52 protein-coding genes, 4 pseudogenes and 1 riboswitch (2 of these 57 running past the window's edge) are annotated in these 57671 nt (G+C 42.2%); of the genes and pseudogenes, 31 read left to right on the top strand and 25 right to left on the bottom strand.

Features of this window, described 5'->3' with window-relative positions:
* From F988_RS11295 to F988_RS11285, 3 genes are all read right to left on the bottom strand, one after another.
* A protein-coding gene (locus tag F988_RS11295; protein ID WP_004683107.1) for a glycerophosphodiester phosphodiesterase crosses the window boundary here: on the bottom strand, positions 1–457 show its 5' portion. The gene continues 263 nt to the left of window position 1, outside the view; 457 of the gene's 720 nt are visible here — the first part of the coding sequence; the start codon lies at positions 455–457; its stop codon lies off the left edge, out of view.
* A 22-nt stretch (positions 458–479) separates the two neighbouring features.
* The gene (locus F988_RS11290) at positions 480–1067 is read right to left on the bottom strand and encodes a cob(I)yrinic acid a,c-diamide adenosyltransferase (RefSeq protein ID WP_004683106.1); all 588 of its coding nucleotides are present in this window, start codon (positions 1065–1067) and stop codon (positions 480–482) included.
* Between the two features lie 102 nt (positions 1068–1169).
* A complete protein-coding gene (locus tag F988_RS11285) occupies positions 1170–3026 on the bottom strand; it encodes a TonB-dependent receptor plug domain-containing protein (protein WP_004683105.1) in 1857 nt (618 codons plus the stop codon).
* A 37-nt stretch (positions 3027–3063) separates the two neighbouring features.
* A riboswitch (cobalamin riboswitch) is annotated at positions 3064–3276 on the bottom strand.
* Between the two features lie 118 nt (positions 3277–3394).
* Between F988_RS11285 and F988_RS11280 the strand changes: the two genes are divergently transcribed.
* Genes F988_RS11280 through F988_RS11270 form a run of 3 tightly spaced genes read left to right on the top strand, consistent with a single transcriptional unit; the run spans position 3395 to position 5801 of the window.
* Entirely contained in the window at positions 3395–4054 is a 660-nt protein-coding gene (locus tag F988_RS11280; protein ID WP_004683104.1) for a phosphoribosylanthranilate isomerase, read from the top strand.
* Positions 4035–5279 (top strand): tryptophan synthase subunit beta, encoded by a 1245-nt coding sequence (trpB, locus tag F988_RS11275; RefSeq protein ID WP_004683103.1) that lies wholly within the window; start codon positions 4035–4037, stop codon positions 5277–5279. The genes F988_RS11280 and trpB overlap by 20 nt, the downstream gene beginning before the upstream one ends.
* Positions 5280–5288: 9 nt before the next feature.
* Positions 5289–5801 (top strand): DUF1543 domain-containing protein, encoded by a 513-nt coding sequence (locus F988_RS11270; RefSeq protein WP_004683100.1) that lies wholly within the window; start codon positions 5289–5291, stop codon positions 5799–5801.
* Between the two features lie 49 nt (positions 5802–5850).
* Here F988_RS11270 and F988_RS11265 read toward each other — a convergent pair whose 3' ends face one another.
* Positions 5851–7632 (bottom strand): bifunctional metallophosphatase/5'-nucleotidase, encoded by a 1782-nt coding sequence (locus tag F988_RS11265; RefSeq protein WP_004683098.1) that lies wholly within the window; start codon positions 7630–7632, stop codon positions 5851–5853.
* 206 nt (positions 7633–7838) lie between these two features.
* On the opposite strand from F988_RS11265, the gene F988_RS11260 reads away from it, so the two are divergent.
* Positions 7839–8834, top strand: a complete 996-nt coding sequence (locus F988_RS11260; protein WP_004683097.1) for a DUF2804 domain-containing protein — start codon at positions 7839–7841, stop codon at positions 8832–8834.
* A 56-nt stretch (positions 8835–8890) separates the two neighbouring features.
* On the opposite strand, the gene F988_RS11255 is transcribed toward F988_RS11260, so the two are convergent.
* A complete protein-coding gene (locus F988_RS11255) occupies positions 8891–9766 on the bottom strand; it encodes a metal-dependent hydrolase (protein WP_004683095.1) in 876 nt (291 codons plus the stop codon).
* Positions 9767–9881: 115 nt separating this feature from the next.
* Between F988_RS11255 and F988_RS11250 the strand changes: the two are divergent.
* Positions 9882–10256, top strand: a pseudogene (locus F988_RS11250) (AraC family transcriptional regulator ligand-binding domain-containing protein); the annotation flags it as partial.
* A gap of 16 nt (positions 10257–10272) precedes the next feature.
* On the opposite strand, the gene F988_RS11245 reads toward F988_RS11250, so the two are convergent.
* Positions 10273–11301, bottom strand: a complete 1029-nt coding sequence (locus F988_RS11245; RefSeq protein WP_082187174.1) for an IS701 family transposase — start codon at positions 11299–11301, stop codon at positions 10273–10275.
* Between the two features lie 52 nt (positions 11302–11353).
* Here F988_RS11245 and F988_RS11240 point away from each other — a divergent pair.
* The 6 genes and pseudogenes from F988_RS11240 to F988_RS11215 all read left to right on the top strand — a co-directional run.
* Positions 11354–12007 (top strand): annotated as a pseudogene (locus tag F988_RS11240) (helix-turn-helix domain-containing protein); the annotation flags it as partial.
* 202 nt (positions 12008–12209) lie between these two features.
* Positions 12210–13013, top strand: coding sequence for a tryptophan synthase subunit alpha (gene trpA / locus F988_RS11235; RefSeq protein WP_004683088.1), 804 nt, complete (start codon positions 12210–12212; stop codon positions 13011–13013).
* Positions 13010–13921, top strand: coding sequence for an acetyl-CoA carboxylase, carboxyltransferase subunit beta (gene accD, locus F988_RS11230; RefSeq protein WP_004683086.1), 912 nt, complete (start codon positions 13010–13012; stop codon positions 13919–13921). The genes trpA and accD overlap by 4 nt, the downstream gene beginning before the upstream one ends.
* The gene (gene folC / locus F988_RS11225) at positions 13918–15204 is read left to right on the top strand and encodes a bifunctional tetrahydrofolate synthase/dihydrofolate synthase (RefSeq protein ID WP_004683085.1); all 1287 of its coding nucleotides are present in this window, start codon (positions 13918–13920) and stop codon (positions 15202–15204) included. Before accD ends, folC begins: the two co-directional genes overlap by 4 nt.
* Entirely contained in the window at positions 15195–16319 is a 1125-nt protein-coding gene (locus F988_RS11220) for an SPOR domain-containing protein (protein ID WP_004683084.1), read from the top strand. The genes folC and F988_RS11220 overlap by 10 nt, the downstream gene beginning before the upstream one ends.
* 88 nt (positions 16320–16407) lie before the next feature.
* The gene (locus tag F988_RS11215) at positions 16408–17343 is read left to right on the top strand and encodes a DUF6929 family protein (RefSeq protein ID WP_004675615.1); all 936 of its coding nucleotides are present in this window, start codon (positions 16408–16410) and stop codon (positions 17341–17343) included.
* Positions 17344–17496: 153 nt separating this feature from the next.
* Here F988_RS11215 and F988_RS11210 read toward each other — a convergent pair whose 3' ends face one another.
* From F988_RS11210 to F988_RS11200, 3 genes are all read right to left on the bottom strand, one after another.
* A complete protein-coding gene (locus F988_RS11210; RefSeq protein WP_171055706.1) occupies positions 17497–18084 on the bottom strand; it encodes a dual specificity protein phosphatase family protein in 588 nt (195 codons plus the stop codon).
* A gap of 1 nt (position 18085) precedes the next feature.
* Positions 18086–18895 carry an MBL fold metallo-hydrolase gene (locus F988_RS11205; RefSeq protein WP_004675620.1) on the bottom strand — a complete coding sequence of 270 codons (810 nt, stop codon included), beginning with the start codon at positions 18893–18895 and terminating at the stop codon, positions 18086–18088.
* Positions 18896–19043: 148 nt separating this feature from the next.
* Positions 19044–19679 carry a peroxiredoxin gene (locus F988_RS11200; protein WP_004675621.1) on the bottom strand — a complete coding sequence of 212 codons (636 nt, stop codon included), beginning with the start codon at positions 19677–19679 and terminating at the stop codon, positions 19044–19046.
* 367 nt (positions 19680–20046) lie between these two features.
* On the opposite strand from F988_RS11200, the gene secA reads away from it, so the two are divergent.
* Positions 20047–22782 carry a preprotein translocase subunit SecA gene (secA, locus tag F988_RS11195; protein ID WP_004683081.1) on the top strand — a complete coding sequence of 912 codons (2736 nt, stop codon included), beginning with the start codon at positions 20047–20049 and terminating at the stop codon, positions 22780–22782.
* Between the two features lie 147 nt (positions 22783–22929).
* Positions 22930–23334: a hypothetical protein gene (locus tag F988_RS11190; protein ID WP_004683078.1), complete on the top strand. Its 405-nt coding sequence runs from the start codon at positions 22930–22932 to the stop codon at positions 23332–23334.
* A gap of 62 nt (positions 23335–23396) precedes the next feature.
* On the opposite strand, the gene lpxO is transcribed toward F988_RS11190, so the two are convergent.
* From lpxO to trhA, 3 genes are all read right to left on the bottom strand, one after another.
* On the bottom strand, positions 23397–24302 hold the full coding sequence (gene lpxO, locus F988_RS11185) for a lipid A hydroxylase LpxO (RefSeq protein WP_004683077.1): 906 nt from the start codon (positions 24300–24302) through the stop codon (positions 23397–23399).
* Positions 24303–24462: 160 nt separating this feature from the next.
* The gene (locus F988_RS11180) at positions 24463–25773 is read right to left on the bottom strand and encodes an MFS transporter (protein ID WP_004683074.1); all 1311 of its coding nucleotides are present in this window, start codon (positions 25771–25773) and stop codon (positions 24463–24465) included.
* Positions 25774–25873: 100 nt separating this feature from the next.
* Positions 25874–26515, bottom strand: coding sequence for a PAQR family membrane homeostasis protein TrhA (trhA, locus tag F988_RS11175; protein ID WP_004683073.1), 642 nt, complete (start codon positions 26513–26515; stop codon positions 25874–25876).
* Between the two features lie 100 nt (positions 26516–26615).
* On the opposite strand from trhA, the gene F988_RS11170 reads away from it, so the two are divergent.
* Together F988_RS11170 and F988_RS11165 are read left to right on the top strand one after the other, a co-directional pair.
* A complete protein-coding gene (locus F988_RS11170) occupies positions 26616–27833 on the top strand; it encodes a class I SAM-dependent methyltransferase (RefSeq protein ID WP_004683071.1) in 1218 nt (405 codons plus the stop codon).
* Between the two features lie 16 nt (positions 27834–27849).
* Positions 27850–28272 (top strand): GNAT family N-acetyltransferase, encoded by a 423-nt coding sequence (locus F988_RS11165; RefSeq protein WP_004683069.1) that lies wholly within the window; start codon positions 27850–27852, stop codon positions 28270–28272.
* Positions 28273–28348: 76 nt separating this feature from the next.
* Here the strand turns inward: F988_RS11165 and F988_RS11160 are convergent, their stop codons facing one another.
* From F988_RS11160 to F988_RS11150, 3 genes are all read right to left on the bottom strand, one after another.
* The gene (locus tag F988_RS11160; protein ID WP_004683067.1) at positions 28349–28573 is read right to left on the bottom strand and encodes a hypothetical protein; all 225 of its coding nucleotides are present in this window, start codon (positions 28571–28573) and stop codon (positions 28349–28351) included.
* 160 nt (positions 28574–28733) lie between these two features.
* Entirely contained in the window at positions 28734–30881 is a 2148-nt protein-coding gene (locus tag F988_RS11155; protein WP_004683066.1) for a 3-hydroxyacyl-CoA dehydrogenase NAD-binding domain-containing protein, read from the bottom strand.
* Positions 30882–31027: 146 nt separating this feature from the next.
* Positions 31028–32233, bottom strand: coding sequence for an acetyl-CoA C-acetyltransferase (locus F988_RS11150; RefSeq protein ID WP_004683064.1), 1206 nt, complete (start codon positions 32231–32233; stop codon positions 31028–31030).
* A gap of 177 nt (positions 32234–32410) precedes the next feature.
* Here F988_RS11150 and F988_RS15485 point away from each other — a divergent pair.
* Positions 32411–32954, top strand: a pseudogene (locus tag F988_RS15485) (AAA family ATPase).
* A gap of 60 nt (positions 32955–33014) precedes the next feature.
* Here F988_RS15485 and F988_RS11140 read toward each other — a convergent pair.
* Entirely contained in the window at positions 33015–34028 is a 1014-nt protein-coding gene (locus tag F988_RS11140; RefSeq protein ID WP_004675650.1) for an AraC family transcriptional regulator, read from the bottom strand.
* A 477-nt stretch (positions 34029–34505) separates the two neighbouring features.
* Between F988_RS11140 and F988_RS11135 the strand changes: the two genes are divergently transcribed.
* The 3 genes from F988_RS11135 to F988_RS11125 all read left to right on the top strand — a co-directional run bounded on the left by F988_RS11135 (position 34506) and on the right by F988_RS11125 (position 38168).
* The gene (locus F988_RS11135; protein ID WP_004683062.1) at positions 34506–35624 is read left to right on the top strand and encodes a CaiB/BaiF CoA transferase family protein; all 1119 of its coding nucleotides are present in this window, start codon (positions 34506–34508) and stop codon (positions 35622–35624) included.
* A gap of 422 nt (positions 35625–36046) precedes the next feature.
* Positions 36047–37690 carry a nitrite/sulfite reductase gene (locus F988_RS11130; protein ID WP_004683060.1) on the top strand — a complete coding sequence of 548 codons (1644 nt, stop codon included), beginning with the start codon at positions 36047–36049 and terminating at the stop codon, positions 37688–37690.
* Positions 37683–38168 carry a DUF934 domain-containing protein gene (locus tag F988_RS11125; RefSeq protein WP_004675657.1) on the top strand — a complete coding sequence of 162 codons (486 nt, stop codon included), beginning with the start codon at positions 37683–37685 and terminating at the stop codon, positions 38166–38168. Before F988_RS11130 ends, F988_RS11125 begins: the two co-directional genes overlap by 8 nt.
* 110 nt (positions 38169–38278) lie before the next feature.
* Here F988_RS11125 and F988_RS11120 read toward each other — a convergent pair whose 3' ends face one another.
* The 3 genes from F988_RS11120 to F988_RS11110 all read right to left on the bottom strand — a co-directional run bounded on the left by F988_RS11120 (position 38279) and on the right by F988_RS11110 (position 40662).
* Positions 38279–38722, bottom strand: coding sequence for a VOC family protein (locus tag F988_RS11120; RefSeq protein ID WP_004683058.1), 444 nt, complete (start codon positions 38720–38722; stop codon positions 38279–38281).
* Between the two features lie 137 nt (positions 38723–38859).
* A complete protein-coding gene (locus F988_RS11115) occupies positions 38860–40035 on the bottom strand; it encodes a thiolase family protein (RefSeq protein ID WP_004683057.1) in 1176 nt (391 codons plus the stop codon).
* 111 nt (positions 40036–40146) lie between these two features.
* Positions 40147–40662, bottom strand: a complete 516-nt coding sequence (locus F988_RS11110) for a GspH/FimT family pseudopilin (RefSeq protein ID WP_004683055.1) — start codon at positions 40660–40662, stop codon at positions 40147–40149.
* 390 nt (positions 40663–41052) lie between these two features.
* Here F988_RS11110 and omp38 point away from each other — a divergent pair, with 390 nt between their 5' ends.
* Together omp38 and F988_RS15480 are read left to right on the top strand one after the other, a co-directional pair.
* Positions 41053–42120: an outer membrane protein Omp38 gene (gene omp38 / locus F988_RS11105; protein WP_004683053.1), complete on the top strand. Its 1068-nt coding sequence runs from the start codon at positions 41053–41055 to the stop codon at positions 42118–42120.
* A 108-nt stretch (positions 42121–42228) separates the two neighbouring features.
* A pseudogene (locus tag F988_RS15480) lies at positions 42229–42680 on the top strand (IS3 family transposase); the annotation flags it as partial.
* Between the two features lie 130 nt (positions 42681–42810).
* Here F988_RS15480 and F988_RS11090 read toward each other — a convergent pair.
* Positions 42811–44457 carry an acyl-CoA synthetase gene (locus F988_RS11090; protein WP_004683049.1) on the bottom strand — a complete coding sequence of 549 codons (1647 nt, stop codon included), beginning with the start codon at positions 44455–44457 and terminating at the stop codon, positions 42811–42813.
* A 264-nt stretch (positions 44458–44721) separates the two neighbouring features.
* Here F988_RS11090 and thrS point away from each other — a divergent pair, with 264 nt between their 5' ends.
* Positions 44722–46644 (top strand): threonine--tRNA ligase, encoded by a 1923-nt coding sequence (thrS, locus tag F988_RS11085; protein WP_004683048.1) that lies wholly within the window; start codon positions 44722–44724, stop codon positions 46642–46644.
* A gap of 5 nt (positions 46645–46649) precedes the next feature.
* Positions 46650–47201, top strand: a complete 552-nt coding sequence (gene infC / locus F988_RS14770; RefSeq protein ID WP_081407148.1) for a translation initiation factor IF-3 — start codon at positions 46650–46652, stop codon at positions 47199–47201.
* Between the two features lie 60 nt (positions 47202–47261).
* On the opposite strand, the gene F988_RS11075 is transcribed toward infC, so the two are convergent.
* Positions 47262–47735: an Hsp20 family protein gene (locus F988_RS11075; RefSeq protein ID WP_004683043.1), complete on the bottom strand. Its 474-nt coding sequence runs from the start codon at positions 47733–47735 to the stop codon at positions 47262–47264.
* Between the two features lie 290 nt (positions 47736–48025).
* Between F988_RS11075 and F988_RS11070 the strand changes: the two genes are divergently transcribed.
* The 3 genes from F988_RS11070 to F988_RS11060 are packed head-to-tail and all read left to right on the top strand — an operon-like array spanning position 48026 to position 49488.
* Positions 48026–48643, top strand: coding sequence for a glutathione S-transferase N-terminal domain-containing protein (locus F988_RS11070; RefSeq protein ID WP_004675680.1), 618 nt, complete (start codon positions 48026–48028; stop codon positions 48641–48643).
* Positions 48644–48646: 3 nt separating this feature from the next.
* Positions 48647–49057: a hypothetical protein gene (locus tag F988_RS11065; protein ID WP_004675682.1), complete on the top strand. Its 411-nt coding sequence runs from the start codon at positions 48647–48649 to the stop codon at positions 49055–49057.
* A gap of 5 nt (positions 49058–49062) precedes the next feature.
* Positions 49063–49488, top strand: coding sequence for a YqaA family protein (locus tag F988_RS11060; RefSeq protein ID WP_004683042.1), 426 nt, complete (start codon positions 49063–49065; stop codon positions 49486–49488).
* 34 nt (positions 49489–49522) lie between these two features.
* Here the strand turns inward: F988_RS11060 and F988_RS11055 are convergent, their stop codons facing one another.
* Positions 49523–50776 carry an MFS transporter gene (locus F988_RS11055; RefSeq protein ID WP_004683041.1) on the bottom strand — a complete coding sequence of 418 codons (1254 nt, stop codon included), beginning with the start codon at positions 50774–50776 and terminating at the stop codon, positions 49523–49525.
* A gap of 236 nt (positions 50777–51012) precedes the next feature.
* Here F988_RS11055 and rpmI point away from each other — a divergent pair, with 236 nt between their 5' ends.
* Positions 51013–51207, top strand: coding sequence for a 50S ribosomal protein L35 (gene rpmI, locus F988_RS11050; RefSeq protein ID WP_004637967.1), 195 nt, complete (start codon positions 51013–51015; stop codon positions 51205–51207).
* 11 nt (positions 51208–51218) lie between these two features.
* Positions 51219–51578, top strand: coding sequence for a 50S ribosomal protein L20 (rplT, locus tag F988_RS11045; RefSeq protein WP_004675688.1), 360 nt, complete (start codon positions 51219–51221; stop codon positions 51576–51578).
* Between the two features lie 51 nt (positions 51579–51629).
* Here rplT and F988_RS11040 read toward each other — a convergent pair whose 3' ends face one another.
* A complete protein-coding gene (locus F988_RS11040) occupies positions 51630–52628 on the bottom strand; it encodes a hypothetical protein (RefSeq protein WP_004683038.1) in 999 nt (332 codons plus the stop codon).
* A 231-nt stretch (positions 52629–52859) separates the two neighbouring features.
* Between F988_RS11040 and pheS the strand changes: the two genes are divergently transcribed.
* The 3 genes from pheS to F988_RS11025 are packed head-to-tail and all read left to right on the top strand — an operon-like array spanning position 52860 to position 56548.
* On the top strand, positions 52860–53840 hold the full coding sequence (gene pheS / locus F988_RS11035; protein ID WP_004675691.1) for a phenylalanine--tRNA ligase subunit alpha: 981 nt from the start codon (positions 52860–52862) through the stop codon (positions 53838–53840).
* A 33-nt stretch (positions 53841–53873) separates the two neighbouring features.
* Entirely contained in the window at positions 53874–56255 is a 2382-nt protein-coding gene (gene pheT / locus F988_RS11030) for a phenylalanine--tRNA ligase subunit beta (RefSeq protein WP_004683037.1), read from the top strand.
* On the top strand, positions 56252–56548 hold the full coding sequence (locus F988_RS11025; RefSeq protein ID WP_004664224.1) for an integration host factor subunit alpha: 297 nt from the start codon (positions 56252–56254) through the stop codon (positions 56546–56548). The genes pheT and F988_RS11025 overlap by 4 nt, the downstream gene beginning before the upstream one ends.
* 103 nt (positions 56549–56651) lie before the next feature.
* Here F988_RS11025 and F988_RS11020 read toward each other — a convergent pair whose 3' ends face one another.
* A complete protein-coding gene (locus tag F988_RS11020) occupies positions 56652–56924 on the bottom strand; it encodes a hypothetical protein (RefSeq protein ID WP_004683035.1) in 273 nt (90 codons plus the stop codon).
* Positions 56925–57319: 395 nt separating this feature from the next.
* Positions 57320–57671, bottom strand: the final stretch of a protein-coding gene (gene rho / locus F988_RS11015) for a transcription termination factor Rho (protein WP_004675700.1). It continues 917 nt past the right edge of the window; only the last 352 of its 1269 coding nucleotides appear in the window; its start codon lies off the right edge, out of view — the gene reads right to left on this strand; the stop codon is at positions 57320–57322.

Here is a 57671-nt window from a genome sequence, read left to right as displayed (position 1 = left end):
TGTGATGTTGCTGTAAGGCGGTTAAAATCTTCACATCAAAGCTGGTAATGGTTGCGTTCTTTTCAAAGCCCTTGAGTTCATTATGCAGGCTTAAGATCAGGCGTTCAGCCGCTGCTTCATCTGCAACGGCCTTGATTTCAACTTCAATGTGTTCAAACTCGGTTAAACATGCCATCACATCGGTTAAATGTGGGGTGTATTCTTCATTTTCCCAAGCCTGCCATTGATGGCGATGATCAAACTGCTGTGCTGTGGCCAAATCACAACTTTCAACATGCTGTGAACGGCCTGTGGTACGCTGAAAATTATCATCATGGATGACAATTAACTGACCATCCTGTAGTTGCCGCACGTCAAACTCGACAGCTCGTACCCCTAGATCATGCAAATAACGAAAACCACCCAGCGTATTTTCAGGCGCTTCTCCACGTGCCCCACGATGACCAATAATTCGCATTTATTTTCTACCTAAACCATCTTTATGCTGGATCAATACTGTCATTGATATTCTTCTGCCACAGCACTTCGCTACCACCCTCGGCACGCTGTAAACTGCGTGAAGCCACAAACAGCCAGTCTGATAAACGATTGAGTAATTGTAAAGCGGTTGCCTGAATATTTTGATCGCGTGTATGCACCGACATCAGGGCACGCTCAGCACGACGGCAGACAGCACGCGCCTGATGCGCATAACTACAGGCCAAAGTGCCTGATGGGAGGATAAAATCTTTCAGCATTGGCAGACTTTCATTCATACGGTCAATTTCTTTTTCAAGAAATTCAATACAAACGGGTTGGAGTAAATGGTAGTTGGGAATGCATACCTCACCGCCTAAATCGAACAGCCAGTGCTGAATCAGGCTCAGACTTTTGTCCCAGTGGTCTTTATCTGCAATTTGGCTGGCAGTGATTTGTGCGCGGAGTACACCAACGGTCGCGTTCAGTTCATCCACATCACCCAGTGCAGTGATGCGTAAATCATCCTTGGCAACCCGTGAACCATCTCCTAAACCCGTTGTGCCTGAATCGCCAGTGCGTGTATAAATCTTGCTTAAACGATGTCCCATAGTTCTGTTGCTCTTGTCCTAAAATAAAAAGGGGATAATGCCGGTCAGAACATTATCCCGAAACTGGAGTTAAGGAAATATTTTTATTGTTTTAGCACACGATTAATAACGAAATGTGACACCCGCAGAAGCGATGCGACCACCATTGATATAGTAAACACCATTGCCGTTATAAGCTGTTTTATAATTGACATCACCAATATTTTCAACATTGGTAAACAGCTTGATCATTGGGGTCGCTTGCCAATATGCATTCACATTGGTGCTGACATAACCAGGATTAATTGTTGGCGTGGTGGATGGGTAGTCCGCAAAGTCTTTTGAGTTGGATTTTGCAACAACAGATGCAGAAATGCCATAAACACCGTCATCCCAACCTGTGGTTAAAGTCAAGCTTTGTTTAGGACGACGATTCAAGTCTTTCTTGGTTTCATCATTTTTGGCCTGAACATAGGCATAAGTGGTGTTGAAAAACAGAGCATCTTGTTGCCATTGCAGTGATGCTTCACCACCCGTAAAGGTTGCCTTGTTGACATTAATCAATTTACCAGCCTGATAGCTGATCAGGTTGTCGACTTTATTGCGATAAACAGACAAGCCTAACTCAATATTGTCGTTGAGCTTTTGATCTACACCCATTTCATAAGAGAAACTTTCTTCTGGCTTTAGATCAGGGTTTGCACCCCACGAAACGGCATATAAGTCATTGGTTGTTGGGGCACGGAAAGCGGAACCAATATTTGCATAGACACTTGTCAATGGGAGAACCTGATAACGGATAGCACCCTGACCTACAGTGTGGGTACCAAATCTATCGTTGTCTTCAACACGGACACCAACCTGAGTTTCTAGCCCATCCTGCTGGTATTGATGTTGGACAAAATAGCCAATGGTATTGACTGACTCATTGTATTTAACATCCGCTCCGCCCCAGAGGTTTTTAGAGTAAACATCGCCTTTGATATCTTTAAAGGTTGAACCCAACAAAACATTGTGTGCAGGCGAGAATTGCCATTTTGTATAAAGCTCAGCTTCCTGCGTGGTGCTGTATACATAATCTGGTGAGTCATTTTGATCCAGATTGTCTTTGAATTGAGAAAGGCGTGCATGAATAGCTAAATTATCCAGCACATTTAGGCGGCCTTTTAAGTTGATCACCTCATTTTTAAAGTCTTGTGAAACTAAGTTTCCATAGTTGTCGTAATCGCTATAGCCTTGGTTTTCACTGTAATCAACAGAGGCAGCATAGTCTTGCTTGTCTACACCGACTTTTGCACTGTAACCTTTTTGATCAAAACTGGCTTTTTTATTGTCTTTGGCATCCGTAACAGGGGTACCATCCGTTTCTAGGCGTTGACCACGAATTTGTGCATAAAAACCATTTTCTGCCAAATCGGCACCAATCACTGATTTATAGGTTTTATTCTCACCAACTTCACCTGTTATAAAGGCGGATGTCTTGTCAGGTGTTTTTGAAATGAGCTGGACCACACCACCAATCGCATCTGCGCCATATAGTACCGAGGCTGGGCCTTTTAATACTTCGATTTGTTTGATGTCAGTCGTATCAATAAAGGGTAGGGATGCTGCGCCAGATGTATTTGAATTCAGGCGGGCACCATCTCTTAAAAGCAAAGTGTGGTTAGAGTTGGTGCCACGTAGGAAGATTGCCGCTGTTTGCCCATAGCCACCACTTTGCACCATATTGATAGATGCATCAGTTTGTAGCAATTGAGGTAAGGATGCGATTGGGGATTGTTCAACAATCTGTGGCTCTACAATAGAGATACGTGCAGGCACATCCTTGATTTTTTGTTCACTACGAGATGCTGTCACAACAATTGTATCGAGCGTTGCTGTTTTTTCTGTTGATTGATCTTGAGCAAAAGTAGTTGAACAAAACCCCATCGCAATAGCGATAGCACCAACTAAACGTGTCGGTTGAAAAATAGTAGACATGATGTCGCTCCAGACATTCACCCATCGTGAATGTTAATGTGGAAATGAACAACAAGCAGGTCTCCGGACTTCACTATATCATCACAATCGTGATGCTACTAATCATCTTCCCACATCATTCTGATGCAGTGATTTGGCTTAGAGCTGAGATTAATAATTCGGTGTTACCGTTGCGAGGGCAGTGTTGGATTTTCACCAACTTCCCTATAAGCAAAAGAATTTGCTTTAGACTTGTTGCGATATTGGGCGAAGTATAAAGTGTTAACGTTTTTTAAACAATCGCATTTCGAAATGAACTTTGCCCCAAGTGAGTCAAATTGCATTACAATGCGATGGTTTCAAAATATTCATTTTAAATTGGACACATCATGCGCCAATCTCAAATGCGAACTCGCGCCAAGATTTGTGGAATAACTCGAGCACAAGATATTCAATCTGTGGTGCAGGCAGGCGCAGATGCAATCGGTTTTGTATTTTTCCCGCCTAGTCCTCGCCATGTGACTATTGAGCAAGCGCAATCGTTGGCAAAACTTATTCCACCTTATGTGCAACTGGTTGGCCTGTTTGTAAATGCGAGTGCAGAAGAAATACAAAGCGTACTTGATTCAGTTCCTTTAGATGTATTACAACTACATGGTGATGAAAGTCCTGAACAATGCCAGCAGATTGCGGCACAATGCAAACGCCGTTGGTATAAGGCCATACAGGTTCAACCAGATTTAGATATTTTGACCGAAATTCAGCGCTATCAAGCTGTGGGAGCCAGTGCGGTTCTACTTGATGCGTGGCATCCTGATTTAAAAGGTGGAACAGGCCACTGTTTCGACTGGAACCAGTTTCCCCAACTCGATATTCCACTGATTTTGGCAGGCGGATTAACCCCTGAAAATGTGAGTGACGCTATTGATACTACAGCAGCTTTTGCTGTGGATGTCAGCGGAGGCGTAGAGTCCGCAAAAGGTATAAAAGACCAACAACTCATTGAAAAATTTATGCAAGGAGTCCAACGTGGATCAGCAAAACCTTAGTCAACAAAATCAGGCGATTGACTACACCCAGTTTCCAGATGCTCAGGGGCATTTCGGGATTCATGGTGGGCGTTTTGTATCAGAAACGCTGATGGCTGCACTTGAAGACTTGGAAAGTCTTTATGGTCGTATGAAAAATGATGCACAGTTTTTGGCAGAATTTGACCGTGATCTTGCGTTCTATGTTGGTCGTCCTAGCCCACTTTATCATGCAGAGCGATGGTCACAGCAGCTCGGCGGTGCGCAGATTTACTTGAAACGTGAAGACTTAAATCACACAGGTTCACATAAGGTCAATAACACCATTGGTCAGGCTTTATTGGCAAAACTATCAGGTAAAAAACGTATCATTGCAGAAACAGGTGCTGGTCAGCATGGCGTTGCGACAGCAACGATCGCGGCGCGTTTAGGCCTTGAGTGTGTGGTATTCATGGGGGCGGAAGACGTTAAACGTCAAGCGATGAATGTATACCGCATGCGTTTACTTGGTGCGAAGGTTGTGCCTGTGCAAAGCGGTTCAAAAACATTGAAAGATGCTATGAACGAAGCGATGCGTGATTGGGTCACCAATGTGGATAGCACTTATTACGTGATTGGTACTGTGGCTGGTCCACATCCATATCCGCAGCTAGTTCGTGATTTCCAGTCGATTATTGGTCGTGAAGCGCGCCGTCAAATCCAAGAGCAAGCAGGGCGTTTACCTGATGCTTTGGTGGCTTGTGTTGGTGGCGGTTCAAATGCTATGGGCTTGTTCTATCCATTCCTGAATGATCAAGATGTCAAAATGTATGGCGTTGAAGCTGCTGGTTACGGTATTGAAACAGGTAAACATTCTGCTCCGTTGAATGCAGGTCATGTTGGTGTATTGCATGGTAACCGTACTTACCTCATGTCTGATGCACAAGGTCAGATCATTGAAACACACAGTATTTCCGCCGGTTTGGATTATCCTGGTGTTGGACCAGAACACAGTTTCTTGAAAGATATGAAACGCGTTGAATATGTTCCGATTAAGGATGATGAAGCTCTACAAGGTTTCCGTGATCTCACCAAAATTGAAGGGATTATTCCTGCTTTAGAAAGTTCACATGCGATGGCGTATGTCACTAAACTGGCACCAACAATGTCAAAAGATCAAATCATCATTGCGACTGTTTCAGGTCGTGGTGATAAAGATTTAATGACGGTAGCCCGTATTGATGGCGTCGAAATGGTTGAAATGTAAGTCAACCTCATGCCAAGTTTGTTTATGGTCATGTTGGGTGGTCGACATGCTAAAGCCATTACCGAAGTCCATGATGTGGTTATGGCAATCGGTGATGATGTGCAGGAGATCATTCCTCAACTGAAACAAGCTTGGTTTGGTGAGTTGAAGGGTTTACATATTGACGCTTGGGCTCAGTTTTCTGGAGTTCAGACGCAAGGTGTAGATTATCAAATTCACTTCGCGCTTGCTGCCCCAGCAGTAGACGAGCAAAAGTTATATTTGATCAATCTCGGCGGATATTCAGCAAATCAATTTGGCGAGTTACATCGTTATCACTTGGTGGTTGCTACAAATACTACTCATGCTAAACAGATTGCGAAGCAGTTGATTCCACCAGAGTGGGGTAAACCACATACTGACCGTGTTATTGAGGTGGATGATTGTATCCCAATCGATCATGTTGCAGGGCGTTATGTGCATTTAGTGAAAGGTCTGTTTAAGCCGATAACTTGGCAAAATACTTATCTTCCAATTGATTAAATATCATAAAAAAATGGGGAGGCGAAAGCTTCCCCATTTTTTATGTGAACTACTGAATAACTTTAATACGGTTGGTTTCAGGTGCTTGAACAGGTGAATTTTGGTTGATGTATTTTTCTAATGCATCAATGTCTTGTCCACCACCTACACGATTGGTTCCTTTTGACAGTACAGTAAAGTTATCGCCACCATCTGCAATAAAACTATTTACGGTGACTCGATAAGATTTGCTATCCATTAAAGCCTGCCCAGAAATCATAATTTGAGTAGCACGTGGGACAGCAGTTGCATCTTTTTTATAAGCATAACTCAGCTCTTTAGATGGTTGTAATATACGCGGTCGATTAGCATTTGCCCCAGACCATTGTTGTTCTAATAGTTCACGGATTTGTTGGCCTGTCAGACTTAAAGTGACAATCGAATTACCAAAAGGTTGTACTGCAAATACATCTCCAAAAGTAATTTGATTATTACTGTTGGTTTGAAGGTCAGCACGTACCCCACCTGGATTCATTAATGTGAAATCAGAGCCTTGATTGCTTGCAGTTAAAGCTGCTGCCTGTTGGGCATCTGCAATTAAATTACCTAAAGCGGTTTCACCACTTTCAGCTGCATTTCGATTAATGACTGTGGTCGCAGTGCCTACGATACGTGCAGAAATTGTAGTTACAGCTTGACGATATTTATCCAGAATCGCTTCGATACTTGGTGTCTTGTTAAATTTTTCATATAAGTTAGTCAAGTTAACCGTAGTCGTTCCAGACGTATATGCTTCGCTTTGAATTGGTACTTGTTGAGCATCTTTCTTGATGACATCCCCAGTTTTACCATCGAGCTCAAGTTTAATGTTGGTAATTGCTGTGCCGTATTGTCCTGCTGAGGTCAATAGAAATGGTTTTTGTGGGTTTAAGGTTGAATAGTCACAGATATAAGACTGGTGGGTGTGTCCTGAAACCACGACATCAACCGCAGTATCTAAACGATCTAATATTCCAGTCAAAGGTCCACTTAAACCTGCGCAGGTTTTCGCATTAAATTTAGTACTTGGCGCTACACCCTCATGTACCACTACGACAATTGCTTCAACCCCTTGCTTTTTTAACTCAGGTATAAGTGAATTGACAGTCTCGGCTTCATCATGAAAATCAACATCTTTGATACCTGCCGCTGAGACAATTGTTGGTGTTGCTTCTAGGGTCAAACCAATAAACGCAACAGGGATATTGCCATAGCGCTTAATTTTATATGCAGGAAATAGTGTTCTTTTGGGATCAGCTTTCAAAGAGACATTTGCTGCTAAAAAGTTAAATTTTGCACCAGCGAAATCTTTGTTAATTTGACAAGGTTTAGTGGTGGTATATTGCTGACAACCACCATTTTGCAAACGACGTAATTCATCAGTTCCACGATCAAATTCATGATTACCAACCGCGTTAAAATCAATTTTGATTTCATTCATGGTTTCAATGGTCGGTTCATCCAAGAATAGGGATGAGGTAAGTGGTGAGGCACTAATTAAATCACCCGCAGATACCACGGCATTGTTAGGATATTGAGCACGGAGTTTATTGATTGCATCTGCAAAATAACTGACACCACCTACAGGAATTCGTACCGATTTATTCGTGTCAGTGGGGTCTTCAGCCTCAATAAAACGTTTTGGTGGTTCTAAATTACCGTGAAAATCATTGAAAGCTAAAATATTAATACTTTGATTTTGTCGTTCTGGTTGGGTTGCAGAACTATTTTGATCATCGTTGTCGTTACATGCTGTCAGTGCTAATACTATGAATCCCAACGCGTTGACTTTTAATAATGGATGTAGAGTCATGTTTTTTGATCGAGTGGTTTAAGATTGTTTTTTAAAATAAAACTTGAGTATGAATATTTGATGAAAAATTGAACTTTAATGTGAATGAAATAAAGATCGAGAGAAGTTGAAATGTGCTCAAAAATTGTGAACGGTTTTGAGTAAATATTATGAATTAGCGGCTATGATAGACAGGATGCTCTCATGCGGTCACGGAATCAAAAATCATGGATTTGATACAAGCCAATGGTCAGCCACGTTATGGGCGTTTTGATCAGGTACCATCTGGAATTAACCTCGATGACTATATCTATAAAACGCCGTATGGTCAGATACTTAAAGGCTGGCGTAAACAGTTAAAATATAAGAAATTCAAGTTTTGCGGTATACAGCATGAGCACTACAGTATCGGCGTCGCAATCGTTGATTTATCGTGGGCTGGACATGCTTTCTTTTATATCTATGATCATCAAGCTGAACAAGTGATTGAATGCAATGCAATTCAACCTTTTGGCTATCAAACCAAACTGGATGAACAACCGCTATTTAGTCAAAGCTATTTTAAAAAATCAGGCTATTGTTTTAACATGAAACACGCCAATGGTGTGCGCTATATCCAAATCACCAGACATGGTGAAGTTCAGCTTAAAGCGCGTATCTTTTGTGCGGGGACTGATGCACTGAGCTTATGTAGCCCAACTGGGATCACTGGTTGGACGTATACGCAAAAGCAAACCACCTTAGCGGTTGAAGGTTATTTTATAAGTCCAAAACAGCAACAGATAAAATTTAATGCACAAAGCCTTGCATCATTAGATGATACCTGTGGTTTTTTACGCCCTGAAACGGCTTGGTTCTGGTTGTCTTGTCAGTTCCGTGATGAACAAGATCGTCGTATTGGACTTAACCTTGCATCGGGTGTGAATGAAAGCTTTGGCAATGAAAATGCCTTGTGGGTCGATGGTCGTTTATATCCACTCACGGATGTTTTATTTGAACAGCAGAATGAAAAGTGTTGGTCAATTCGCTCTTTGGATGCCCGATTAAACTTGTTGGTGCAAACAGGGTGGTGTCGTTTTGAAAATATCAATTTACGTTTAATCGGAAGTCAGTTTAATCAATGGCAAGCCAAAGTGAGTGGCACGATTGAGCAAGAAAATGGTGAGTTACTGGTGTTGAATGATCAGTATGGTTTATTTGAACAGCAGAATGAAAAGTGGTGATTATTGAGAAATCTTTCCAAACCTCCCTTTAAAAAAAGGGAGGCTCTAATGAGATTTTATATTGCTGCTTGCCAAAAAGCTTCACCCGCTGCAATTGGGTCATTGGTTTTGGCTAAAGTATCAATCCAAACATCGTATTGACGAATAATTGGGTGTTGATTTGGATGGAAGTCTTTTTTAAACCAGTCGCTATATTGCGCTCTTTTTGCTGTCAAAATACCGTTGCGGCCAAAGAACCAAGGTAAGCCTTTACGCGCCATATCAAAACGTTGTCTTAAACTGAAACCATCACATTTTAGCATCACGTCGGTACGATAAAGGGTAAATCCAAACATTAACACCGTCGTAATCACCAATGCAGATTTACGGGTAAACTCAGGCACTTCACCGACCTGTTGCATGACATCAAAAGCCACATCACGATGTTCCATTTCCTCAATTGCATGCCATGCGAACAGCGCGCGAACAAAAGGATCAGCCTCTGCCAATGTTTCTTTCTTACTATAGAATGTATCTGCCATCAGGGCGGTTAAATGTTCAGCCGCGGCCGTCATGGCAATATTGTATTGTGGTGAGCGATGCTTCAATTCAAATCTAAATATTTTTTTCAAACGGTTGGTGAACTGATCCACAGGCATGCCTTGATCTTTCATGATCTGGTTCATTTTGTCATGGGCAATGCCGTGCTGGGCTTCTTGACGAATAAAGTCTGCCACACGTTCCTGTAGCTCAGGATCATTGATCTTGTCGCGGAATAAACGTACACATTCAATGAAGTAGCGTTCGCCATCAGGAAATGTCAGGCTTAATGCATCAAACATGCGGGTACGGAATGGATCGCCACCAAACCAGAAACGTGGAGCCTCATTGAGGTGAAAGTCTAGGTTTGTTCTTACAATTGGATCAGCCTGATAGGAAACATGTGCATTCATTTTTGCTATTCCTTGTCTTTTGCATAAACTCAGTATGGAAAAAGTCCGATGAAATGTTTTGACAGTTACAGCCAAGTTTTATACAAATAACGACAGATCAGGATGAGATCGGCATATGTCAGTTAAAATTATTATTGGATACCTACGGTTGTTGAATCGTGTCCTACAGCAGGAAAACATTGATTTGTCTAAAGTTGTTGCACCTGAACTTTGGCAAGCTTTTCATGCCTGTTTAGAAAATCCAGATGAGCATGATTTTGATGTCGAACGTTATGCATTGCTTTTGCAATCTGCACAAGCTTATTTCCCTCGACCGATTACATTAGTATTGGCTGAACATGCCAATTTGCAAGATTTGGGTTTAATGGGATATTTGGCTTCAACCAGTTTAGATCTGCAACAGGCGTTACAGCTTTTACAACGTTATTATTCTTTAGTCTTTAAACAGACCAATTTAGAACAACTGAATGTTCAGCAGTTTTCTGATTATTAGGACTTACGCACTGTTATTTATAGACTCTCTGTGGTAGCAGATGATTTTTATCGAGAATAAAGTCATCAATGAAGTTTTTGATCATTGGTCTAAATAATTTCTTCTGCCAATGATATACATTTTCAAAGATCCCCTCAAACTGGTTCTTTTGTATCTCGACGTAGGCCATCAAGGCTGAAAAAATATGATTCAAAATCAGTTTAGATCGTCTTACTTGAAACTTTTCAATATGACAAACCTGTTTAATCACTCGGTGATATTGTTCTATTTTCCAATGACTTGAATGTAATTCATGAAAACCCTCAAAGGACAATAAATCATCTTCATCTTGATACACAATATAAAACCTCTGCTGTTCTTTTAACTGAGTCTTAAATAATTGTACAAAGCCAAAATCTTTGAGCCAGACCACTTGACCCTGATGGAAATCTGGCAATAAACGCAGTTGAAACCATTGTCCTTTTTCTGGGGAAACCTTACGGTTACAGTCGATACCAAACATAAATCGAATACCATGTTTTCTTATGGTTTTTAGATTTGCAGTCGATGAATACCAACTATCACCTGTAATAAATTGAATCTTTGCACCCCAACTAAGTACTTCACTTAACATATCCATAAAGTAATCATTCTTGGTTTTACCCTCAGATTTGTCATAAATTCGGAAATTAATTGGAATATTTTGACCATTCTGATCTGTCGCATACAAGGTAATGAGATTAATACCCTTGACGGATCGGTGGTGTTTGCCTGACCAAAAATAGCTAACTAAGTCCATATGTTGACTATATGGTTTATCTAAAACAGTATCATCAATACTGACTATAAGTTTATTATTATCAATATGTTGAATTGCTTCTTGATATAGGTCGTGAGGTGTGTAGTCTTCACGCTCTAGAAAGCGATTTACACTATCATGCGAGATATTATAAGTCTCGGCAAGTTGTGTGCAGCTAATAGAGTTCGGTTCTGTCATGAGAAAGCCCATATAAATGGGTAATGTACAAGTTGCTGTAGAAGCATGTTTAGTTCGTCTGATCACAGATACTTTATAAACTATTTTAATACTTTTTTGAATCCGTCAATGCGTAAGTCCTAATTATATTCAAATTGTTTGGAGTGCGTCTTATAGTGATTATCGGGAAATGTATGAGCTAAATTTGGCGTTGATTTTTAAAATTGCCCAGTCAATTGTGCAAGATGCTTTAATGCCACCGCAAATGATTCAATTTGGTTATGCGCCGAATACTGCGTTATATCATTTTGAAAAATTTTATGGCTGTGCCATTCAGGTACAGGCTGGACAATATGCAATTCGTTTTTCCAATCAGATTTTGCAGGCGAAAAGTATTGCCGCGGATCAACAGTTGAATCATGTGCTCTCTCATCAGGCTCAGCAATCGTTAAATAGCATGAGTTCTTTTGAGATACAGCAACAGCAGTTCAGACAGAAAATTCAAGGTTATATTGAGCAGGGCTTGTTGCAGCAAGAGGAAGTTCTACAGAGTTATATTGCAAAACGTTTGCACTGCTCAGAACGTACCTTGCAGCGTCAGCTCAAAAGCTATCAATTGAACTTTCAGGATATTCTGGATCAATACCGTTTAGAGCAGAGTAAATTGTATTTACAACAGGGCAAATCATTGTCAGAAATTGCGGAACGTTTAAATTATGCTGATCAAAGTGCCTTTGGGCGTGCATTTAAACGCTGGACAGGTGTCACACCGAAGCAGTTTTTAAAATTGTAAGCGAAACAAATTAGGAAGCTTTGATCATTGAGAAAAAAACAAAAATAGAGATAAATGTATGTGGGTTGTTGTAAGTAGCAACATTCGCTGTTGAATCGCGCCAAACCCTGTTCAATGAACAAAAAATAGCGGTACAATGCAGTGTTTCTGTATGACTACAAACAACTCCTCAATTTATATAAATCAAGGAAAGCATAATCCCATGTCACGTCTTGCCACTCGTTTTGAACAGCTTAAATCTCAGCAACGTAAAGCGCTTGTTTCTTATGTTATGGCAGGTGACCCGCATCCACAAGTAACCGTTCCATTGCTGCATCAGATGGTTGAGGCGGGCGTTGATGTCATTGAGCTGGGGCTGCCGTTCTCAGACCCAATGGCGGATGGCCCTGTAATTGCCTTAGCTGCTGAGCGTGCTCTGGCAGGTGGAACCAATACCCTTAATGCACTGGATATGGTCAAGGCCTTTCGTGAGCAGGATCAAAGCACGCCAGTGGTGTTGATGGGATATTTAAACCCCGTTGAGGTGATTGGCTATGAAAAGTTCGTTGCCTATGCGAAGGACTGTGGTGTGGATGGCGTACTGCTGGTGGATTTGCCACCTGAAGCATCTCAGCAATTAGGTGAAGTTCTTAAAAAAAATGGAATGGATCAGATTTTCCTGCTTGCGCCAACCTCAACTGATCAGCGTATTCAGCATGTGGTCAATCAGGCAAGTGGCTTTGTTTACTACGTGTCACTAAAAGGTGTGACTGGTGCGGCAACACTGGATACTGCTGAAGCAGCAGCACGTATTGCAAAAATCAAGTCTAAGACCAGTGTACCAGTCGGTGTCGGTTTCGGAATCAGTGATGCAGCGTCTGCAAAAGCGATGGGACAGGTTGCCGATGCCGTGATTGTGGGAAGTGCTTTCGTTAAATCTTTTGCGACATTGCCAGCGGATGAGGCTGTGCAACAGACGGTGAATAAAGTGAAGGAGCTTCGAGCCGCGCTCGATGAGTTAGTATGAGTCAAGAACGATTGAGTCCAGAATCAGCAACAGGGAAAGTGCTTAGTCCCACAACACCCTGGACGGAACGTCAAGTGCCAGGGATTCAGGTTGCGGATGAACAGCAGACCTTTAAGTCAACTTTTACCGAGCCAACCATTGAATGTCCTGAATGTCATGCCTTGGTGACGCGTACAGCCATGTCATTCAACGCCTATGTGTGTCCGCAATGCGATGAACATTTGCGTATGAAAGCACGTGATCGCCTGACCTGGTTCTTCGATCAGGTCAACTCAGAGCTTGGTCAGGAATTTAGTGCCAAAGACCCGCTAAAGTTTGTGGATAGCAAGCCTTATCCAGAACGTATGCGTGAGGCGCAGGATAAAACAGGTGAATCAGAAGCACTGGTGGTGATGCAGGGCTCGCTCAAAGGCCTGAATTTGGTGGCATGCGCCTTTGAGTTTGACTTCATGGGCGGTTCAATGGGTACTGTGGTCGGCGACCGCTTTGTACAGGCAGCTGAACGAGCAATTCAGCTACACCAGCCTTTGGTGTGTTTTGCGGCTTCAGGCGGCGCACGTATGCAGGAAGGCATGCTGTCTCTGATGCAAATGGCACGTACTTCTGCGGCAATTCAGAAAATGAAAGAAGCACGCGTGCCTTATCTGGTGGTATTGACCCATCCAGTTTATGGGGGTGTAACCGCTTCCTTGGCAATGCTGGGGGATGTTCATCTGGCTGAACCGAAAGCCATGATTGGTTTCGCGGGTAAACGGGTGATTGAGCAAACGGTACGTGAAAAACTGGAAGAGCCATTCCAGCGTGCGGAATATCTGCTTGATCATGGTGTGGTCGATCAGATTGTTCATCGTCATGCGTTACGTGATACTGTATATAGACTAGTGGCTAAACTGATGAACTTACCTTGAAACTAGACGCTCCCCATTCAACAGATACACTCACAACATGGCTCGATTATTGGGGCCATGTTCATGTTACAGGCATTGATTTAGGGCTGGAGCGGGTGATTCCCATTGCTGAAAGGCTGGGCGTGATGCAGCCAAAAGCCAAGGTGTTTACAGTTGCGGGCACCAATGGCAAAGGCTCAACCACAACCACGCTGGCAGCGATTCTAAATGCACAGGGCTACAAAGTCGGGTTATATCAGTCACCCCATATTTATCGTTTTAATGAACGGGTAAAGCTGGCGGGTCATGAGGTGGATGACCAGCGTTTGGTTGATGCCTTTGTGTGTGTTGATCAGGCGCGTCGTGAGTGTGGTCTAAGTCTTTCTTTCTTTGAAGCCACCACATTGGCGGCCTTTGTTATTTTTAAGCAGCAGCAATGTGATGTCTGGGTGCTTGAGGTTGGGCTGGGTGGTCGCCTTGATGTGGTCAACGTGATTGACCCTGATATAGCGGTGATCACCAATATTGGCCTGGATCATGTGGACTGGCTGGGTGATACCATTGAAAAAATTGCCTTTGAAAAGGCGGGTATTATCCGTCCAGACATTCCCGTTGTTTTTGCAGGGCAACAGCAACTTCCACAGGCCATTCAACATAAGGTGGATGAGACAAACGCCAGCCTGTATACACTGAATCGGGATTATTTCTATCAACTGAATAATGATGGACAGAGCTGGTCATTTGCATCGTCTGGCACAACCTTAAAGCTTCCCGTGGGACAGTTGGCCTTGGACAACATCTCCACTGCCGTGGCCGCGGTACTGGTGAGTGGGATTGAAATTTCACAGCAGGCCATTGCAACAGGTATTCAGCAGGCACGTTTGCAGGGGCGTTTTGAAATTCGCCAGATACAGGATAAAACCGTTATTTTTGATGCAGGACATAACCCACACGGTGTCGAATTTTTATTGAATCAGTTGCGAAAATTCTTAAAATACAATAAACAGTACACAGAAGTTGTCGCAGTATTTTCGATGCTGGCAGATAAGGACATCGCGTCTGTCACCGATTTACTAAAAACAACAGTAAAAGACTGGTTTATTGCTACTTTAGATGTGCCGAGGGCCGCAGCAATGCGACAGTTGCATGAGGCATTGCAGGGCCAGCAGGTCCATGAGTTTGGCAGTATCCAGCAAGCATTTGAAACTGTGCTGAAACAATGTCATAACAATCAGCTAATTTTAGTCTGTGGTTCGTTTCATACCTTGGAAGCGATCTGGGAGTATTTAGAACAATGTCAATGAATAACAAGCAACGCTGGATGGGTGGCGTTGTTCTACTTGGAGGGGGTGTTTTGTTGGCAGCATTACTTTTCAAGGGTAATGAAGAAATAGAGCAGGATAAGACCCAGACTACAGTTACTCACCCTATTCCCAAAACCGAAACCCAGCCTAAAATAGCCCAGCCAGCGCAGGAGGGGGAGATGGTCTCCTTGCAGCCTCTGGCCGTGGATGTTGAAACTGAAAAACGTTTGCTGGATGAACAGAAACGTGCACGTGAAAAGGCGGTTGCTGAACAGGAGGCCCGTGCTGCCGAGTTCCTGAAAATGCAGCAGGGGGCTGAGGCTGCGGCTGCACGTAAAGCTGCTGAAGAGTACGCTGCAATCAATGCCCGTAGAACTGCGGCGCAGGAAAGTTCAGATAATATTCCACCAGAACTGGTTGAGGACGACCAGGCTAAGGCTCAACGATTTGCTGAAGAAAAACGTAAGCTGGAAGAAAAGAAGAAAGCCGAACAGCAGAAAGTAGAGCAGCAGAAAACTGACGCTGAAAAGAAGCTAGCTGAAGACAAGCGTAAGGCGGAAGCAGATAAGAAAGCTGAGGAAGACAAGCGTAAGGCTGAGGCCGACAAGAAAGCGATCGAAGAAAAGAAACGTAAAGCTGAGGACGATGCCAGGAAAGTAGCTGAAGATAAGCGTAAAGCTGAAGTAGAGAAGAAAGCAGCGGCTGAAGAAAAACGCAAGGCTGAAGCGGATAAAAAAGCTGAGGAAGACAAGCGCAAGGCTGAAGCAGAGAAGAAAGCAGCGGCTGAAGAAAAGAAACGTAAAACTGAGGAAGATGCCAAGAAAAAGGCTGAGGCTGAAAAAGCCCGTCAGCTTCTGGAAAATGGTGACAAAAACTGGATGGTACAGGTGGCGTTGGCGGCAAACCAGGCCAACGCCGATACAGTGGTGTCCAAGTTGCGCGCCAAAGGTTATAAAGTCACCACCAGCCCGACTTCCAAGGGAATTCGGATTATGGTGGGGCCATCCAAAGATCGTGAGACTGCTGATGCCGCACGTAAAAAAATTACCTCTGATGAAAGTTTAAATATGAAATCAGCGTGGGTGATTGATTGGGTTCCACTTGATCAGCGATAACAAAAGATAAACGACTAGATCAAAGCTGGAAAGCGTCTGGTTTTGACCTTGTTACAAGTGTTCTATTTCTGCGGGCAGTGAGTACAATATGAGTAGCGGGTTTAAGATATTAGAACACTTTATATTTTCAGAGGATTCGAGTGTTAGTGCGCTTTCTGGCGCGGCTTGTGTGGGAGATGATCTCTACTTGGTTGGAGATGATGTGGGGTACTTACTCAAAACCGATCGAAAAAATAACATCAATCGTGCGACTAATTTTGAAAAAATTCCATTATTTGAACATTCTGAATATACGACTCTGAGGATGTTTAGTAAAAAAACTAAACCAGACTTTGAAGCGCTTAGCTGTATTCGCTTCGATGGACAACCTCAGTTACTAGTGATGGGTTCAGGTTCTACAGAAAATCGAAAAAAAGCATTATTGTATAATCCAGTTAATAATCAGGTTCATGTTTTACTTGATACCTCGGATTATGATTTTTTAGAACATTGTTTGGCGTTGACTGGTGGCGCTGATCTCAATATAGAAGCAGTTTGTTCAGATCAAAACAATTTATACATCTTTCAACGTGGCAATATTAATCGTTTTCATGGTGTTTTAGTCTTTGATTTAATAAAACTTCAAAATGGAAAATCATTAGAAAGTTCGCTGAAAAATTCATTTAATCTGACATTACCAGAGCTTGAAGGGGCAGCAAGTGGTATTTCTGATGCTTATTTTCTGGTGGAGAAAAATCTAATTATCGCCACCGCTGCGGTTGAGCAAACATTAAATACTTATGATGATGGCGCAGTGCTAGGCAGTTTTATTTTAATTTTCTCACCAGAGGGTAAAATTTTATATACACATTTGATTCAGGATTCGAAAGAACAAACTCTTGCTATTAAAGTAGAAGGAATTACATGGCTAGAGTCGACATCTGATGGTGAGGTATTTTTATTGGTCACGGATAGCGATGGTGGTGATTCTGAAGTTTTTAAACTATTACTTAGTAACTCTGTTTTTGCCAATTCTTCAAGTTAGTTCGTATTTCTTAGCTTACCATTCAACTTATAAAATTAGGTTTTTTAAAGCCCAATAAAAAATGCATAAAATCCAAAATTAAAGAAACAAATCTTACACCCCCAACATCTATCTCTCTAAAAATTGGATTTAATCTAAAGTGCATCTCGTAATCTAAATAGGTGCTGGATTTGAAAGTTGTTGTTGAATCCATTTTACATTTTCAGGGGTGAAAAGATGGTCAATATTTTTCCAAATGATATGATAGCCGTATCCTCCTTGTTTCATTTCTTTAACCGCATCTTCAATTGCCCAATGCTCAAAAATAATTCGATACATGGCAATGGTCGCGCCTGTGCGGTCAGAACCATGATAGCAATGCACTAAGATTTTCTGGTTTTGTTGTTTAGCAGTTTGAATAACACGCATTGCTTCTAACAAGTCTTTACGATTGATTGCCCAAGTATTGATTGGAATGTGTACCAGATTAAAAGGCTGATCTCTTAAAACCTTGGCATCTTCATTTCTTGCGCGCAGGTTGAGGACAGTGCCAATTTGATGTTTTTTCAGGAAAGGGATTAACTGGTTGCTGGGTTGTTCACTGCGAAAAACATCAGGACTGATCTGGTAAAAATTATGTGTATCTGAAATCAGTGCTCCCCAATGCTGGGGCCTTTGATGCTCCTCCAGACTTGAATGTTTCATACAACCACCTAAGCTTAGGGATGATATGAAAGTAATAGTAATCAGTATCTTATGCATATTATTGGTAACGATTGAATTCAACTGGGTCATGTGAACAAATTAACTCAATACTCGGTTCATGTTGAGCCAGATATTGTAAGTGCTTCAGATTGTGTAAACGTTGTTGGTTATCCTCAGCCAGTAATCGTTCTGTAAAGTCCAATGCTCTTAACCTGTTTTTAGGGTTGAGTTCCAAATGGGAAAAATAGGCATCTCCACAGAATAAAATCCAGCCATCCTGTTTTTTGACTGCAATCGCACTATGTCCAAGCGTATGACCGATCAGGGGAACCATCAGGATTTCATCCTGAAATAAAGGTAATCCCTTGACTTTTTGCAGATTAAACCATGCTTCACCATCAGCCTGTTCAGCAAAGTTCCAGTAACGGTGATATTTAAACTGTTCTGTTTTGTAACGATTTTTCCCTTTGAGTGATAAAGATTGAGTGGCATTAAATTCAGATGCCAATACATGCACGGTTGCATTTGGAAAATCCGAAATTCCGCCTGCATGGTCAAAGTCAAGATGTGAAACAAAAATGTGTTTTACATCATCCAGACTATAACCAAGCCGTTGAATCTGGTGGAAAGCACTCAAATGAATATCGGGCACAATCGCGCCGAATTTGGTCAGCAATGAGCCTAGACGTTGTTGAGTATGTAAATAATCTTGTGTACCCAAACCTGTATCAATCAGGACCAGCCCCCGATCAGTCTCAACCAGTAGACAGTGGCAGACTAAATGGGCTTTCCAGCCTTTTTGTCCAAACATAGGGGCGCAAACAGGGCAGAAGCTGCCACAAGTGAGATGATGGATATTGTAGATCATGGTGATTTTTGTTGTGTTTGGAGTTGAATTATTCTTATAGCCTATTGATTGGAAAATACCAAGTAGGGGACGATGGTAATCGTCCCGATAAAGAAATCATGAGATTTAAAAATAGTACCTCATCAAACGGTGGGATTGCCATCCCACCCTACTCAGGCTGTGGTGTCAGTCTTAAATAAGGTTTCACTGCTGTATAACCTTTAGGAAAGCGTTGCTTGATTTCCTCTTCATCTTTCAGGGATGGCACAATCACCACATCCTCACCCTGTTGCCAATTGGCAGGTGTTGCCACTTTATGCTTGTCAGTCAGTTGCAGTGAATCCACCACACGCAACACTTCATTAAAGTTGCGACCTGTTGAGGCAGGGTAGGTGATGATCAGGCGAACTTTCTTGTTCGGGTCAATAATCACCAGGGAACGTACCGTTAAGGTTTCGCTGGCATTTGGATGGATAAAACCATAAAGCTCAGACACCTTGCGGTCTTTATCTGCAATAATCGGGAAATTCACTGTAGTGTTCTGGGTCTCGTTAATGTCCTGAATCCAGCCCTTATGTGATTCAACATCATCCACAGACAGTGCAATTGCCCTGACGCCACGTTTTGCAAACTCATCTTTCAGCTTGGCGGTATAACCCAACTCAGTAGTACAGACAGGTGTGTAGTCTGCTGGGTGTGAAAACAGGATTCCCCAGTCATCCCCTAGAAACTCATAAAAATCAATAATGCCCTCGCTTGATTCTTGTTGGAAATTTGGGGCTATATCACCTAAACGTAAGCTCATTCTTGGTCTCCTCATTCTGCTTATCTGATGCTGTGTCTTCTTACTATGCGCCAATTTATATATGAATCAAATCATTGTTTTTTTATTTGATTATAAGTTTTTCATATATAGGCGAGGTGTTGAGGATAAAAAAATGATCAGAATTTCATAGGCAAATCGATGTAACTTAAATGCAAATTTGCTACATTAACGCTCTTTGGTTATGCCTGTCAGAATCGCCTCGCAGATTTTTTTACCTGTTTGGATGCAAAGCACTTGTAGTTCTTATTTCTGGCTCCATAATAACAACCAAGAAAAAATTAACCGACCTAGAGTTTGTTGATCTTTACGACAAACCCTATAACAAACAGGATTAGAGAGTTTATTCATGTTGGCAAGTCTGATCGGAGGTATCTTCGGTACAAAAAATGAGCGTGAGCTCAAACGCATGCGTAAAATTGTTGAACAAATCAATGCGCTGGAACCGACGATATCTGCTCTTGGCGATGCAGACCTCTCTGCAAAAACTCCAGAATTCAAACAACGTTTTCAGAACGGTGAAAGTTTAGATAAATTATTGCCTGAAGCCTTTGCGGTGTGCCGTGAGGCGGCAAAGCGTGTCATGGGCATGCGCCATTATGATGTGCAGTTGATTGGTGGTATCACCCTGCACGAAGGCAAGATTGCCGAAATGCGTACAGGTGAAGGTAAAACCCTGATGGGTACACTGGCCTGTTACCTCAATGCCTTGAGTGGTCAGGGTGTTCACGTCATTACCGTGAACGACTACTTGGCACAACGTGATGCTGAGTTAAACCGTCCTTTATTCGAATTTTTAGGTTTAAGCATTGGGGTAATTTACTCCATGCAAATGCCTGCCGAAAAGGCACAGGCCTATAATTCAGACATTACCTACGGGACCAACAACGAATTTGGTTTCGACTATCTTCGTGACAACATGGTGTTTTCTCTGCAAGAGAAAAAACAACGGGGTCTCAGCTATGCCATCATTGACGAAGTGGATTCAATCCTGATTGATGAGGCACGTACGCCGTTGATCATTTCAGGGCAGAGTGAAGACTCTTCCCATCTGTACCAGTTGATCAACAGTATTCCTCCGCAACTACGTCCACAGAAAGAAGAAAAAGTGGCTGATGGTGGACATTTCTGGGTTGATGAAAAACAGCGTTCAGTTGAAATGACTGAAATCGGTTATGAAACCGTTGAACAGGAATTGATTCGTATGGGGCTGCTGGCTGAAGGTGAAAGCCTGTATTCAGCAGCCAACCTGAATCTGGTTCACCATGTGACTGCGGCGATTCGTGCCCATTACCTTTATCAAAAGAATGTGCATTACATCATTGGCATTAATCCACAGTCACAAAAAGAAGAAGTCATCATTGTGGATGAGAGCACGGGCCGTACCATGCCTGGCCGTCGTTGGTCTGAGGGTTTGCACCAAGCAGTTGAAGCCAAAGAGAACATGGAAATCCAGCCTGAGAACCAGACGCTGGCAACCACAACATTCCAGAACTATTTCCGTCTGTATAAAAAGCTTTCAGGGATGACGGGTACTGCCGATACTGAAGCAGCGGAAATGAAAGAAATCTATGGTCTGGATGTGGTGATTATTCCAACACACCGTCCAATGGTGCGCCAGGACCACAATGACCTGATTTATTTAAACCGTAATGGTAAATACAGTGCCATTATTGAGGAAATCACCAATATCCGTCAGCAGGGTGTTGCGCCAATCCTGATTGGTACAGCCACCATTGAGGCCAGTGAAATCCTGTCTGCCAAACTGTTGCAGGCTGGGATTCACCATGAAGTATTGAACGCCAAACAGCACGAACGTGAAGCAGATATTATTGCACAGGCGGGTAGTCCAAATGCGGTGACCATTGCCACCAACATGGCGGGTCGTGGTACGGATATCTTGCTCGGCGGTAACTGGAAAGCCAAGCTGGCGAAAATTGAAAACCCAACCCCTGAAGATGAAGCACGTTTGCAGGCACAGTGGGAAAAAGACCATGAAGATGTTCTGGCATCGGGTGGTCTGCACATCATTGGTTCTGAACGTCATGAATCACGCCGTATTGATAACCAGCTACGTGGTCGTGCGGGCCGTCAGGGTGACCCTGGTGTGTCGCGTTTCTATCTGTCGCTTGAAGATGACCTGATGCGTATCTTCGCTGGTGATCGTGTGGTGGCGATGATGCGTGCAATGGGCTTACAGGAAAATGAAGCCATTGAGCACAAGATGGTGAGCCGTTCCATTGAAAATGCACAGCGCAAGGTTGAGGCACGTAACTTCGATATTCGTAAGAACCTGTTGAAGTATGATGATGTCAATAATGAACAGCGTAAGATTATCTATTCGCAGCGTGATGAGATTCTGGCGGAAAGCACACTACAGGCCTACATTGAGGAAATGCACCATGAAGTGGTGAAAGGCCTGATTGCGAACTTTATTCCACCAGAGTCGATTCATGACCAGTGGGACATAGCTGGCCTGGAAAATGCCCTGCGTACCGATTTAAGCATTGAGCTTCCTGTACAGCAATGGCTGGACCAAGACCGTCGTCTGGATGAAGAGGGGTTGATTGAGCGTATCTCTGATGAGGTGATCAGCCGTTACCGTCAGCGCCGTGAACAGATGGGTGATGAGTCGGCGGCGATGCTTGAGCGTCACTTTATGCTGAACTCACTGGATCGTCACTGGAAAGATCACCTGGCGGCGATGGACTACTTGCGTCAGGGTATCCATTTACGTGGCTATGCACAGAAAAACCCTGAGCAGGAATACAAGAAAGAGGCATTCAACCTGTTTGTGAATATGCTGGCTATTATCAAGTCTGACGTAGTCACTGATTTATCCCGTGTCCATGTACCGACCGCTGAAGAACTGGCTGAGTTAGAGGCTCAACAGCAGCGTCAGGCCGAATCAATGCGTCTTTCTTTTGAACATGATGATGTTGATGGCTTAACAGGCGAAGTGACCATTTCTGAAGAACCAGACCGTTCATTGGCAAATGCCCAGTTCGAAGTTCCAGAAAGCCGTAACGCACCATGTCCATGTGGTTCTGGTTTAAAATATAAGCAATGTCACGGTAAAATCTAGTTTTAGGCTGATTTTTAGCTGTTATGAAGAGCAGGACTTAAGTCCTGCTTTTTTTTTACGAGAAGTAACTTGAGTCACAACTGGCTTTATAGTTAGATTATTGGGATTAATATTCTTGATTGAATGTGTATGAAAAGCGGGAAAGCAATGAAAAAAACATTAAAATTTTTGATTTTGGCAAGTGTGGCAGTATCTGGTTTTGCAGTTGCGGAAGATGCACCACAAACAACCACTGTGGACAAGGTACTTGCCGCACAGGGCAACACCACAGCAGAGGCACAGGTAAAGCGTGAGGTCACCACCATTATCAGCCCACGCACAGGAATTCGTTATACCTTGGGTGATACAGGCAATCGTCCAATCGTTTTACAAACTGCGGCGATTGCGCCTGCAAACTCTGCCAATATCAACCGCATCGTGGCATCAAATCCTGCTTTGTCTGCCAAGAGTCAGGAAAAAGCCAAGATTGCCCTAATTGGTGAGGCAGCTGTTCAGGCGGCAGATATGGCAGCGCAAACCACCAGTGCCCAAACAGCTCAAACAAATCAATAACGATTGATTTTGCAATAAAAAAGAGATGCGATGACATCTCTTTTTTATTAGTTGAAACTTTATTATAAAAAGCTTGGCAGCAAGATGAGCCCGATAATCATGCCAAACAGCAGCCATTTAGATACATAGTATAGACGACGGTTACGTTGCTTTAAGCCACGACCATAATGGTGTACCGCATAGCCGTATTTAAAGATGCGGTTGATAAAGCCAGTCTTGTCCTGATCATCATTGGGCGAGCTTGCCGCAGACATGACATTGCGTCCAAACCAGTGGTTGAAACGTTGTGCCCAGCCCCATTTCATCGGACGTTCGATGTCACAGAACAGGATAATACGGGTTTGATCAGTCTGGTTATGCGCCCAATGCACATAGGTTTCATCAAAAACGGTGGCTTCACCATCTCTCCAGCTATAACGTTGCTGATCGACCTCAATGAAGCAATCATCGCTATTTGGTGTGACTAAACCTAAATGATAACGAACTGAACCTGCATAAGGGTCGCGGTGTTTGCCTAAATAACTTCCTGATGGTAGCTCAGTAAACATGGCAGCTTTGACAGAGGGAATACTTTCCAGTAATGCCACTGTTTTAGGACAAAGTTGCTGCGCCGATGGGTGGCTGTCCTGATACCATTTTAAGTAGAAACGTTTCCAGCCACGTTTAAAGAATGTGTTAAAACCCGCATCATTATTTTTTTCCGCCGCCTTAATCTGGCTTTGGAGTTGAATGGCTTCCTCACGAATCACCTGCCAGTTATCCTGCAATGGCTTGAGCTCTGGGAACTGTGCCACATCAAAGAATGGTTGATTTGGGAGCTTTGAGAAGCCAGTCATAAACATATTGACGGGTGCCAAAAACGTGGAGTGATCAAATAATTGTCTAGAGGCTTTTAAGCGTTCTTTACCACGATAATAGGTATATAAGAAGCTGAGCAAAAATACGGCAACGATAATCACTGCGTACATAACACAATCGTCTAAAAAAATGGAAGCGGTAATTTTACCATAAAAAATATTTTGGAAAATGTTGTGATCTATTTAACGGGGAGGGCTTGGGTATTGCCCGATAAATGGTATTCCAGATGATCCAGGTTTTTTTATTTTTGGATCATCTGGAAAATGAGGTTTAAATCTGGTTATTTACATCATCATGCTTGGTTTCACGAATCAGTAAAAACGCGATTAAAGAGAGAATGGATGCCAAACTTAGATATAAACCAACAGCACCAAGACCATAATTTTCCGCTAGTTTGGTGGCGATATAAGGCGCAAAAGACGCACCAAAAATACCTGCCAAATTGAATGTCAAAGCTGAACCTGTATAGCGCACTGAGGTTGGGAAAATTTCAGAAAGTACCGTGCCAATCGGGCCATAAGTCAATCCCATGATGGAAAGGCCAATACAGAGGAACAGGAACACCAGTATTGGGTTGCCTGAACCCAGTAGTGGCGCAAAGCATAATCCGAACAGTGCTGAAAGTACGCAGACAGCAATCGAGGTATTTTTGCGGCCAAACTTCTCTGCAAAAATCGCAGACAGCGGAATAAATGCTGCAAAGCATAGCGTGGCGATCAACTGCAAGCCAAGAAAATCACCGCGTGCATAACCCAGCTTGGAGGTTCCCCAGTTCAACGCAAACACGGTGGTGAGATAGAACACCACAAAGGTACAGATTGCGGCAATGGTGCCCAGTACCAACATGGGGAAATGCTTGGTCATAACTTCCTTGAAAGGGACATTGACCTCTTTCTGCTTATTCAACACTTTCTGGAAAGCAGGGGTTTCATGCAGTTTTAAACGAATATACAAACCGACCAACACCAGAATTGCACTGGAGATAAATGGAATCCGCCAGCCCCATGTCATAAAGGCCTGTTCCGACATAAAGGCATTCAGCAGGAGGAATGAACCTGTTGCCAGAATAAAGCCAATCGGTGCGCCAAGCTGTGGGAACATGCCATACCATGCACGTTTACCCTCTGGAGCATTTTCAGTGGCAAGTAAAACCGCACCACTCCATTCACCACCCAAGCCTAAACCTTGTCCTAAACGACATAAGGCAAGGAGTAAAGGGGCAACAATGCCAATCTGGGCATAGGTCGGCAGTAGACCAATACAGACAGTGGAAATTCCCATGGTGAGTAGGGCGGCAACCAGTGTGGCTTTACGTCCAATTCGGTCACCCAGATGTCCAAAAATCGCCGCACCAATCGGGCGGGCAATAAAAGCGATGGCAAAGGTTGCCAGTGATTTGAGTACCGCAGCACCATCACTGCTTTCTGGAAAAAATAAATGGGGGAAAATCAGGACTGCCGCTGTGGCATAGATATAAAAGTCGAAAAACTCAATCGTAGTACCCACCAGACTGGCAAATAATACCCGTACCTTTGAATTACTGGCCACTTCAGTGGTGACAGTCGTAGCGTCTGACGACATACAAAACCTTAATGTGATTTATTCAGGAAACAGTAAAACCTGTCCTGAAATTTCTTTTGAATGCGGAATTTACCCAGCAAGCTGCCTGCGATGCATGGATTTATAATACATAGCAATAGATCGCTAAAAAGTGTAAACCTGCCCCTAATAGCACAAAAACATGCCAAATTGTGTGGGTATATCTTACATTTTTTAAAGCATAAAACAATGTGCCGACCGTATAGGCCAGTCCACCTGCAATCAGGAGCTGTATTGCATCCTTGGAAAGATAGCGCTGCATGTCATCCATCACCAAAACCGCCAACCAGCCCATCACCAGATAGGCTGCCAGGGACACTCTCTGGAAACGGTGAATAAACACCAGCTTAAACAATGTTCCAATCAATGCAATGACCCAGAGAGCAATCAGTAGGTGGTGTGCCTTTGCCGTTGGAATGGCAATGCTGAGAAAGGGGGTGTAAGTCCCTGCGATTAAATAATAAATAGCAGTATGATCAAGTTTTTTATACCAATAACGTTTACGTTCGTCCTGAGCAAAGTGATACAGCATGGAACTGCTGAGCAATAACACCAGACTCAGCCCATAGACCCATAAGCTGATCCATTGTCCCAAAGGTAAACCATAGCCTTTCACAATCAGAAAAATGGTAGCAATCAATGCCAGTACAGCACCCAGGCCATGACTATAGGCATTGATCAGTTCTTCCTGTGGATCATAATCGAGTGGGGAGGTTGAAGCCATTCATAGCTCATCTGAATAAAAATACAACTGTATCGTAATGCAATTTCCCTTTTAAAGTAAGACGCTTTAGAATTTAGTTTCCATTTGTCAGGTTTTCACTATGTTTGCGCCGAAATTTTCTTTTGAACAGGAACAGCAGTTTTTCTTGGATATCCAGCAATCTATTGAAAATAAAAGCTTTGAACGACTTGTTCTTAGTCAGTACAAAGGTGAACTGGCAGATCTGGAAAAGATGACGTTTCGCATGATTGAGTTGCAGGGGCAGCCAACCTTGTCTTGCCTGTATCACCACACCACTCAAGACATCACCAAAAACTATGCAATTGCTGAGGGGCTGGAGAAAATTGCTGAGCTATTGAACCTGTCTAAACAGGCAAATTTATTTACACTCAATCAGGATATTCAACTGAAAAAAAATAAAAAGAAAGCCATGCTGAATATCCAGAAAAAACAGGCTTCATCAGCAAAAGTGGAACAGCATCAGCATAACCGTGAAAAGCAGCGTTATGTTGATCAGCACAGCTCATTTTTAATGCATCTGGGCATTACCGATGAAAAAGGGCAGATCATTCCGAGCATGGCGCGTAAGTGGAAACAGATTAATAAGTTCATTGAAATCTTTTCCAATGCCTATGAACAGATTGATGCCTCACAGCAAGAGTTGAACATTGTCGATTTTGGTTCAGGTAAGGGCTATTTAACCTTTGCCTTGTATGACTATTTGTTGGCACAACATAAAACACCACTGATTACTGGTGTTGAACTGCGTTCCAATCTGGTGGAGTTCTGCCAGAATGTAGCTGATCAGGTTGGATTTAACCATCTTGATTTTTTTGAGGGGGATGTACGCAGTTATCAACCCGCAAAGCTGGACCTGATGATTGCCCTGCATGCCTGTGACATTGCAACTGACTTTGCCATCCATACAGGAATTCGCTTAAATGCTTCCATGATTATGTGTGCGCCGTGTTGCCATAAAGAATTAAGGCCGCAACTCAAGAGTCCAGAAGTATTGCAACCCATGCTCCAGTTTGGGATTCATGCAGGCCAGCAGGCAGAAATGCTGACCGATACCCTACGGGCCTTATTGCTCAAGACCTATGGTTATGAAACCAAGGTATTTGAATTTGTGGCATTGGAACATACCAGCAAAAACAAGATGATTCTGGCAACCAAACGCAAGGATATTCAACAGCCTGACCCAAACATCATGCAGCAGATTCAGGCCTTAAAAGCCATGTATGGCATTGAAAAACAATCTCTGGAATTATTGTTGCAGGATCAAATGCCAGTCGAAAATCTGGGTTGCAAGTGTTAGGCGTGTTGAGATCGGTATGTTAAGCGTTGAAAATGGCGATTGGGATCAATTGCAGCAAGATGCCAGACTGATTCGGGAATTGGTGTTTATTGTTGAACAAAATATTCCTGAACAGGATGAGTGGGATGATCAGGATGCCATTTCACAGCATTTTGTGGTTTATGATCGTGATCAAGCTATAGCCACAGCGCGTCTATTGCAAAACAATAGTGTTGGGCGCGTGGCGGTCATCCAAAAATATCGGGGGCAGGGCATTGGACGAATGATTATGTTGGATATTATTCGCTATGCACAACAGCAACATCGTCCATTCCTCAAACTGTCATCACAGGTTCATGCCATTTCATTTTATGAAAAACTTGGTTTTGTCACGCAAGGCGATCCGTATGATGAATGTGGCATTCCCCATATTGAAATGATGATGCCACTTATACCATAAGTGTCATAGATTAATGGATTGAACTTAAACTCTATAATTTCTGGTATCAAATTTTAGGTATGCTAGCCCAATTCAATCATTCGTGGTGCTGATGTGTTTCAGTATTGCCTGTCTCAGTGGTCATGGAAGACTGTGACATTTCAGCTGCTGCCGCTGCTTTTTTTTGATTCATTGGCATATAGTCAGGCTCATTATTTATGGCTAAATAAAAAATCACCATAAAGATAAAGCTTAAAATGCAAGTGATGATCAGTGCTTTCCAACCCCACGGCGAGGTTTCAGGACATAATTTCTCAGACATAAGACAAATTTCCAAAGGACAAAAAGTAAAGCAGAATTGGTATATTTATAGCACAATTTGTGATGGATTAGACGTAATTCGATTTTCTATCAATAAATACAAAAAAACTCATACCAGTTAAAGAAACTGATATGAGTCTAAAGTGAAGAGAATGAAAAAATTATTGAATAATTTCTTTCTTCTGTGCCTTGTCTTTCAATAACTGCGGTGGATTAAAACGCTCACCATATTGAGCCGCCAATTGTTCTGAACGCTGGAGAGATTTCTCAATGCCATTCTGGTTTAGGAACTGGATTGCGCCTCCTGTCCACGGTGCGAAACCGATTCCGAAAATCGAGCCGACATTGGCATCAATCACCGATTCCAGAACATTCTCTTCATAGCAGCGTAAAGTATCGAGTGCCTGAACAAACAAGAAACGATCAATCATATCTTGTTCGGAAATATCATGGTCTTTAGTCCAGCGGCTGAGTCCATCCCATAAATGTTTTTTACCATTTTCAGGATATTCATAGAAGCCTGCACCCGCTGCCTTACCTTTACGATTCAGCTCGTGAATCATGGTGTGAACCACTTCATCTACAGGGGTTTTTGGCAAGTCTTTGCCCTCAGCCTGTAGCGCTTTGCGGGTTTCGCTTGCAACGTGTTCAGTCAGGGTTAAAGAAACTTCATCCTGAATTGCAAGAGGACCTACAGGCATACCTGCCTTGAGTGCCGCCATTTCAATCCTGGCTGGATGCACGCCTTCAGCAAGTAGGCGCATACCTTCCTGAATGAATGTACCAAACACACGGCTGGTAAAGAAGCCACGACTATCGTTCACCACGATTGGTGTCTTGGCAATTTGCTGTACAAAGTCATAGGCTTTAGCCAAAGTTTCAGCCGAAGTCTCTTTGCCCTTGATAATTTCAACCAACTGCATCTTGTCGACTGGACTAAAGAAGTGTAGGCCAATAAAGTTTTTGGTATCTTTACTTGCTGTGGCTAGACCTGTGATTGGTAAGGTAGACGTATTCGATGCAAAGATTCCTCCTTCCGCTAAATATTGTTCAGCTTCTTGAGTCACTTTGGCTTTGAGTTCCTGATTCTCAAAAACAGCTTCAATGATCAGGTCGCAGCCTTGTAGATCAGCTGCATCAGCGCTAGCAGTAATAAGCGCTAACACTTGATCACGTTTTTCTGCTGTCATACGACCTTGTGAAACACGTTTATCAAGTAACTTTTGCGAGTAAGCTTTGCCTTTCTCTGCATTTTCTACTGACACATCTTTCAATACCACAGCAATGCCTTTGATTGCGGTTGAGTAGGCAATCCCTGCACCCATCATACCTGCACCTAAAACACCGACTTTCTTCACTTGCCATTTTGCAACATCCGTAGGGCGGCTTGCACCTGACTTGATCGCATTTAGACCATGCCAGAACGTACCGATCATGTTCTTGGAAATCTGACCTACGGTAAGCTGGGTGAAGTAGCGTGATTCGATACGCAAAGCTGTATCAACATCCACCTGTGCACCCTCAACAGCCGCAGCCATGATGGCTTCAGGCGCTGGGTAACACCCTTTGGTTTTATCACGCAGCATCGCTGGTGCAATCGCCAATACCTGAGCCACCGCAGGAGTTTTTGGATCACCCCCTGGAATCTTGTAGCCTTTCACATCAAATGGTTGCTGTGCTGCTTTTGTAGAGGGCGGATTGGCTTTGACCCATGCAATTGCTTTGTCCAACAACTCTTGTTCATTCTCAGCGGTGTCATGCACCAAACCAAGCGATTTTGCCTTGTCCACGCCAAACTGCTTGCCTTCCATCAAGAATGGAAATGCATTTTGTAAGCCGAGCAGACGCACCATACGCACGATACCACCGCCACCAGGAAGTAGACCTAAAGTTACTTCTGGTAAACCAAATTTAGTTTTTGGATCATTGATGGCAATACGATAATGACAACCTAAAGCGATTTCCCAGCCGCCACCAAGCGCAGTGCCGTTTAAAGCTGCAACAACAGGCACACCTAAAGTTTCGATTGTGCGTAAGTCACCTTTGAGTTTTTCAATCATCTTGAAAAATTCAGTGGCATGTTCGGGTTTAACCTGAATCAGTTCATCCAGATCGCCGCCTGCAAAGAATGTTTTCTTGGCTGAGCGGAAAATAATACCTTTCAGGTCAGTTTCAGCTTTCAGCTTTTGACTGACTTCATCTAAAGCATCACGGAACTCTGCATTCATGGTATTGGCAGACTGACCAGATGAATCAAGTATAAGAATTACAATATTGTCAGCGTTTTTTTCGTATTTAATAGCGCTCATACATCATCGTCCTAAATTTATTTCTTAAAAACGCTGGCGAAGCAGAGCTTGCGAGGCGGAAATATTTGAAAAAAGCGCAGTTTACGAGCTGTAAATGAGCATTTTTGAAAGTGTTTCCAACGTGGCAAGATCAATGCAGCCAGTTTTTATACCAACTCAATGATGGTGGCAATCCCCATTCCACCACCGACACATAATGTTGCTAGACCGCGTTTTTTACCTTGACGCTCTAATTCATCCAGCAATGTACCTAAAATCATGGCACCTGTTGCACCCAATGGATGACCCATCGCAATCGCACCACCGTTGACATTGACTTTTTCGGCAGGAACATTCAGTTCGTTGATAAAGCGCATTACCACGGCAGCAAAGGCTTCATTCACTTCAAACAGGTCGATGTCATCAATGCTTAAGCCTGCCTTTTGCAGTGCTTTGCGAGCAGCAGGAGCAGGACCAGTCAACATAATGGTTGGATCTGTACCGACTAATGCAGTTGCAAGCACCTTGGCACGAGGTTTTAAGCCTTGCTCTTTAACTGCTTTCTCAGAAGCCAATAACACTACCGCAGCGCCATCTACGATGCCTGATGAGTTGCCTGCATGATGCACATGGTTAATTTTTTGTGCTTCAGGATATTTCTGTAATGCAACTGCATCGAAGCCCATTTGTCCCATCATTTCAAAGCTGGCGTTCAGTTTTGCCAAGCCCTCAACGGTAGTATTGCCTTTGATAAATTCATCTTTTTCTAAGATTGTTACACCTGCATGATCTTTCACAGGCACAACTGATTTATCAAAATGACCATTTGCCTGAGCGGCAGCAGCCTTTTGTTGTGAACCAACTGCAAAAGCATCCACACCTGCACGGCTATAACCATCTAAAGTCGCAATCAGGTCAGCACCCACACCTTGTGGAACAAAGGAGGACTTCAAGTTGGTTTCAGGATCAAGTGCCCACGGACCACCATCAGAACCCATTGGAATGCGTGACATTGATTCCACACCGCCAGCAACCACAACATCTTCCCAACCTGAACGAACTTTTTGTGCTGCCAAGTTCACCGCTTCTAAACCAGAAGCACAGAAACGGTTGATTTGTACGCCTGCAACATCATCATTCCAACCTGCAGCAATCGCAGCAGTTTTGGCAATATCGCCACCTTGATCACCAATCGGTGTCACACAACCGAGAACGATATCATCAACTTTAGATGTGTCGAGTTGATGGCGTTGTTGTAATTCATTCAATAATGTTGTGAGTAAAGTAATTGGTTTTACTTCATGTAATGAGCCGTCTTTTTTTCCTTTTCCGCGTGGTGTGCGAATGGCATCAATAATATAGGCCTCGCTCATAGCTGTTCCTTGTATTGCCTTAAATTAAAATCATTGTGCTTCGAGTGTACTCAATTTAAGTGGCAGTGCAATGATGATAAACGTTGGCAAGCTTGATGTTTTTCGCCAATTGGTCACTTGCCAGAAAAACGGCTTCATCAGTAAACTGGCCCATCATAACTGAAGCAAGCATTTCAGATGAAATTCATTAATATTATTGGCACTACAGGCTGTGGTAAGTCTACACTTGCCCGAAAACTGGCACAAAAACGACAATTACACTATATCGAACTGGATGATTTACTCTGGCTGGATGATTGGCAGGAATCATCAAATGAAGCCTTATTCTCCAAACTAAAAACAGCGATGAAGCATGCCACAGCGGGTTAGGTATTGGATGGTCTTTATACCCGTACCGTTCCGATGATTATGCAACAGGGGGATACCGTGATTTGGCTGGATTATCCATTTCACATCAATCTATAACGTCTGACTAAACGCACTTGGGGACGTGTCATCAGCCGAAAAAATTTGTGGGAAAATTCAAATAATCGGGAAAGTTTAAAATTGATGTTGTCTAAGGAATCAATTTTTGTCTGGTTAATCAAATGCTATCCTAAAAAACCGTAAGAAATATTTCGACCTCATGCAAAACCCAGCCTATCAGCATATTCAATTTATTCGCCTGACTTCGCCTAGACAAACTGAAGCTTTCCTAAAGCAAGTTAAGGCAGAGCAATGATAATTTGTTGACACATTAAAATAGATAGTCTGAGCTTTCAGACTATCTATAGACATTGATTTATAAATGCTGTCCGTGTAACTGACGATACAACCCTGGGGTAACACCCGTCCACTTTTTAAAGGCACGGTGAAAAGTACTAGTTTCGCTAAAGCCGACCTGTTGGGCGACATCCTCAAGGGTAAGGTTTGGCGTTAACAATAAATGAATGGCGGCATCACGGCGCAGCGCATCTTTGACACCTTGATAGCTCTTGCCTTCCGCAGCCAAACGACGACGCAAAGTTTGCGGAGAAAGATACAGCATGGAGGCCACATTATTCAGTGTCGGCATTTCCTCACCGATCTGACTTTTTAACACATCACGAATGCGCGATGTGAGCGAGTTGGTGTTCTTGAATTTTACCAGCAGTTGCGCTGGTGCAGCTTTTAAAAATTCCTCTAAGGTCTTTTCATCTTGACGGATCGGAAGATCAAGATAGTCCGCAGCAAATGTGATTTCCGTACGTGGTGCATCGAATTGCATCACAGGCGCAAAAAATAGCGCATCATATTCATCGGCGTGGTTAGGGCGTTCATAACCAAAATGGACGCGCTCCAAAGGTAAGCGACGTTCAATTAGCCATGAAGCCAGACCATGCCAGATCATCAGCATGCTTTCAGTAATGAAGTGATCGGGATCCAGAGCTTTGGGAATATGCGGCACTAAACGTGCTTCATGCTTGTCACGTTCCAGACTCACCGACCATTCATCACCAAACAATTTATAGAATTGAGATGAGAGTTCGAGTGCCTGTCCAAGTGTTTTCGAATGTATGATCAATTGGCACATGATAGCAAACGTACCCAGACGGCGTGGCTGGACATCAAAGCCCACATGCTCGTCCTGCGTCACCATCCACAACATTTTAACGAAACGGGTGTATTGCTCTGGGGAGATTCGGGCCTTGGGTTGGCGCAGCAATTCTGCTTCTATACCGACATGTGAAAGTAATGTTTCAACGTCCATGCCTAGGCGTTTGACACCTGTTAAAGCCGCATTCACGAAGTGGATGCTGATCGTATCACGGCTCATATTGAATCCTTCAGTTTCTTTACTATTCACGATAATTGACCTAAATAACCGTCTAAAATAAAAGGGCTTGTTAGTTGATCAGATATAGTTGCGACAATAGACATTTTTTAGATGATACAAGGCATGGCTTGTGAGATTTAGTGCCTCTAAATGAACAAGACATAACGCAGTAGCATCAAAAAATGTCTTTGTCCCGTAGGGTTGTGACCAAAATTTCCTCATACTTCGTTATGAAACTCGGAAATGAATTGTCATTCCTTTCGTTTCATGCCTCGTCTGATAAAATTTTTGTCAACAACGCAATATATATCTGGTCAATTAACAAGCCCTATGGCAATTGACAAGAAAAATAATTGCTCATTCAGTACATGTTAAATTGCCGAAACGATCAAGGTAAATGGCTGAACATGACATTGTTTTTGTGTTTATCCAAACCTAGTATAAAAGAAAATTTAAACAAACTGAGTAAAAATTATTATGCCAACCGCTTTAAAGGGATTGAAAGTTCTGGATTTTTCAACGTTATTGCCTGGACCATTTGCCAGCATGTACCTTGCCGACATGGGTGCAGAAGTGATCCATGTAGAATCTCCGAGTCGTCCAGATTTGGTTCGAATCATGCCACCCTATGCCAATGGACAGGCGACAGCGCATAGTTATTTAAACCGTAACAAGCAGTCGATTGCACTCGATTTAAAAGAAGCAGCCAATATTGAAATGATCAGGAACAAGATTTCCGAGTTTGACATCCTGCTGGAACAGTTCCGTCCAGATGTGATGCGCCGTTTGGGCTTGGACTATGAAACCCTGGCAGAGATCAATCCACGTTTAATCTACTGTTCAATTACAGGCTACGGTCAAACAGGTACTTATAAAGACCGTGCAGGGCATGACATTAACTATCTGGCACTGGCAGGTGTTTCTGGTCATAGTGGTCGTCAGGATGGTGGCCCACCGCCATTGGGCATCCAGATTGCCGATGTTGCGGGTGGTTCACTGCATGCGGTGATTGGTATTCTCGCAGCTGTGGTCGAACGTCAGCGCAGTGGCATGGGGCAATACATAGATATTTCTATGACGGACTGTGTGGTTAGTTTAAATAGTATGGCCGCCTCAGCAAGTTTGGCTGGTCAGACACCGCAAGGTCCTGAGCAAGGGATGCTGAATGGTGCTATTTTCTATGACTATTATGAAACCAAAGATGGTCGTTATTTCTCTGTAGGAAGTTTAGAACCACAGTTTATGACTGGGTTAGCTGCTGCATTAGATTTACCTATATTGATGGCAAAAGGTAGTTCTTTTGACCCTGAAGACCGTCAAGCGATTAAAAAAGCCTTAAAGGAAAAGTTTAGCTCCAAAGATTTTGCTGAGTGGCAATCAATTTTTTCGCAATTAGATATTTGTGTTGAGCCAGTGTTGAGCTTGGATGAAGCTTTGACTTCACCGATTGCAAAACAACGTGGTTGGGTGGTCGATGTGCCTTTATCTGAAAATACAGATCAAACTGAGCCTCAATTAGCATGCCCAATCAAATTTTCACGTTCTCAAATGCGTTATCAATTTATCGGACAGGGATTAGGTCAAGGAAAATGGTAGAAAAAATGTGCATACAATCACAACTTGGTGAAATATTGCACATTTAATCAAGTGATTAACATTTTGAATAAATTAATCAATTAAAAATGGGCGTAACCTTTTATATACAAAAGCATAAAAGAGAGGTGGTCCTACGTGTTTGAACAACTAAAAGCTTATTTATAAGTGATATTCTGCTCTAGTTAAGCTACCTTATTTTGTTGTGGTAGCTGGTCTCTTGTAGCTTATGCATTGCCAGATAAGAACTAATTTCATTTAGAAAATGATTGTAAAAGCTCAGATTCGTCTGAGTTTTTTCTTTTTGGGGCAATTAGATAGGCTTATCAATAAAATCGTTATTAAATATGCAAAAAAAGCATTTTGTTGATGAATAAAAGCTCGCTATGCTAGTTGCCTTTATAATGAATGACTAGCCATACGCCATGTATTTATATACGGATTTCGATCAACAACTGATTAACCAACGTGTTGCTCAGTTCCGCGATCAAACAGAACGCTATTTAGCAGGAAAATTGACCGAAGACGAATATCGTCCATTACGTTTGCAAAATGGTCTGTACGTGCAACGTTATGCACCTATGCTCCGTATCGCTGTGCCGTATGGCTTGATGAATACTAAACAACTCAGAAAAATTGCTGAAATCGCGACTGAATATGATCGTGGTTATGCCCACGTTTCAACTCGTCAAAATATTCAGTTGAACTGGCCTGCTTTAGAAAATGTACCTGATATTCTGGCAGAGCTAGCAACAGTACAAATGCATGCAGTACAAACCTCAGGTAACTGTATTCGTAATACCACCACTGATCAGTTTGCAGGCGTGGTTGCAGGTGAAATTGCAGATCCACGTCCAACGTGTGAATTAATTCGTCAGTGGAGTACTTTTCATCCTGAATTTGCGTTCTTGCCACGTAAGTTCAAGATCGCCGTGTCTGCTCTGGAAGAAAAAGACCGTGCCGCAACTGCTTTCCACGATATTGGTGTTTATATCGTTCGCAATGAAGCGGGCGAAATGGGCTATAAAATCATGGTTGGTGGTGGCTTGGGCCGTACCCCAATCATTGGTAGCGTAATCCGTGAGTTCTTACCACGTGAAGACTTGATTGCCTATCTTGAAGCGACCTTGCGTGTCTATAACCTGCATGGCCGTCGAGACAACAAATACAAGGCACGTATTAAGATTCTCGTGAAAGCACTCACACCAGCAGTGTTCGCAGAAAAAGTTGAGGCTGAATTTGAGCACACCCGTGAAGCATTGAAGATTCAGCCTGAGATCTTGAAAAAATTAGATGCAGAATTCACTCCATTTGATTATCAAGATTTAGAAGATCAGGATTTTTCAGCACTGTTTGCTGAACATCCAAAATTTAAGCAATGGTTTAACGTCAACACCAATGCACATAAAGTCAAAGGCTATCGTATCGTCACGATTTCACTAAAACGTGCAGGCGTTGCCCCTGGTGATGTGACTTCTGAAGAAATGAACTTAATCGCAGACTTAGCGGATAAGTACACTTTTGGTGAGTTCCGTACTACACATGAACAAAATATTTCACTCGTGGATGTACCACAAAAAGACCTGTTTGAATTGTGGCAAACGCTTGAACATCACAACATGGCACGCGCGCATATCGGCTTTATTACCGATATTATTTGCTGCCCAGGTGGTGATTTCTGTTCATTGGCCAATGCGAAATCCATTCCAATTTCAGAAGCGATAAGCCGTCGTTTTGAAGATTTAGATACCATTTATAATTTGGGTGAACTTGATCTGAATATCTCAGGCTGTATGAATGCCTGTGGTCATCACCATGTTGGTAACATCGGTATTTTGGGAGTCGATAAGAAAGGTGCTGAGTTCTATCAAATCACTTTAGGTGGTCATGCTGATCACGATGCGTCGTTGGGGGACATTCTGGGGCCATCGTTTGCTGCGGATGCCGTTCCTGATGTGATTGAAGAAATCCTCAATACCTATCTTGACTTGCGTACAGAGGGTGAGCGTTTCATCGACACTTACCGCCGTGTTGGCATCCAGCCATTTAAGGAGCGTGCTTATGCTTAATACATCGCTACAAGTGCTTTCTAAAGATGGCACGATTGCAGACAATAGCTATCAAGTGATTGCTGAAGATGGTCTGATTCCGCAAGGTGATGTAGTGCTGACCACTGCACAACTTGATCAGTTGACACAGGTACAAGGTAAAAAGGCTTTATATATCACGGTCAATGATTCACCTGAAACCCATCAATTTCCATTAAATGAACTAGATGCAATTTTTATCGAGTTTGCTGGTTTTGGTGATGGTCGGGGCTACTCCTTTGCTGCGTTATTACGCCGTCAGGGCTATCAGGGTGAATTACGTGCAGTAGGTGATGTGTTTAAGGATGTTTTAAATTATTTGAAACGTTCTGGCTTTGATACCTTTGTTGTCAAAGAGGGCAAGGACATTCACGAAGCGGCTGCTGGACTTCAGGATTTTACTCACCCTTATCAGGCTTCAACCGCAGTGCCACAGGCCAGTTATCAAACAGGTGCGTAAGTATCCTCAAAGCAAAAGCTGAACTACGGTTCAGCTTTTTTATTATATGCAAATATTGATGCTTAGAACTTCATCAAAAAATTATTTAGATGAAGTCTTTATTCTGTTATTTATATGCTCTCAAGCTGACAATTGACCATCCATTTTATCCCGAACTGATCGGTAAATGCACCGTAGAGTGCACCCCAGAAAGTTTTCTCCAGTTGCATTTCAATATGACCATGTACTGAAAGCTGGTTAAATAAACGTCGTGCTTCCGTTTCATCATATTCAAGATTAATCGAAATATAATGGTTATTTCCCAGTGTAAACACACTATTTGCTGCACAAAACTGATCGTTGACATCCGATCCCATCAGAACCGTAAATTCATTGATCGGTAAGGAAACGTGCAGGATTAAACTTTTATCGACTTCAGAAAGCATGACTCCCTCAGTGGGTGGCATATCTCCATAGCGACTAATCATGGAAAATTCACCGCCAAACACAGACTGGTAAAAAATGAATGCCTGTTCGGCCTGTCCTTTGAAATTGAGATAATGATTGAGTTGCATGGGAAATTCCTTGTTGTTTTTTTATACACAACATAACTTATCGGGATTTTTAGATAAGGTGCATTATTTTTTTGTAATTATGAAAATAAAAAATCCTGCATCAAGCAGGATTTTTAATAGAAAAGAATGATAGATATTTAGATCAATTCAATCGCAACAGCAGTCGCCTCACCACCGCCGATACACAGTGCCGCAACACCTTTCTTGCCACCCGTACGTTTAAGTGCATGAATCAGGGTCAAAATGATACGCGAACCGGTAGAACCAACTGGGTGTCCAAGAGCACAGGCACCACCATTGATATTGACTTTTTCTGCATCTAATTTGAAGTCATCAATTGGACACATGGTCACCATGGCAAATGCTTCGTTGATTTCCCAAAGGTCAACGTCTTGCGCATCCCAGCCCGCCTTGTTCAACACTTTCTGAATTGCACCTACAGGCGCAATGGTAAATTCAGATGGATGCTGGGAATTTGATGCGGTTGCAACGATTTTTGCCAAAGGTTGTAAGCCACGTTGAGCAGCCACATCACTGTTGGTAAGTACAAGTGCAGACGCGCCGTCAGAAATTGAGCTGGCATTCGCCGCAGTAATGGTACCGTCTTTGGCAAAAGCTGGTTTTAAGCTTGGGATTTTATCCAGCTTGGCATTTAAAGGTTGCTCATCCTGATCAACAACCACATCACCTTTACGGCTTGAGACGGTTACAGCAACGATTTCATCCTTGAAATAACCTTCAGTAATCGCTTTTTGGGCACGTTGTAAAGAACGAATGGCAAAGTCATCCATTTGCTCACGGGTATAACCACGTGTATTTGCCATGTCCTGGGCAAATGAACCCATTAAGCGACCAGTTTCAGCATCTTCAAGACCATCAAGGAACATATGGTCCTTAATTTCCCCATGACCCATACGGTAGCCTGCACGTGCTTTGGGCAATACATAAGGTGCATTGGTCATGGATTCCATACCGCCTGCAACCACAATTTCAGCACTGCCTGCCTTGATCATGTCAGCTGCCTGCATAACCGCTTTCATGCCAGAGCCACACAGCTTGTTAATTGTCACTGCGCCTGTTGAGTCAGGTAAACCAGCCTTACGCATTGCCTGACGGGCAGGGCCTTGCTTTAAGCCTGCTGGTAACACACAACCCATGATGACTTCTTCTACATCAGTTGGCTGTAGACCAGCACGGGCAATTGCTTCTTTAATTGTGATTGCACCCAGTTCTGGTGCAGTTGCACTCGATAATGCACCTTGGAAGCCGCCCATTGCCGTACGGGCGCCATTGACAATTACGATGTCAGTCATTGTGTGTCTCCAGACTTATAATTTGCAGAGAATGTTCAAAACCTATGCAGTATAGTAAAAAAAAACAGTGAATAAAGTGTTTTATGTCGCCTTGCCTAGACTGAAGAGTTTTTAGCAGGTGGGTGTTTTCTCAAATCGTGGATGCCCCATACGACCAATGACCAGTTTTGAGTGATAATCCAGTGAATTGGAACAATAGATAAAGCTACCATTTGAAGCGAAAGGCAAGCCATTTTCCTGCTGGAAGATAATGTATCGTGGGGAAGAGCCAAAGCCTCTATAGCTTAGTGAACCATATTTATGATTAAGTGTGCTGGCAAATAACAAGGTTTCGTCATTGTCACGTTGTCTATTCTTATTGCTATCTATAAAGCTAATAAAACCCTTGTTCCAGTCATTATGGCAACTCTCTAAATCCTGACTTGGGCAAATGATCACGTTTTTATGGTAAATTTGTGCATCAATCTTTGCTTTTTGTATGTTCATTGTGAGTATTCTAATGGTCTGGTTTGACTCCCAGGAAGCCAGTAAATGATGAAATGCTGGAATTGCGAAAGCGACTATTATGGACAAAATAGTCGTGGTCACCACCATTTCGGTTAAGGTAAAACCTAATGTTGTTTTCATGTGAAACCCAAGTAATTTTTGTTTAAATATATAAATAACAAAGTGTTAAAATGTGTTTTTAAAATTAAATAATACATTAACCCATATTTAGGCCATTATTTAAATAGAAATGCTACATAGCAAATAAATAAAAACTTGCGAACGATAATTGATTATTACTTTACATGGGAATTGAAAATTTACTGAACTACAACGGAAATTGTAAGAAATTTTGTCAATAATTTACTAGGTTAAAGTTATCAAGCACTTGGAAAATTACTCGAGTGTTTGTATGATACAAAGTTAAGTGAATAGCTTAAAAAGAACATTTTAAGTGCTTGATGCTTATGAGTGGTCAAAAATTATAGGCTAAACTTAACAACAAACAAATGTTATCTCTGGAGGATATCCATGAAATTGAGTCGTATTGCACTTGCTATGCTTGTTGCTGCTCCTTTAGCTGCTGCTAACGCGGGCGTAACAATCACTCCATTATTGCTTGGTTACACATTCCAAGACACTAAACACAACAATGGTGATAAGCACTTAACTAACGGTGGCGAACTACAAGACGATTTATTCGTTGGTGCTGCTATTGGTGTTGAATTAACACCTTGGTTAGGTTTCGAAGTTGAATATAACCAAGTTAAAGGTGATGTTGACAGCCTTGCTGCTAACTCTGAATATAAGCAACAACAAATCAACGGTAACTTCTATGTTACTTCTGATTTGATCACTAAAAACTATGACAGCAAAATCAAGCCATATGTATTGTTAGGTGCTGGTCATTACAAATACTCTTTTACTGATGCTAATGAAGCAGAGTTAGGTCGTGTTGGTCGTGGTTTGAAAGAAGAAGGTACTCTAGGTAATGCTGGTATCGGTGCTTTCTGGCGCTTAAACGATGCTTTATCTCTTCGTACTGAAGCTCGTGGTACTTATAATATCGACGAAGACTTCTGGAACTACACAGCACTTGCTGGTTTAAACGTTGTTCTTGGTGGCCATTTGAAGCCTGCTGCACCAGTAGTTGAAGTTGTTCCAGTACCAGTACCAGTACCAGTACCAGTTCAGCCGCAGCCACAAGAGATGACTGAAGACCTTAACATGGAACTTCGTGTATTCTTTGATACCAACAAGTCAGACATCAAGCCGCAGTACAAGTCTGAAATTGCGAAAGTGGCAGAGAAATTGTATGAGTATCCGAATGCGACTGCTCGCATTGAAGGTCACACAGACAACACGGGTCCACGTAAGTTGAACGAACGTTTATCTTTAGCTCGTGCCAACTCTGTTAAGTCTGCACTTGTGAATGAATACAATGTTAACGCAACTCGCTTGACAACTCAGGGCTTCGCTTGGGATCAACCGATTGCAGACAACAAGACTAAAGAAGGTCGTGCTATGAACCGTCGCGTATTCGCTGCGATCACTGGTAGCCGTACTGTTGTTGTACAACCAGGTCAACAAGCTCAGTAATTGAGTCTTGATGATATGAAAGGGCGGCTCAATTGAGCCGCTTTTTTTATATCTATGTCTCGTCCTAATTAAGGTTGACACTTTCCATTCCTAAAATTGGAGAGTGTTATGACTAGAGTGCTTAGAAGAACACAACGAGATTATAGTCTCGTCTTTAAATTATCAGTTGTTGACCAAGTCGAAAAAGGTGAAATGATTTATAGGCAGGCACAGGATAAATATGAAATACAGGGCTGTTCAACAGTATTGGTTTGGCTTCGCAAGCATGGTAACCTAGACTGGAGTCAGTGAGCACTCTCTTTTCATCCAGGTAAAACCTCCATGCCCAATACACCGCTCACGCTAGAACAAAGAATTAAAGAACTTGAGCACCAACTTGTCAACACTCAACAAAAAGCTGAATTCTTTGAAACTGTTGTAGATGTACTCGAAAGAGATTATGGAGTCAGCATTGTAGAAAAGCCACGAGGCAAGTCATCAGGGAAAAGCAAGAAACGGGGATAAGTATTATGCAATGCTGCCGTTATCTTGGAATGACTCGTCAAGCCTATTACAAGCAATGCAAGTAGGAATCTCTACGCATTAAAAAGGATCAGGCCATTTGCATTAAAATATAAAACGCCCAATGAGGTTTATCAGGCATTTTATAGTTGAAATAAGTGTCAACCTATTTTAGGACGGGACACTGTCTTAATAATTCCCGAATTCTCCTGTTGCACGTTGTTTTGCCCACTCTCTTAAAATAAATTTTTGTAATTTGCCTGTCGATGTTTTCGGAATCTCAGTAATCACGACATCTTTAGGAACTTTAAAGCGAGCCAGTTCTTTTTGGCAATGTGCAATAATTTCTTCTGCGGAAGCAGATGCACCTTGCTTCAACTCAATAAATGCACAAGGCACTTCTTGCCAACGTTCATCAGGTTTTGCGACCACTGCGGCGGTGAGTACAGCAGGGTGGCGGTAAAGTACATCTTCGACTTCGAGCGATGAAATATTTTCACCACCTGAAATGATAATATCTTTAGAGCGATCAGTAATTTTGGCATAACCATCAGGATGGCAAACGGCCAGATCTCCTGTATGAAACCAACCACCTTTAAAAGCTTCTTCAGTCGCTTGTGGATTTTTGAGATAACCTTTCATCACGATATTACCACGGAACATAATTTCGCCCATGGTTTGCCCATCATTCGGTACGGGTTGCATCGTTTCAGGATCAAGTACTCGCATACTGTCCTGTAAAGGATAGGGTACACCTTGACGAGAATGAAGTTGAGCCTGTTCTTGAATAGATAAGTCACTCCATCCTGCTTGCGAAGCACATAATGCCGATGGGCCATAGGTTTCTGTCAAACCATAGACATGATTAACATTAATTCCAATATGGCGCATACCTTCAATAATCGCAACGGGCGGGGCAGCTCCAGCAACCATGACTTCAACATGGTGGTTGAAAGCTGTTTTTTGTTCTGCTGGAGTATTGATGAGCATGGATAAGACAATTGGCGCACCGCAGAAATAATCGACTTTGTGTTCAGCGATATATTTAAAAATTAAAACTGGATCAACCCTGCGTAAACAGATATTAGTGCCACCACTGGCGGCAATTGACCAGGCAAAACACCAGCCATTACAGTGAAATAGTGGTAGTGTCCATAGATAAACCGCACGAGGTTTCATACCGCATGCCAAAATATTACTGGCCGCATTGAGATAAGCACCACGATGGTGATAAACCACACCTTTTGGATTGCCTGTGGTGCCTGAAGTATAATTCAGACTAATCGCATCCCATTCATCTTGTGGAAGTAGCCATTCAAATTCAGGATTGCCTTTAGCTAACCACGATTCATATTCATATTGCCCAAGTGCAATTTGCTCACCTTCGTATTCCTGATCAAATACATCAATCACAATAATATCTTGAGAGATCAGCGTTAATGCTTCTTCAGCAAGTGATCTGAATTCTGGATCGACCAAAAGGACTTTGGACTCGGCATGAGCCAGCATAAAAGCAATGGTTTTGGCATCGAGGCGAGTATTCAGCGTATTGAGTACTGCACCTGCCATTGGTACAGCAAAATGTGCTTCAATCATTGCAGGTACATTCGGCAACAGTACCGAAACGGTATCATTCTTTTGAATTCCTAACTGAGTGAGCTGATGTGCAAACTGGCGGCAACGTTGATAGCTTTGTTGCCATGTGATTTGACGTTTCCCATGAATAATGGCAGCTTGGTGTGGATAAATATAAGCAGCACGTTCTAAATAACGTAAAGGTGATAAAGCAACGAAATTTGCAGGGGTTCTCGGTAATTCATCATATGCACTCACCATGTGTTTGCTCCATTTGTGTTTTTTTCATGTATATCTATATCAACATAGTGTGTCATTCAGTCTAAATCATTAAGGCTTTAGTCGGAGATGAAGCCTAATCAATCTAGGTTTTTATGATTGAAAGGTTTCATCCTCAACTAAACCTGTGTAAAATCTTGAATACTTTTTTATCCGCCGTTTTTTATCTTTTGAGGTTCGCCTCAATACATAATCTCGCGGTGATATGCTCCTTCGTATAGGGCATCACTCCTTAAGGATTTTATTATGCCAATTATCACTTTGCCAAATGGCGATCAAAAACAGTTTGATCAAGCCGTATCTGTGATGGATGTTGCATTAAGCATTGGTCCAGGCCTTGCGAAAAATACCGTAGCAGGTCGTGTCAATGATCGTTTAGTCGATGCTTCAGACTTGATTACCGAAGATGCAACTGTGCAAATTATCACGCCTAAAGATGAAGAAGGCGTAGAAATTATTCGTCACTCTTGCGCACATCTCGTTGGTCACGCGGTTAAACAATTGTTCCCAGAAGCAAAAATGGTAATTGGTCCAGTCATTGAAGAAGGTTTCTACTATGACATTTGGATGCCACGTCCATTTACTTTAGATGATATGGCGGCGATTGAAGAGCGTATGAAACAGCTCATTGATCAAGATTATGATGTCATCAAAAAAATGACACCACGTGATGAGGTGATTGCAGAATTCACAGCACGTGGCGAAGAATACAAATTGCGCTTGATCGCAGACATGCCGAATGAAACACAAATGGGCTTGTACTACCATCAAGATTATTTGGATATGTGCCGTGGTCCGCACGTACCAAACACTAAATTCTTAAAATCATTCAAGCTCACAAAAATCTCTGGTGCTTACTGGCGTGGTGATGCGAAGAATGAACAGCTTCAACGTATTTATGGTACGGCTTGGGCTGATAAAAAACAGTTAGCTGCATATATCAAACGTATTGAAGAAGCAGAAAAGCGTGACCATCGTAAAATTGGTAAAGCTTTAGATTTATTCCATATGCAAGAAGAAGCACCGGGTATGGTGTTCTGGCATCCAAATGGTTGGACAATCTACCAAGTGCTTGAGCAATACATGCGTAAAGTTCAGCAAGACAATGGCTACCTAGAGATTAAAACGCCGCAAATCGTCGATTTTACGCTTTGGGAAAAATCTGGTCATGCAGCCAACTACGCAGATAACATGTTTACGACTCATTCAGAAAGTCGTAACTATGCTGTTAAGCCAATGAACTGCCCTTGTCACGTACAAGTGTTTAACCAAGGCTTGAAATCTTATCGTGATTTACCAATTCGTTTGGCTGAGTTTGGTTCTTGTCACCGTAATGAGCCATCAGGTTCTTTACACGGGATTATGCGTGTTCGTGGATTTACCCAAGATGATGCACATATTTTCTGTACCAAAGAACAAATTGGTAAAGAAGTTGCTGACTTTATTAAGCTGACTTTAGATGTTTATAAAGACTTCGGCTTTGAAGAAGTACAAATGAAATTGTCTACACGTCCTGAAAAGCGTGTCGGTGATGATGCACTTTGGGATTTAGCAGAAAAATCTCTTGCTGATGCTTTAGATAACGCAGGCTTGGCTTGGGACTTGCAACCAGGTGAAGGTGCATTCTATGGTCCGAAAATTGAATTTTCATTAAAAGATTGCTTAGGTCGTGTGTGGCAATGCGGTACAATCCAATGTGACTTCAATTTACCTATTCGTTTAGATGCTTCATATGTGACGGAAGAAAACGAACGTGATCAACCAGTCATGCTGCATCGTGCAATACTTGGTAGTTTTGAGCGTTTTATTGGTATACTAATTGAACATTACGCTGGTTTCATGCCACCTTGGCTTGCCCCAGTTCAAGCTTGTGTTATGAACATTACTGATTCTCAAGCTGAGGCGAGTGAGCAAGTCGTTGCAAAACTCAAAGAAAATGGTCTTCGTGCTATTTCTGACTTGAGAAATGAAAAAATCGGATTTAAGATTCGTGAGCGTACCCTAGAGCGTATTCCTTATCTTCTGGTTCTTGGTGATCGAGAAGTTGAAGAGGGAACTGTCAATGTCCGTACTCGCTCAGGAAAAAATTTAGGTACTATGTCAGTAGATGCATTTATTGACCTAGTGAAATCTGCCGTTGCCGAACGCGGCCGGTACATTGTGGAGTAATAAAGATTAAACAGCCTGACCGTAACCAGCAACAAGGTGCTAAAAGTAACCGTCCTGCAATTAACGAAGAGATCCGTGCGAAAGAAGTACGTCTCGTCGCTGCAGATGGAGAACAAAAAGGTGTTGTTTCATTAACTGAAGCATTACGTGCTGCTGAAGAAGCTAATCTTGACCTTGTTGAGATTGTTGCTAATGCAGAACCGCCTGTTTGTAAAATCATGGACTACAACAAGCACTTATTTGACTTAAAGCAAAAGCAAAAAGATGCGAAGAAAAAACAGCATCAAGTGCAAGTGAAAGAAATCAAGTTACGTCCTGCAACGGACGTAGGTGATTACCAAGTAAAATTGCGTGCAATTTTACGTTTCCTTGAAGAAGGAAATAAGGTAAAAATCACTTTACGATTCCGTGGTCGTGAGATGGCACATCAACAGCTTGGTTTGGCTCAATTACAAAAAATTGAAGCAGACGTTGCTGACTTTGGCGTAGTTGAACAAGCGCCGAAGATGGAAGGTCGTCAAATGGGCATGTTAATTGGCCCGAAAAAGAAAAAGTAATCATCCAATCATCAAAAAAGCCCTGCTCGAATAGCAGGGCTTTTTTGATTTAAAGCATAATTACTCAGTACTTACAGTTTTTTCTGTAGAATTAGGCTGATCAAGTAAAAGTTTTTTCTTACCAATTGGGATTTCGCGTGGAAGTTTCTCTTCTGGTATGATTCGTTCTAAGTCAATGATCAATAAACCATTCTCATAATCAGCTTGTTGAACTTCAATATGTTCATCTAAGCGTAGAGACAATTTAAAGGCACGACGCGCGATTCCTTTATGCAGATATTCAGTTGTTTCTTTCTGAACAACCTCAGGTTTACCTGAAATGGTAAGAAGCTGATTTTCTAGACTTAGTCCTAATTCCTCTAGGCTAAAACCTGCGGTAGCCACCACAATGCGATAACGGTTTTCACCAGCTTTCTCTATGTTATATGGAGGATAATTGGGTGCATCACTTTGCATGGCGTAGTCAATAAAATCATTTAAACGATCAAATCCAATGCTACGACGAAATAAAGGATGAAGATTTAGATTACTCATGATTAGAACCTCCTGAGGTCAGCAAAGTTTTAAAAATAAGAAGATAAAAACTTAAACCTGCCATGTATAAACATCGACAGAATGTTAAAAATCGTCATTTCTAACACAATAATTAATATATGTTTGAGTTTAAAAAATTCAAGTTAAAGATCTATTTTTTTAAATAAATTTTATATATAATTGATAATTATAAAAAATTATTTTTAATTTGCAAAACTTGTTGTTTCTTTTTAAATCTATTAAGGTGTGTGAAGAGCCACCATCTACGCTGTATGGAGAATAATTTTAAAATGATTGATCTTTATTATTGGGGAACACCCAATGGACATAAAATAGCCATTGCACTTGAGGAAATGGGCTTGGATTATCAAATTTTTCCAATTAATATTTTGGAAAATGACCAATTTCAACCTGATTTTTTACGTATTTCGCCAAATAATAAAATTCCTGCGATTGTTGATCAAAATGGACCAAATGGTGAACCGATTTCTGTATTTGAATCAGGTGCAATCCTACAATATTTAGGTCGGAAGACTGGATTATTCTATCCTACGGATGAACAAGAGCGAGTTGAAGTAGAGCAATGGTTAATGTGGCAAATGGGTGGGTTTGGTCCAATGCTGGGGCAAAATCATCATTTTAATAAATTTGCACCTGAACGTATTCCTTATGCCATTGATCGTTATATCAATGAGACTAAGCGTCTTTACACTGTTTTAAATAAGCAATTGATTGGTCAGAAGTTCGTGGCGGGTGAGTATTCAATTGCGGATATGGCAATCTTGCCTTGGGTATTGCGCCATGAATGGCAAGGGATTCAACTGGAAGATTATCCTTATGTGCAAGACTATATTGAACGTTTAACCGCCCGTCCTGCGATACAGAAAGCATTGTCAATTCAGGTCTAAGATATGCATATGACTCAAAATCGTTATTGGATACATTGGTGGGTTGCGATGGGATTGTTGTTTGTGACAGCAATTTTATGTGGAATGATGCAAAATTTGTGGGGCTACGATGTTAGTGGTCAGTTGTTTTTTATCTTTATCAGTGTCGTTGGATTGTTCTTTTCATCAGTCTTTGCCTGGCTACAGCTTGAGACAAAAAACTCATATCTGACTACATTTATTTTTGTCGGATGTTTAAGTATTTATCTGATGCTATTGTCCTATCTTTATCATGATTTACCACGAGGAGAGGGTGTTGAGTTTAGCTTGTTTCAGAAACTCATAGATTCTGACCTTACCTTTTGGTGCGGATTTTTACTCCCATTCATTTTTTCATTATTTAACTATGCTGTGTTACGTCCTACAAAGTTTTAAGTTAAATGTCGTATTTTCTATTATTTATCTCTGCTTTTGGGGCTGCCACTTTACTTCCCTTGCAGTCCGAAGCCGTGTTTATGACACTGTTGGTACAGGGATTGTCCAACCCTTTCTATCTTTTATTGGTGGCAACATTGGGCAATGTGCTGGGTTCATGTGTGAACTGGTGGTTAGGAGTGAAAATTGAACATTTTAAAGATAAAAAATGGTTTCCTGTTTCTGGACGGCGTTTAGAGCAGGCACAACAGATTTATCATCAATATGGTTTTTATTCACTTCTACTGAGTTGGACACCTGTGATTGGTGATCCAATTACCTTGATTGCAGGATTGATGAAAGAAAACTTTTGGCGATTCCTGTTCATTGTGACGATTGCCAAAGGTGGGCGTTATTTAACATTGTATGTGTTATATCTTGGAGTTTTTTGAAAAAAGGGAAAGTTTCACTTTCCCTAAAACACCTTTAATGATCAGTACCTTTAGTAATATCGACTTTAAATAAATCGCTGGTTTTAAACCAGCAATAGGTCACAACCGCAAGCGTCATACAGCCACCAAAAATGGTTGCAGTGATTGTTCCGAGGTATTTGGCTGCCAGACCTGATTCAAAAGCCCCGAGTTCATTACTCGATGAAACGAACATTCCATTTACCGCAGCCACTCGACCGCGCATATTTTCAGGCGGGAAAATTTGTAGCACAGTTTGACGAACAACAACCGAAATACTATCACAGGCACCCGTCATTGCGAGAGCAAACAGGGATAGCCACATATTGTTTGAAAAGGCGAACAGAATGGTAAAAATACCAAAGCCAGCGACAGCCAATAACATATTCCGCCAAGCATGGTGCATTGGCGGGAACTTGGTCAGTACAATCATGGTTATCAGGGCACCGATAGAGGGGGCTGCTCTTAAATAGCCTAAGCCCTCAGGGCCTACTTTTAGAATTTCTTCAGCAAAGATCGGCAGTAGGGCAATCACACCACCAAATAATACTGATACCAGATCAAGTGAAATTGCCCACAAAACAATTTTGGTTTTCCAAATAAAGCGAAAACCATCGGTCAGGCTTTGTAAGACATTCTCAGTTTCCATTTTTGGGAATGTTCGTTTCTGTAAGCAATTAATCAAAATAAAGCAGATTGCCAATAATGTTGATACTGCAAAAAGGCTCGTTTCGCGTCCCAGAAATGCCAACATAAAGCCACCCAACATTGGCCCGATAATGACACCACTTTGCCAGCCAATCGTGGTCCATGTCGCACCATTGGCATAAAGCTCACGGGGAATTAAAAAGGGTTTGAGTGAGGTTGCTGATGGATTGTAAAAACCCCGAATAGTACCTAAGGCAAATATGACAGCATAAATGCCCCAAGAAAGTGTGCTAATACCAATTTTTTCTAAGCCATGGAAATGGAATAAGCCCCAAAGAACCAAAGGTAAAGGAATGGAAAAGAATAAACAGACCTTCATAATGCTTTGTTTATTCAGTTTATCTGCAAAATAACCACCCCATAAAGAAAGCGTGATAAATGGGATTGCTTCAGCCAGACCAATAAAACCTAAGGTTAGGGGATCACGAGTGATTTGATAGAGTGAATAAGCAACAATAATTTCCTGAATTAAAATTGCCAGTGTTAAGCAAAATTGATTCAAGGTCACAATAGAGAAATCTCGATACCGTAACGCGACGAATGCATCATTCTGAATATTCATAAGAATAAAGATTTAATAATTTGATTCTATTATAGGCGCTGATTTTGTGGATTTTTCTCATAATTTGAGAATTAGTTATGGAAAATAACGTTTGGAAAAAATGGATAAGGTATTATCAAAAAATAAGCATTTTGCTTTTGTTTTATGCGCAGATGCTATATGATATTGCACTCCTTACCTGCAGGTCGATTTGCAATAGTGCAAACGAGCCGAACAGGTGCCCAAAAGAGGTTACTATGGCTAAGTTAAAAACTCGCCGTGGTGCAGCTAAACGCTTTAAAGCGACTGCAAACGGTTTCAAGCGCAAACAAGCATTCAAGCGCCACATTTTGACCAAAAAATCTGCTAAGCGTATCCGTCAATTGCGCGGTTGTGTAATGGTTCACGTAAGTGACGTTGCATCAGTTCGTGCTATGTGCCCATACATCTAAGGAGATTATAAATGGCTCGTGTAAAACGTGGTGTACAGGCTCATCGCCGTCACAAAAAAATTCTTGCTCGCGCTAAAGGTTACTATGGTGCTCGTTCACGCGTTTATCGCGTAGCGTTCCAGGCGGTAATCAAAGCTGGCCAATACGCTTACCGTGACCGCCGTCAAAAGAAACGTCAATTCCGTGCTTTATGGATTGCGCGTATCAATGCTGGTGCTCGTCTTAACGGTTTGTCTTACAGCCGTATGATCGATGGTTTGAAAAAAGCTCAAGTGATCATCGACCGTCGCGTATTAGCTGACATCGCTATGCATGATGCGGTTGCATTTGCTGCTTTGGCTGAAAAAGCCAAAGGTGCATTAGCTGCATAAGCTTAGAGATTCAAAGAAGACCGCTTTTTAGCGGTCTTTTTTATGGGGAATTTACAGCCCAAAATAATACGCACAGATACAGATAATCACCGTGAGAATAATCAATTTAATCACACCAGATGTTCCAACCTTATGCTGGTGAGCCTGATTAAAATGCTGTGATGTTTCCATAGTTCTGTCGATGATTTCAGGTTCAGCAGTGATCTGTGCAGTTTGGTAATGGTTAGCTGTTTTGACAATCAGCTTGGCAAATAAGTCATCGGTTTTCTGGGCAAAGTTGCGTAAATTGATCTGCTCCTCAGGGTCAATCAGCTCACCTGAATCATGATAGGGATGGCGTCTTTTTTCTTCCAGATAGTCGGCTAAGGCCTGAGTGCGATGTAATAAACAATGGGCACAATCCGCTGGATAATCTGTTGGAATCAATGCAAGCTGCTGGCTTGAAAGATGGGTGGGATCAACCTTATAGCCATAAAATGGAAAGTCTTGCTGTTCTGGTTCAGGGAAATGCGGGGCATATTTACTGTCAAAAAGCTCACGTTCCAGAAAAACTACGACATTATTCCAGTTTACATTTTGTAAATCAGCATTTATTTTTTTGACAAGTTTGTCATTCAGTTCATAACCCCAAAAGGTTTGCTGTCCCAGTGTGATTTTCTGTGAAACAGGCACTTCAAACGCATTGTCACTGTTATACCATTCAGCCAGTTCCTGTCCACAAATCCATGCAGTTTTTTTATTGGCTTGATGGCTAACCATAAAGTGTGCAAAGGGAAGTAGCTCAACATTCGGGTTTGGGTTTTGCTCTTCATTCAATAAAGTGGATAAGTGTAGACTGAGTTTGGTAACGCCCTGTTTTTTCAGTCCCTCCAGCCAAATCTGGAAGTGCTGTGCCAGTAAACGTTGTGATAACAGGTCACGGAAAGTCAGGCACTGGTGATCAAAAATAGGATGTTCGACCCAACGGCTAAAATTGAGATTTCCTGCAAGAAATTCATTGCCATAAGTCACTAGGGTAAGCTGTTGTTTCCAAATTTGATCAAGCGCCATCGTTATTCTTTCTCATTGACGATATTGGTATCTTATACATTTTATTCAATTGTTGAGTAATTTTTCGGAAATTTTAGTTGATCTGCTTAGGTATCTTGTTGTTTTATTTTTGCATCTATATTTTCAAAAGTACGCTGTTTAAACCGCTGTTTATTTTCATCAAACTGGTAAAAAGCTGATAAACTATAGCGTTTTATTATATTTCTATATTTTGTTGCTTTGAGAGTTACTATGTCACTGGAAGCCCTGACCACTGAAGCGCTTGCTGCCATTGCAGCGGCTCAAGACCTTGCTGCACTCGATCAAGTTCGTGTGCAATTTACAGGGAAGAAAAGCCAGCTCGCAGAACAGTCGAAAGCACTTGGAAAAATGGATCCTGAAGAGCGAAAAGTACAAGGTGCTGCGATTCATGCTGTGCGTGAAGCGATCAATGTAGCTTTGACTGAGCGTCAACAGACATTACAACAAGCTGAACTTGCAAAAAAATTAGCAAGTGAAACCATTGATATTACTTTACCGGGCCGCGGGCAGCGCATGGGAAGTATTCATCCTGTTACTCAAGTACAAGAGCGTATTTGCCAGTTCTTTACCAAGGCGGGTTTCCAGATCGCTTATGGTCCTGAAGTTGAAGATGATTATCACAACTTTGAAGCCTTAAATATTCCAGGACATCACCCAGCCCGTGCCATGCACGACACGTTCTACTTTGATGCAACGCATTTACTGCGTACCCATACTTCGGGCGTGCAAATTCGAACTATGGAAACCAGTCAGCCGCCAATTCGTATCGTGTGTCCTGGTCGTGTATATCGTTGTGACTCGGATCAAACCCATTCGCCAATGTTCCATCAGATCGAAGGTCTGTACGTTGCTGAAAATACCAGCTTTGCTGAGTTAAAAGGTTTATTGATTAACCTACTCAATGAGTTCTTTGAAAAAGATTTAAAAGTACGTTTCCGTCCATCTTACTTTCCATTTACAGAGCCAAGTGCAGAAGTGGATATCATGGATGAGCGTGGTCGTTGGTTAGAAGTTTTAGGCTGTGGCATGGTGCATCCAAATGTATTGCGTGCTGCAGGAATTGATCCTGATCAATACAAAGGCTTTGCCTTTGGTCTAGGGGTAGAGCGTTTTGCAATGTTGCGTTATGGCATCAATGATTTGCGTATGTTCTACCAAAATGACGTGCGTTTCTTACGCCAATTTGCCTAAACAGTTTTTCAGGATTAAAGAAGGTTTATACAAATGAAAATTAGTGAAAATTGGTTGCGCAGCTGGGTGAATCCAGCCATTGATAGCAATAGATTGTCTGATCAATTGACCATGTTAGGTTTGGAAGTTGATGAGTTAGTGCCTGTTGCAAAACCGTTTACTGGTGTGGTTGTTGGTGAAGTCCTTACGGTTGAACAACATCCAGATGCAGACCGTTTACGTGTGACAACCGTGAACATTGGTTCAGGTGAACCATTGCAGATTGTCTGTGGTGCGCCAAATGTCCGTGTGGGCATGAAAGCACCTGTTGCAACGATCGGTGCAGTATTACCAGGCGATTTTAAAATTAAAAAAGGCAAGCTGCGTGGTGTTGAATCACAAGGGATGCTCTGTGGTGCTTCTGAAATTGATTTAGAAGACAAAATTGATGGTTTGTTGGAGTTACCTGCTGATGCACCAGTGGGAATCAATATTCGTGAATATTTAAAACTTGATGACAATGTGATTGACATCAGTATCACGCCAAACCGTGGTGACTGCTTTAGTATTCGTGGGATTGCCCGTGAAATCGCAGTCATTAACCAGCTTGAAGTGAATGAGCCGAAGATTCAGGCAATTGCAGCAAATATTTCTGATGAGAAAGTGGTCAACATCAGCACAGAAGGTACGCCACGTTATTTAGGTCGTATCATTAAAAATGTCAATGTTAAGGCGGCTACACCTGATTGGATGGAGCAGGCACTGGCACGTTCAGGCATCCGTACCCATAGTATTTTAGTGGATATTACCAACTATGTATTACTTGAGTTGGGCCAGCCAATGCATGCCTTTGACCTGGCAAAAATCGAGGGTTCAATTCAAGTTCGCCAAGCACAACCGCAAGAAAAATTAACATTGTTGAATGATCAAGAAGTTGAATTGCAAGAAGACATCATGATCATTGCAGATGATCAGAAAGCATTGGCAATTGCAGGAATCATGGGTGGTTTGGATTCATCAGTGACCGATGAGACACAAGACATCTTCCTTGAAAGTGCATTCTTTGCGCCTTTAGCCATTGCTGGTCGCGCTCGTCGTTTCGGTTTACATACCGATTCATCACAGCGTTATGAGCGTGGTGTCGATTTTGAACTGCCAATGATTGCCATGCACCGTGCTTCTGAATTGATTCAAGCCTTTGCTGGTGGTGAGTTTGGCCCAATTACAGTGGTTGAACAAACGAGCTTATTGCCAAAACGTGAAGCAATTGTATTGAAACAGGCACAGGTTGATCAGTTACTTGGATATCAAGTGGTGGGTGATTTTATTGCCGATGCGTTAGCACGTTTGGGCTGTGTGGTGGAAACTAAAGCCGAAGGTGAGTGGAGCGTAGTTCCACCATCACATCGCTATGATATGGCTATTTATCAGGACCTGATTGAAGAGGTTGCACGTATCCACGGCTATGACAACATTCAGGTCAGCTTGCCAAAAATTGATGTGAAACTAGAGAAATATCAAGACCGTTTTGAAATTGCTCAACTGCGCCAGACCATTGCAACTTTGGGGTATCAAGAGGCGATTAGCTTTAGCTTTGCCGATGCAAAGCTTGAAAAGCAACTGAATCCAAATGTACAGCCATTAATGCTTACCAACCCAATTTCCAGTGATTTGGCGGCAATGCGTAGTACTCTATTATCCAGCTTGATTCCTTGTGTCCAGTACAATCTAAACCGTCAACAGCAGCGTATTCGTTTCTTTGAACTGGGCTTGCGTTTTGATTATCAGGATGCGCAAAGTATTCATGACCTGAAACAGGTTCCGACTCTGGCCGTGATTGCTGTGGGGTCGCGTACACCTGAATCCTGGCATGCAAAGCCACAGGCAATGGATTTCTTCGATTTCAAGGGAGAGGTGGAAGAAATTCTGGCTGCTGGACGTGTAAAGGCGGAGTTTGTCCGTACTGAACGTGCATGGTTACATCCTGGGCAGTCTGCTGAAATTATGGTAAATGGACAGTCGATTGGTTATTTAGGCCGTTTGCACCCCTCACTAGAAAATGAGCTGGATTTAAGCACAACATGGGTGGCAGAACTAGATCAGCAGGCGGTTTTGCAATCTTATGTATCTAATTTTACAGAATTATCACGTTTTCCATCGGTTAGACGTGATATTGCGCTTTTAATCTCTGATAATATTGAGGTTAGAGATATTCAGCGGTTAATTGAGCAAACAGGTGGGGATCTACTCGACTCAACATGGTTGTTCGATGTGTATACGGGGCAAGGGGTTGAACAAGGCAAACGTTCTCTGGCATTTGCATTGTTGTGGCAACATCCAGCGCGTACGCTTGAAGATGCTGAAATTAAATCTGGTATGGATAATATTATTCAAGTGTTGGAAGACACTTACCAAGCGACATTGAGGGCCTCATGACAGCATTAACAAAAGCAGAGATGGCGGACCATTTAAGTGAGCTTACGAGTTTAAATCGCCGTGAAGCAAAACAGATGGTCGAGTTATTTTTTGACGAAATCAGCCAGGCATTGATTGCGGGTGAGCAAGTCAAACTTTCAGGTTTCGGTAATTTTGAGTTGCGTGACAAGCGCGAACGTCCTGGACGTAATCCAAAAACAGGTGAGGAAATTCCGATTTCTGCCCGTCGAGTGGTTACGTTTAGGGCGGGCCAGAAATTTAGACAGCGTGTTGGAAATGAGCAGATCGATTGATCTGCTTTTTTATGTTCTTATTTTTAATTTTTGAACTTAATAAAAATGAGGCATAAAAAAAGAGAACCAAACGGTTCTCTTTTTTGAATAATCTAAAAGTAGATTATTGTGCAGCAGAAGCTTCAGTAACAACAACGTCAGAAGCAACAACAGTTGCATCAGCAGCAGCGTTAGTCGCTTCAGCAGCAGCGTCAGTCGCTTCAGCAGCAGCGTCAGTTGCTTCAGTAGCAGCGTCAGTTGCTTCAGTAGCAGCTTCTACAGCTTCAGAAGCAGCAGCAGTAGCGTCAGCAGCAGGAGCTTCTTCTTTCTTAGAGCAACCAACGAAAGCTAAAGTAGTGGCAATAGCAGCAGCAACAGCAAATTTCTTGAATAACATGGCATCACTCTCATAAAATTGTGAGATTAAAAAAAACCTGGGTTAGTCTGTATGTGCTTTTATTATTCCTAAACGCTTTAGGTAACAACGCAGGGAGCAGCCTAACTGGTCTGCTGCTATCCTATCAAAGCAAATCATGAATTACTACAGCCCTGTCCAACAAAACGACAAAAAATGACAAAAATTGGCTAATTTTTGATAGAAAATAACTATGGAAAAGTAATTTTAAATCGGATATTTGTTGTTTTAGGTCTTTAAATTTTATTCATTGTTTTAAAAAACAATAAGTTAAATTTTATGTGGGATTTTTAAATAATGTGTAAATAATATGTAACGGTGTCAACCGAATTAAAAAAGCCACCATAAAAGGTGGCTTTTTTAATGAGGTACCGTGGTTAGTTTGCCGCTTTACGCTTCATCTGGTCGAAGAAATCATCATTGGTCTTGGTTTCTTTCATACGATCCAGTAAGAATTCCATTGCCGCCAGCTCATCCATAGGATGGAGGAGTTTGCGCAGAATCCAGACCTTGCGTAGATTATCTTCATCCATGAGGCGTTCTTCACGGCGGGTGCCTGATTTCTTGATGTTCATGGCAGGGAACACGCGTTTCTCGGCAATACGGCGATCCAGTGTAATTTCCTGGTTGCCTGTACCCTTAAACTCTTCATAGATGACATCATCCATTTTACTGCCTGTTTCAATCAGGGCAGTTGAGATGATGGTCAATGAGCCACCTTCTTCAATA

This window comes from Acinetobacter parvus DSM 16617 = CIP 108168 (genome assembly GCF_000368025.1).
Lineage (GTDB): Bacteria > Pseudomonadota > Gammaproteobacteria > Pseudomonadales > Moraxellaceae > Acinetobacter > Acinetobacter parvus.
This window is presented reverse-complemented; position numbering and strand designations above follow the sequence as displayed.

Bases quoted from the DNA above. Each gene is read 5' to 3' on its own strand.
- F988_RS11270 (WP_004683100.1), top strand. From the start codon at position 5,289: ATGCCAAGTTTGTTTATGGTCATGTTGGGTGGTCGACATGCTAAAGCC.
- F988_RS11065 (WP_004675682.1), top strand. From the start codon at position 48,647: ATGCATATGACTCAAAATCGTTATTGGATACATTGGTGGGTTGCGATG.
- F988_RS11160 (WP_004683067.1), bottom strand. From the start codon at position 28,573: ATGTCTGAGAAATTATGTCCTGAAACCTCGCCGTGGGGTTGGAAAGCA.
- F988_RS11285 (WP_004683105.1), bottom strand. From the start codon at position 3,026: ATGTCTACTATTTTTCAACCGACACGTTTAGTTGGTGCTATCGCTATT.
- F988_RS11120 (WP_004683058.1), bottom strand. From the start codon at position 38,722: ATGCAACTCAATCATTATCTCAATTTCAAAGGACAGGCCGAACAGGCA.
- F988_RS11205 (WP_004675620.1), bottom strand. From the start codon at position 18,895: ATGATCTACAATATCCATCATCTCACTTGTGGCAGCTTCTGCCCTGTT.
- F988_RS11260 (WP_004683097.1), top strand. From the start codon at position 7,839: ATGGATTTGATACAAGCCAATGGTCAGCCACGTTATGGGCGTTTTGAT.
- F988_RS11070 (WP_004675680.1), top strand. From the start codon at position 48,026: ATGATTGATCTTTATTATTGGGGAACACCCAATGGACATAAAATAGCC.
- F988_RS11130 (WP_004683060.1), top strand. From the start codon at position 36,047: ATGTATTTATATACGGATTTCGATCAACAACTGATTAACCAACGTGTT.
- F988_RS11090 (WP_004683049.1), bottom strand. From the start codon at position 44,457: ATGGTGAGTGCATATGATGAATTACCGAGAACCCCTGCAAATTTCGTT.
- rpmI (WP_004637967.1), top strand. From the start codon at position 51,013: ATGGCTAAGTTAAAAACTCGCCGTGGTGCAGCTAAACGCTTTAAAGCG.
- F988_RS11040 (WP_004683038.1), bottom strand. From the start codon at position 52,628: ATGGCGCTTGATCAAATTTGGAAACAACAGCTTACCCTAGTGACTTAT.
- F988_RS11075 (WP_004683043.1), bottom strand. From the start codon at position 47,735: ATGAGTAATCTAAATCTTCATCCTTTATTTCGTCGTAGCATTGGATTT.
- F988_RS11215 (WP_004675615.1), top strand. From the start codon at position 16,408: ATGAGTAGCGGGTTTAAGATATTAGAACACTTTATATTTTCAGAGGAT.
- pheS (WP_004675691.1), top strand. From the start codon at position 52,860: ATGTCACTGGAAGCCCTGACCACTGAAGCGCTTGCTGCCATTGCAGCG.
- F988_RS11140 (WP_004675650.1), bottom strand. From the start codon at position 34,028: ATGAGCCGTGATACGATCAGCATCCACTTCGTGAATGCGGCTTTAACA.
- thrS (WP_004683048.1), top strand. From the start codon at position 44,722: ATGCCAATTATCACTTTGCCAAATGGCGATCAAAAACAGTTTGATCAA.
- F988_RS11255 (WP_004683095.1), bottom strand. From the start codon at position 9,766: ATGAATGCACATGTTTCCTATCAGGCTGATCCAATTGTAAGAACAAAC.
- trpA (WP_004683088.1), top strand. From the start codon at position 12,210: ATGTCACGTCTTGCCACTCGTTTTGAACAGCTTAAATCTCAGCAACGT.
- F988_RS11055 (WP_004683041.1), bottom strand. From the start codon at position 50,776: ATGAATATTCAGAATGATGCATTCGTCGCGTTACGGTATCGAGATTTC.
- F988_RS11020 (WP_004683035.1), bottom strand. From the start codon at position 56,924: ATGTTATTCAAGAAATTTGCTGTTGCTGCTGCTATTGCCACTACTTTA.
- F988_RS11115 (WP_004683057.1), bottom strand. From the start codon at position 40,035: ATGACTGACATCGTAATTGTCAATGGCGCCCGTACGGCAATGGGCGGC.
- F988_RS11025 (WP_004664224.1), top strand. From the start codon at position 56,252: ATGACAGCATTAACAAAAGCAGAGATGGCGGACCATTTAAGTGAGCTT.
- F988_RS11220 (WP_004683084.1), top strand. From the start codon at position 15,195: ATGTCAATGAATAACAAGCAACGCTGGATGGGTGGCGTTGTTCTACTT.
- omp38 (WP_004683053.1), top strand. From the start codon at position 41,053: ATGAAATTGAGTCGTATTGCACTTGCTATGCTTGTTGCTGCTCCTTTA.
- trhA (WP_004683073.1), bottom strand. From the start codon at position 26,515: ATGGCTTCAACCTCCCCACTCGATTATGATCCACAGGAAGAACTGATC.
- lpxO (WP_004683077.1), bottom strand. From the start codon at position 24,302: ATGTACGCAGTGATTATCGTTGCCGTATTTTTGCTCAGCTTCTTATAT.
- F988_RS11135 (WP_004683062.1), top strand. From the start codon at position 34,506: ATGCCAACCGCTTTAAAGGGATTGAAAGTTCTGGATTTTTCAACGTTA.
- pheT (WP_004683037.1), top strand. From the start codon at position 53,874: ATGAAAATTAGTGAAAATTGGTTGCGCAGCTGGGTGAATCCAGCCATT.
- F988_RS11150 (WP_004683064.1), bottom strand. From the start codon at position 32,233: ATGAGCGAGGCCTATATTATTGATGCCATTCGCACACCACGCGGAAAA.
- F988_RS11125 (WP_004675657.1), top strand. From the start codon at position 37,683: ATGCTTAATACATCGCTACAAGTGCTTTCTAAAGATGGCACGATTGCA.
- rplT (WP_004675688.1), top strand. From the start codon at position 51,219: ATGGCTCGTGTAAAACGTGGTGTACAGGCTCATCGCCGTCACAAAAAA.
- F988_RS11155 (WP_004683066.1), bottom strand. From the start codon at position 30,881: ATGAGCGCTATTAAATACGAAAAAAACGCTGACAATATTGTAATTCTT.
- F988_RS11200 (WP_004675621.1), bottom strand. From the start codon at position 19,679: ATGAGCTTACGTTTAGGTGATATAGCCCCAAATTTCCAACAAGAATCA.
- F988_RS11210 (WP_171055706.1), bottom strand. From the start codon at position 18,084: ATGCATAAGATACTGATTACTATTACTTTCATATCATCCCTAAGCTTA.
- F988_RS11265 (WP_004683098.1), bottom strand. From the start codon at position 7,632: ATGACTCTACATCCATTATTAAAAGTCAACGCGTTGGGATTCATAGTA.
- F988_RS11170 (WP_004683071.1), top strand. From the start codon at position 26,616: ATGTTTGCGCCGAAATTTTCTTTTGAACAGGAACAGCAGTTTTTCTTG.
- F988_RS11190 (WP_004683078.1), top strand. From the start codon at position 22,930: ATGAAAAAAACATTAAAATTTTTGATTTTGGCAAGTGTGGCAGTATCT.
- F988_RS11180 (WP_004683074.1), bottom strand. From the start codon at position 25,773: ATGTCGTCAGACGCTACGACTGTCACCACTGAAGTGGCCAGTAATTCA.
- F988_RS11060 (WP_004683042.1), top strand. From the start codon at position 49,063: ATGTCGTATTTTCTATTATTTATCTCTGCTTTTGGGGCTGCCACTTTA.
- F988_RS11165 (WP_004683069.1), top strand. From the start codon at position 27,850: ATGTTAAGCGTTGAAAATGGCGATTGGGATCAATTGCAGCAAGATGCC.
- F988_RS11280 (WP_004683104.1), top strand. From the start codon at position 3,395: ATGCGCCAATCTCAAATGCGAACTCGCGCCAAGATTTGTGGAATAACT.
- secA (WP_004683081.1), top strand. From the start codon at position 20,047: ATGTTGGCAAGTCTGATCGGAGGTATCTTCGGTACAAAAAATGAGCGT.
- accD (WP_004683086.1), top strand. From the start codon at position 13,010: ATGAGTCAAGAACGATTGAGTCCAGAATCAGCAACAGGGAAAGTGCTT.
- F988_RS11110 (WP_004683055.1), bottom strand. From the start codon at position 40,662: ATGAAAACAACATTAGGTTTTACCTTAACCGAAATGGTGGTGACCACG.
- F988_RS11290 (WP_004683106.1), bottom strand. From the start codon at position 1,067: ATGGGACATCGTTTAAGCAAGATTTATACACGCACTGGCGATTCAGGC.